This window comes from Enterobacter sp. Acro-832, from assembly GCF_011752745.1.
Classification (GTDB): Bacteria; Pseudomonadota; Gammaproteobacteria; order Enterobacterales; family Enterobacteriaceae; genus Enterobacter; species Enterobacter quasiroggenkampii.
The window spans coordinates 344,701-402,371 of record NZ_VWWX01000004.1; the positions used below are offsets into that span (position 1 = coordinate 344,701).

51 protein-coding genes, 1 tRNA gene and 1 pseudogene (2 of these 53 only partly in view) are annotated in these 57,671 nt (G+C 56.2%); 20 read left to right on the forward strand and 33 right to left on the reverse strand.

Going from position 1 to position 57,671, the window contains the following annotated elements; genetic code table 11:
* The 11 genes from dpdH to rraB all read right to left on the reverse strand — a co-directional run.
* Positions 1–923: the 5' portion of a protein DpdH gene (dpdH, locus tag F3J31_RS16420; protein ID WP_240152770.1), read on the reverse strand. It extends 2,215 nt beyond the left edge of the window; only the first 923 of its 3,138 coding nucleotides appear in the window; it begins with the start codon at positions 921–923; its stop codon lies off the left edge, out of view.
* The gene (gene dpdG / locus F3J31_RS16425; RefSeq protein WP_167214177.1) at positions 920–1,822 is read right to left on the reverse strand and encodes a protein DpdG; all 903 of its coding nucleotides are present in this window, start codon (positions 1,820–1,822) and stop codon (positions 920–922) included. Before dpdG ends, dpdH begins: the two co-directional genes overlap by 4 nt.
* Complete coding sequence (dpdF, locus tag F3J31_RS16430; RefSeq protein ID WP_167214179.1) at positions 1,809–4,289, reverse strand: protein DpdF; 2,481 nt, start codon at positions 4,287–4,289, stop codon at positions 1,809–1,811. The genes dpdG and dpdF overlap by 14 nt, the downstream gene beginning before the upstream one ends.
* A 3-nt stretch (positions 4,290–4,292) precedes the next feature.
* Positions 4,293–7,355, reverse strand: a complete 3,063-nt coding sequence (gene dpdE, locus F3J31_RS16435) for a protein DpdE (protein WP_167214182.1) — start codon at positions 7,353–7,355, stop codon at positions 4,293–4,295.
* A 310-nt stretch (positions 7,356–7,665) separates the two neighbouring features.
* The gene (gene dbpB / locus F3J31_RS16440; RefSeq protein WP_167214185.1) at positions 7,666–8,793 is read right to left on the reverse strand and encodes a DGQHR domain-containing protein DpdB; all 1,128 of its coding nucleotides are present in this window, start codon (positions 8,791–8,793) and stop codon (positions 7,666–7,668) included.
* Positions 8,790–10,040, reverse strand: a complete 1,251-nt coding sequence (gene dpdA / locus F3J31_RS16445; protein ID WP_032682229.1) for a tRNA-guanine transglycosylase DpdA — start codon at positions 10,038–10,040, stop codon at positions 8,790–8,792. Before dpdA ends, dbpB begins: the two co-directional genes overlap by 4 nt.
* A 73-nt stretch (positions 10,041–10,113) precedes the next feature.
* Positions 10,114–11,070, reverse strand: coding sequence for a hypothetical protein (locus F3J31_RS16450; protein ID WP_023295835.1), 957 nt, complete (start codon positions 11,068–11,070; stop codon positions 10,114–10,116).
* A gap of 680 nt (positions 11,071–11,750) precedes the next feature.
* Positions 11,751–11,835: transfer RNA gene (locus F3J31_RS16455), tRNA-Leu, on the reverse strand.
* Between the two features lie 104 nt (positions 11,836–11,939).
* Positions 11,940–12,662 carry a topoisomerase II gene (locus F3J31_RS16460; protein ID WP_167214188.1) on the reverse strand — a complete coding sequence of 241 codons (723 nt, stop codon included), beginning with the start codon at positions 12,660–12,662 and terminating at the stop codon, positions 11,940–11,942.
* Positions 12,663–12,692: 30 nt separating this feature from the next.
* Positions 12,693–13,451 carry a tRNA isopentenyl-2-thiomethyl-A-37 hydroxylase MiaE gene (miaE, locus tag F3J31_RS16465; RefSeq protein ID WP_167214190.1) on the reverse strand — a complete coding sequence of 253 codons (759 nt, stop codon included), beginning with the start codon at positions 13,449–13,451 and terminating at the stop codon, positions 12,693–12,695.
* A 46-nt stretch (positions 13,452–13,497) separates the two neighbouring features.
* Positions 13,498–13,923: a ribonuclease E inhibitor RraB gene (gene rraB / locus F3J31_RS16470; RefSeq protein ID WP_008501374.1), complete on the reverse strand. Its 426-nt coding sequence runs from the start codon at positions 13,921–13,923 to the stop codon at positions 13,498–13,500.
* Positions 13,924–14,022: 99 nt separating this feature from the next.
* Here rraB and F3J31_RS23450 point away from each other — a divergent pair, with 99 nt between their 5' ends.
* The 4 genes from F3J31_RS23450 to xynR all read left to right on the forward strand — a co-directional run bounded on the left by F3J31_RS23450 (position 14,023) and on the right by xynR (position 16,993).
* A complete protein-coding gene (locus F3J31_RS23450; protein WP_213014347.1) occupies positions 14,023–14,118 on the forward strand; it encodes a hypothetical protein in 96 nt (31 codons plus the stop codon).
* On the forward strand, positions 14,088–15,092 hold the full coding sequence (argF, locus tag F3J31_RS16475) for an ornithine carbamoyltransferase (protein ID WP_167214193.1): 1,005 nt from the start codon (positions 14,088–14,090) through the stop codon (positions 15,090–15,092). Before F3J31_RS23450 ends, argF (F3J31_RS16475) begins: the two co-directional genes overlap by 31 nt.
* 457 nt (positions 15,093–15,549) lie before the next feature.
* A complete protein-coding gene (locus F3J31_RS16480; RefSeq protein ID WP_023315303.1) occupies positions 15,550–16,002 on the forward strand; it encodes a DUF3828 domain-containing protein in 453 nt (150 codons plus the stop codon).
* A 232-nt stretch (positions 16,003–16,234) separates the two neighbouring features.
* Complete coding sequence (gene xynR, locus F3J31_RS16485) at positions 16,235–16,993, forward strand: DNA-binding transcriptional repressor XynR (protein WP_167214196.1); 759 nt, start codon at positions 16,235–16,237, stop codon at positions 16,991–16,993.
* Between the two features lie 4 nt (positions 16,994–16,997).
* Here xynR and F3J31_RS16490 read toward each other — a convergent pair whose 3' ends face one another.
* The 5 genes from F3J31_RS16490 to F3J31_RS16510 form a co-directional block, all read right to left on the reverse strand.
* Positions 16,998–18,608, reverse strand: a complete 1,611-nt coding sequence (locus F3J31_RS16490; RefSeq protein ID WP_167214198.1) for a glycoside hydrolase family 43 protein — start codon at positions 18,606–18,608, stop codon at positions 16,998–17,000.
* Between the two features lie 11 nt (positions 18,609–18,619).
* The gene (locus tag F3J31_RS16495) at positions 18,620–20,002 is read right to left on the reverse strand and encodes an MFS transporter (protein WP_167214201.1); all 1,383 of its coding nucleotides are present in this window, start codon (positions 20,000–20,002) and stop codon (positions 18,620–18,622) included.
* A gap of 225 nt (positions 20,003–20,227) precedes the next feature.
* Complete coding sequence (gene yagF, locus F3J31_RS16500) at positions 20,228–22,195, reverse strand: xylonate dehydratase YagF (protein WP_167214204.1); 1,968 nt, start codon at positions 22,193–22,195, stop codon at positions 20,228–20,230.
* 14 nt (positions 22,196–22,209) lie between these two features.
* On the reverse strand, positions 22,210–23,118 hold the full coding sequence (gene yagE / locus F3J31_RS16505; protein ID WP_167214207.1) for a 2-keto-3-deoxygluconate aldolase: 909 nt from the start codon (positions 23,116–23,118) through the stop codon (positions 22,210–22,212).
* A gap of 245 nt (positions 23,119–23,363) precedes the next feature.
* Positions 23,364–23,816: a YhcH/YjgK/YiaL family protein gene (locus F3J31_RS16510; RefSeq protein WP_167214210.1), complete on the reverse strand. Its 453-nt coding sequence runs from the start codon at positions 23,814–23,816 to the stop codon at positions 23,364–23,366.
* Positions 23,817–24,491: 675 nt separating this feature from the next.
* On the opposite strand from F3J31_RS16510, the gene arcA reads away from it, so the two are divergent.
* The 5 genes from arcA to F3J31_RS16535 all read left to right on the forward strand — a co-directional run bounded on the left by arcA (position 24,492) and on the right by F3J31_RS16535 (position 29,675).
* Positions 24,492–25,712 (forward strand): arginine deiminase, encoded by a 1,221-nt coding sequence (gene arcA, locus F3J31_RS16515; RefSeq protein ID WP_008501384.1) that lies wholly within the window; start codon positions 24,492–24,494, stop codon positions 25,710–25,712.
* Between the two features lie 10 nt (positions 25,713–25,722).
* Complete coding sequence (arcC, locus tag F3J31_RS16520; RefSeq protein WP_032661347.1) at positions 25,723–26,634, forward strand: carbamate kinase; 912 nt, start codon at positions 25,723–25,725, stop codon at positions 26,632–26,634.
* Positions 26,635–26,660: 26 nt separating this feature from the next.
* Entirely contained in the window at positions 26,661–27,665 is a 1,005-nt protein-coding gene (argF, locus tag F3J31_RS16525; RefSeq protein ID WP_008501386.1) for an ornithine carbamoyltransferase, read from the forward strand.
* Between the two features lie 46 nt (positions 27,666–27,711).
* Positions 27,712–29,115 carry a YfcC family protein gene (locus F3J31_RS16530; RefSeq protein WP_167214213.1) on the forward strand — a complete coding sequence of 468 codons (1,404 nt, stop codon included), beginning with the start codon at positions 27,712–27,714 and terminating at the stop codon, positions 29,113–29,115.
* Positions 29,116–29,195: 80 nt separating this feature from the next.
* A complete protein-coding gene (locus tag F3J31_RS16535) occupies positions 29,196–29,675 on the forward strand; it encodes an ArgR family transcriptional regulator (RefSeq protein ID WP_039024059.1) in 480 nt (159 codons plus the stop codon).
* Here F3J31_RS16535 and F3J31_RS16540 read toward each other — a convergent pair.
* A pseudogene (locus F3J31_RS16540) lies at positions 29,672–29,796 on the reverse strand (hypothetical protein). The gene F3J31_RS16535 and the pseudogene F3J31_RS16540 overlap by 4 nt on opposite strands.
* Here F3J31_RS16540 and F3J31_RS16545 point away from each other — a divergent pair.
* From F3J31_RS16545 to gbpA, 5 genes are all read left to right on the forward strand, one after another.
* Positions 29,776–29,880 (forward strand): pyrBI operon leader peptide, encoded by a 105-nt coding sequence (locus F3J31_RS16545; RefSeq protein ID WP_022646880.1) that lies wholly within the window; start codon positions 29,776–29,778, stop codon positions 29,878–29,880. The pseudogene F3J31_RS16540 and the gene F3J31_RS16545 overlap by 21 nt on opposite strands.
* Positions 29,881–29,914: 34 nt before the next feature.
* Positions 29,915–30,847: an aspartate carbamoyltransferase gene (pyrB, locus tag F3J31_RS16550; protein WP_167214216.1), complete on the forward strand. Its 933-nt coding sequence runs from the start codon at positions 29,915–29,917 to the stop codon at positions 30,845–30,847.
* 12 nt (positions 30,848–30,859) lie between these two features.
* On the forward strand, positions 30,860–31,321 hold the full coding sequence (pyrI, locus tag F3J31_RS16555; RefSeq protein ID WP_045908062.1) for an aspartate carbamoyltransferase regulatory subunit: 462 nt from the start codon (positions 30,860–30,862) through the stop codon (positions 31,319–31,321).
* Between the two features lie 73 nt (positions 31,322–31,394).
* Positions 31,395–31,781, forward strand: a complete 387-nt coding sequence (gene ridA, locus F3J31_RS16560; protein ID WP_008501391.1) for a 2-iminobutanoate/2-iminopropanoate deaminase — start codon at positions 31,395–31,397, stop codon at positions 31,779–31,781.
* Positions 31,782–31,918: 137 nt separating this feature from the next.
* The gene (gbpA, locus tag F3J31_RS16565) at positions 31,919–33,370 is read left to right on the forward strand and encodes an N-acetylglucosamine-binding protein GbpA (protein WP_167214219.1); all 1,452 of its coding nucleotides are present in this window, start codon (positions 31,919–31,921) and stop codon (positions 33,368–33,370) included.
* 84 nt (positions 33,371–33,454) lie between these two features.
* Here the strand turns inward: gbpA and F3J31_RS16570 are convergent, their stop codons facing one another.
* The gene (locus F3J31_RS16570) at positions 33,455–35,839 is read right to left on the reverse strand and encodes a family 20 glycosylhydrolase (protein WP_167214223.1); all 2,385 of its coding nucleotides are present in this window, start codon (positions 35,837–35,839) and stop codon (positions 33,455–33,457) included.
* A gap of 204 nt (positions 35,840–36,043) precedes the next feature.
* Complete coding sequence (mgtA, locus tag F3J31_RS16575) at positions 36,044–38,752, reverse strand: magnesium-translocating P-type ATPase (protein WP_063622673.1); 2,709 nt, start codon at positions 38,750–38,752, stop codon at positions 36,044–36,046.
* 391 nt (positions 38,753–39,143) lie between these two features.
* Between mgtA and treR the strand changes: the two genes are divergently transcribed.
* The 5 genes from treR to nrdG all read left to right on the forward strand — a co-directional run bounded on the left by treR (position 39,144) and on the right by nrdG (position 46,418).
* Positions 39,144–40,091 (forward strand): trehalose operon repressor TreR, encoded by a 948-nt coding sequence (gene treR, locus F3J31_RS16580; RefSeq protein WP_032651468.1) that lies wholly within the window; start codon positions 39,144–39,146, stop codon positions 40,089–40,091.
* Positions 40,092–40,220: 129 nt separating this feature from the next.
* Positions 40,221–41,639, forward strand: coding sequence for a PTS trehalose transporter subunit IIBC (gene treB / locus F3J31_RS16585; protein ID WP_023310193.1), 1,419 nt, complete (start codon positions 40,221–40,223; stop codon positions 41,637–41,639).
* A gap of 52 nt (positions 41,640–41,691) precedes the next feature.
* On the forward strand, positions 41,692–43,335 hold the full coding sequence (gene treC, locus F3J31_RS16590; protein WP_167214226.1) for an alpha,alpha-phosphotrehalase: 1,644 nt from the start codon (positions 41,692–41,694) through the stop codon (positions 43,333–43,335).
* A 374-nt stretch (positions 43,336–43,709) separates the two neighbouring features.
* Positions 43,710–45,848: an anaerobic ribonucleoside-triphosphate reductase gene (nrdD, locus tag F3J31_RS16595; RefSeq protein ID WP_063622677.1), complete on the forward strand. Its 2,139-nt coding sequence runs from the start codon at positions 43,710–43,712 to the stop codon at positions 45,846–45,848.
* 105 nt (positions 45,849–45,953) lie between these two features.
* A complete protein-coding gene (gene nrdG / locus F3J31_RS16600) occupies positions 45,954–46,418 on the forward strand; it encodes an anaerobic ribonucleoside-triphosphate reductase-activating protein (RefSeq protein ID WP_104949533.1) in 465 nt (154 codons plus the stop codon).
* 3 nt (positions 46,419–46,421) lie between these two features.
* On the opposite strand, the gene F3J31_RS16605 is transcribed toward nrdG, so the two are convergent.
* From F3J31_RS16605 to F3J31_RS16660, 12 genes are all read right to left on the reverse strand, one after another.
* Complete coding sequence (locus F3J31_RS16605; RefSeq protein WP_167214229.1) at positions 46,422–46,706, reverse strand: type II toxin-antitoxin system RelE/ParE family toxin; 285 nt, start codon at positions 46,704–46,706, stop codon at positions 46,422–46,424.
* Positions 46,696–46,938, reverse strand: a complete 243-nt coding sequence (locus tag F3J31_RS16610) for a type II toxin-antitoxin system RelB/DinJ family antitoxin (RefSeq protein WP_167214232.1) — start codon at positions 46,936–46,938, stop codon at positions 46,696–46,698. Before F3J31_RS16610 ends, F3J31_RS16605 begins: the two co-directional genes overlap by 11 nt.
* 77 nt (positions 46,939–47,015) lie before the next feature.
* The gene (locus F3J31_RS16615; RefSeq protein ID WP_048225373.1) at positions 47,016–48,926 is read right to left on the reverse strand and encodes a PRD domain-containing protein; all 1,911 of its coding nucleotides are present in this window, start codon (positions 48,924–48,926) and stop codon (positions 47,016–47,018) included.
* 19 nt (positions 48,927–48,945) lie between these two features.
* Entirely contained in the window at positions 48,946–50,082 is a 1,137-nt protein-coding gene (locus tag F3J31_RS16620) for a lactonase family protein (RefSeq protein ID WP_167214235.1), read from the reverse strand.
* Positions 50,083–50,107: 25 nt separating this feature from the next.
* Entirely contained in the window at positions 50,108–50,848 is a 741-nt protein-coding gene (locus F3J31_RS16625) for a KDGP aldolase family protein (RefSeq protein ID WP_024907273.1), read from the reverse strand.
* Positions 50,845–51,963: a DgaE family pyridoxal phosphate-dependent ammonia lyase gene (locus F3J31_RS16630; protein WP_167214238.1), complete on the reverse strand. Its 1,119-nt coding sequence runs from the start codon at positions 51,961–51,963 to the stop codon at positions 50,845–50,847. The genes F3J31_RS16625 and F3J31_RS16630 overlap by 4 nt, the downstream gene beginning before the upstream one ends.
* The gene (locus F3J31_RS16635; protein WP_167214241.1) at positions 51,947–53,080 is read right to left on the reverse strand and encodes an amidohydrolase/deacetylase family metallohydrolase; all 1,134 of its coding nucleotides are present in this window, start codon (positions 53,078–53,080) and stop codon (positions 51,947–51,949) included. Before F3J31_RS16635 ends, F3J31_RS16630 begins: the two co-directional genes overlap by 17 nt.
* A 42-nt stretch (positions 53,081–53,122) precedes the next feature.
* On the reverse strand, positions 53,123–53,764 hold the full coding sequence (locus tag F3J31_RS16640; RefSeq protein WP_003856081.1) for a DUF4310 family protein: 642 nt from the start codon (positions 53,762–53,764) through the stop codon (positions 53,123–53,125).
* A 13-nt stretch (positions 53,765–53,777) separates the two neighbouring features.
* Entirely contained in the window at positions 53,778–54,554 is a 777-nt protein-coding gene (locus tag F3J31_RS16645) for a DUF4311 domain-containing protein (RefSeq protein ID WP_008501408.1), read from the reverse strand.
* Between the two features lie 22 nt (positions 54,555–54,576).
* Positions 54,577–54,876, reverse strand: a complete 300-nt coding sequence (locus F3J31_RS16650; RefSeq protein ID WP_006810338.1) for a DUF4312 family protein — start codon at positions 54,874–54,876, stop codon at positions 54,577–54,579.
* A gap of 2 nt (positions 54,877–54,878) precedes the next feature.
* Positions 54,879–55,241, reverse strand: a complete 363-nt coding sequence (locus tag F3J31_RS16655) for an SFCGS family glycine-rich protein (protein ID WP_023293430.1) — start codon at positions 55,239–55,241, stop codon at positions 54,879–54,881.
* Positions 55,242–55,251: 10 nt separating this feature from the next.
* On the reverse strand, positions 55,252–55,590 hold the full coding sequence (locus F3J31_RS16660; RefSeq protein ID WP_086374949.1) for a glycine dehydrogenase: 339 nt from the start codon (positions 55,588–55,590) through the stop codon (positions 55,252–55,254).
* Positions 55,591–56,007: 417 nt separating this feature from the next.
* Between F3J31_RS16660 and F3J31_RS16665 the strand changes: the two genes are divergently transcribed.
* Positions 56,008–56,163 carry a Hok/Gef family protein gene (locus tag F3J31_RS16665; protein WP_072061332.1) on the forward strand — a complete coding sequence of 52 codons (156 nt, stop codon included), beginning with the start codon at positions 56,008–56,010 and terminating at the stop codon, positions 56,161–56,163.
* 69 nt (positions 56,164–56,232) lie between these two features.
* On the opposite strand, the gene cybC is transcribed toward F3J31_RS16665, so the two are convergent.
* Together cybC and pmbA are read right to left on the reverse strand one after the other, a co-directional pair.
* Positions 56,233–56,619, reverse strand: a complete 387-nt coding sequence (gene cybC / locus F3J31_RS16670) for a cytochrome b562 (protein ID WP_008501412.1) — start codon at positions 56,617–56,619, stop codon at positions 56,233–56,235.
* Positions 56,620–56,657: 38 nt separating this feature from the next.
* Positions 56,658–57,671: the 3' portion of a metalloprotease PmbA gene (gene pmbA, locus F3J31_RS16675; protein WP_032643854.1), read on the reverse strand. The gene runs 339 nt beyond the window's last position; only the last 1,014 of its 1,353 coding nucleotides appear in the window; its start codon lies beyond the right edge, outside the window — the gene reads right to left on this strand; its stop codon occupies positions 56,658–56,660.

A 57,671-nucleotide genomic window follows, 5' to 3' on the forward strand; every position in this document is an offset into this window, starting at 1 on the left:
CGGAAATTAAAGAGCTGATTAAAAAGGGTTTGTGATGCTTTACCGAGCACCAGGTTCAGAATATCAGCGGCTTCCTGCCGACCAGGTTCATGCGTATTGAGTCGCGTCCGACTGATATACGAACGCGTCGGAAGGCTCAGATCACTTAGGTGTATTTGGAAATCAAGATCGCTGGCTTTAAGTTGCTGTTCACCCTCTTCAAGTTCATCGCTGTTTGCGCCACTGATTAGACGGCTGGCGAAACGGAACAGGCACTGTTCTTCCTTTAGTAAGAACTGTTTGAAATAAGCGTCGTTGATCAGCGTCGGCAGGGCATTTTCTGCGGCATGAATATTGATTTTCTTTAACTCAGAGGACTTCTTGCGCAGTGCATTCTGCTGCTCCGGGCTTGCTTCCGCCGCTTCCTGCTTAAGCTGCTCATAATCAGCGCTTGAACGCGCATGAAGATCGCGAAGCTCTTGCCCCATCAACATCAAAAGCCATTCAGCGATCTCTTTGGGTGAGCGTTTATCGCTGACCTTGTTGATGTCCTCACGCGCTTCATCAAAAATTTCGCCCTCAAGCCCTTCCAGTAAAAGCTCAAGTACTTCCCGTAGGCTTGCACTTTTGGGTATACGGACAATATGCCACTGTTTATTTTTAAATTCAGGGCGCAGGCGCAGGTTCGCATCCAGCCAACGGATAATATGGGACTTCCCTACCCCTGTGTTGCCTATGATTGGCAGTGGGCGCTGCACTTCCAGAAAGTGTTTTAGCAACTGCTCTTCCGTTTCATACGCCAACGGACTGCCGTCGGTATTCATTCGTAAGATTCGGGCTGGCTCATGAACGGCCAGCAGCGTATGGTCCGAAAGCTCTTCCGCCTCGGTACGAATGCACTGTCTGATGTTCGGTAAAGACGGCCAATATTCCAGCATTTTCATTTTAAAAGCTCCCCAGGGCTAATGGCGCTTATCCGTTGGGTATTACCGTCCGGCCCGGTTAACAATAGCGCCTGATGATCATCAGCCCTAATCTCAAACTTTATCTTCAGTGCCAGCTCAAGACGCACCAGCGCCTGACTCAGAGAGGCGCTCAAATGTAATGGTTCTTTCGGTGTCCAGTTATCTGCCGTAATCATTGGTTCAACCTGCAGACGATAGCTTCCACCATCGATCATCGGTAAGACTTCTGCAAGCCGGGATATGAAGTCAATTGCGGGGAGGTTGCTGTGGTTCTCCAGCACACGGTCCAGTACGCCCTCAATAGCTCGCGTCGGATCAACCAGATATCCATCCATAAATGGCTCAACAAAACCGAGGAAAAAAGCAAATTCAAGGAACGTTGTCGCTTCATTTGATAAGTTGATCTGGCGATGTACGCCTTCGTTGTTCGAATCCTTGAGCAGCGGTCCAACGCCTCCCGTGACACTCTCTTTTGTCAGCGTGCTTTTGCCGATGAAGGCAAAATTATCCTGCGCAAGCAACGCGGTGATACTGAGTAGGAAAGGCTGTCCACGGGTGCCTTCCAGCAATGACTCTTTTGGCTCGTTTGTTATCAATGTGCGTAATACGCGGCTCGGCAGATTGCGCTCATTCGCGAGTGGAGTATGTCGGGAAATACCCGCCTCAGTCTGCTGCCATAGCCCTTCTTCCAACCAGAAATCCAGGTTCTTCCGAAAACGCTCCGCACCAATATCGGATTGCGGCAGCGCCTGGGGACGCAGCAGTTCAACCAAATCTTCATGCAAAATCGGTTTTCCTCCACGGCGATTGAGGACCCTATCAATTGTGCAGATCAAGCGAATCTGGCTACCCGGATGGGCGTTATTAATGATTGCCACTGCTTAAACTCCTTATAAATTGGTCCAGCGTACGAGCTCTGGGATCACTCTCCCACCATAGCCTTCCCCGAACGTTTTTTTCAGGGAGCGTCTCTGGGGCCACAATGATTCGTTTGATATCACTAAACGGGTCAAGTTCTGGCAGGCTCTCTCCGGGCAGGACAAGTACCAGTTCATTCCAGTTTGTCGAGGGATCGTCATGTGAAAGCGCGCACCAGAATGGCACGCTCTTATAAAGTTGTTGGCTTAATTGGGATAGTACGGTCGAGCTTGCGCGGATGGCCTGAATCTCACGTGTGACTAGCAAACGTGCGATCCAGTCGATCCACTGGCGAAGCAGCAAAGCGGAGGATCGGGCCGGAGGGTAATAAATACGCATATCGCTACCGATGCGCTCTCGTTCTTCGCCAGAAATCAAATATGCATTCAAGCCCAGCGTAGGCGTATATGCTGACAACGCCTGAGAGCGACAACCTGGGCAACCACCACAAGCCAGTTCTGGGGCGTAACCATCAAGCGTGTAGAACGATTCAAGGACACTACATAGCGGATTTTCCTGATGATTCAACCAATCTTCAAGCACCTGAAACCCTTTTTGCCGGGCACGCAACTCTCTGGAACGCAATTCTTTTAACGTGCCATTCCACTCCTGCACATCAAGATGACCTTCATGATGGAGTTTGACGCCAATATGGCTGAAATAATGGTTAAAGTACTGTTCTACCTTCACATCGTCCACATTATCTGAGGCAAACTGTTCGAGATCCGGTGCAGCGAAATGCAGACTCAAGAAGCCGGCACGTTGGAGCATGAGGAGTGTGCGCCAGTTCCACGCGACATTAGCACGAGAATCAATTTTGATGCTGTCGTGCTTGGTATCCAGATAAACTGAGAAATAACCGGGTGATTCCGATTCCCGGTTCTGATGCATTTTTTGCCAACGTAGAAACCCTTTTTTTGCACCGATAAGGTTATCGCGGTTAAGGTGACGAGCCAAAGAGATCTGATCGTCCCTATAAATGAGTTGTGCTACTGAAGCATAGCCGTCACGCCCTCCACGTCCGCTCTCCTGATAGAGACGGTCGATGTTTTCCGGGACGGTAACATGCAGCACCGCGCGTACGTTGTTTTTATCCATCCCGACGCCAAATGCAGAGGTCGCAACCATGATATCAACGTTATCCTCAGCCCAGTCGGCTATCTGCTTTTCTCTCTGGCGTGGAGATACTTTACCGTGGACCAATCCGCAGCGCTTATAGCCGGCTTTGAGCAAATACTGGTGCCAGTCGATGGCGTCCTCGACCGTCGTAACGTAAAGGATCAACGGCCGCGGTAGCTTTGAAATCGCATCTTCCACCTGCCGACGATGATCTTCACGATCGTCCGCTTTGCTGACGTACCACATAGGCTCTGGTCGCAGGAAACTGCCGTTAACTTCAACGATCGCCTGAGGGTTATCACCGGCAAAGAGCTCTTTAAGGGTATTGAGCGTTGCCTGACTCCACGTCGCGGAAAGAAGTACCGTGCGAATGCTCGCCTTACTCACTTCCACCAATGATTTTACCAACGGCGCAAGCAGTTGGAATTCCGGCCGGAATTCCGCACCCCATTGATCGATAAGATGGGCTTCGTCCACGACCAGGGCGCCAATCATTTTCCGCTTGGCCAGTGAAAATAGAAGCAACAGCAGCGAACCACTGGATGCCGCCTCCGGTGAACAAAACAGTAACCTTTGTTTACCGGCTTTTATACGGGCCTTAATCGCCTCGCGTGCCTCTGGTGTTTGCCCAGAGTGCCAAGTGTATTCGCCACCATGGTCGGCGTTTGCCTGCAGTAACATGGACTGAGCGCGCTGAGCCTGCTCAATAGCAAGGCTGATAGTCGGAACAATCACCAGTGTCAGTTGATTTGCGGGAGTTGCCAGCATCAGAGAATGGATAATGAACGTCTTACCAGCCCCCGTTGGCAGGTTAATAAACAAAAAACGGTCTTTATCACTCGTCAACACCGTGCGTACAGCAAGCTGCTGCCCAACAGATGTGTAATGAGTGTATTTAGTGTCATTCAACAGAATCGGTAACAACGTATCCAGCGGCGGGGTCTGGAGCAGACGTCTTTTCTCCTTTCGCCACACTGCCAATAACTCTGGCGCGATCTGTAATGCGTTCTCGTCTAACAGAACCTCACCAGGATAATCCCGGCTGCGCCGTAGGCCAGCACGCAGTAAATCCTCTGATAAGATGCGCTCTTTGAGCGGCAGGCGCAACGGCAGAAGCCCATGAACTCGGGCACATTGTAAAGCGTCATAATAGCCATGTAATCGGTCTGAGATCCCCGCGCCTGCATCGTTCAGACATCGCCAGAGACGATAGAAAAACTGACCGTCATCCTGATGGATTACAAAATTATTGTCCTGACACTCGTCCATCGCGAGTAGCTCACGGAGTTGCCTCCATTGGAATTCCATTCTTTACTCCATCTGGAAAGTCTCTTTGCTGCACAAAATTATCGCCTTCACCGCCATCAACTGGTGCCCAATAGGCAATACGTCACTCGAAGGGTAGCGAATTTGCTGACGCTGCTTCGCTTTTTCTGTTAACTCCAGCACCGTATTTTTCCAGGCTTCGGGATCAAACCAACGCGTCATCTGTGGCCATACATCGGTTCGCAGGTTCATATCTTCGTAGAGCACAGTCCCTTTTTTATCGTACGGTTTTTCCAAAACAGCGATAATTTTTTCATCAACTTCGCGACCATTAGCATCGAGCCAGAAGGTTTCCAGCCGCGGGGCAAAACGCTCATCTCCCTGACGTTGAGCTACCAGCTTATTATCGCCATCCAGGCTAGCGCTGCTTAACCATTGAAAATGGAAATAAAACTGTGGCGACGGGAGTTTAATCGTTTTCATCATGCGTAGGATCGCCATCGTCGTACCGCGAGGATCACTCTGCATAAGTTGCCAGACGGTATCCACGAAAGGTTGCCCGTAGCGGAGAGGATAAGTATTTTTGTGCAAACTAGCCTGGGTACGCGAGAGGGTCATGATTGCTGTAGAAGGAGGATAGCCCTCTGAAAAATCCAGTCCAAGCAAACAGTTGTCGATGAAAGTTTGCACATCAACGAGCGTGCGCCCCTTATATTCATCTCGTTCAAAGCGTAACCTGAACCCGGTTTTATCTTGCTCATTTTGTTGATTAAACTGGAGTGCTTTGGTGATCCATTGCAGCATGTCCAGAGCACGCTGTTCCGCATCATCTTCCGACTCCAGCAATGCCTCAGAAAATGCCTGTGAAGCAATGACCTCTTGCTCCATAGAAAGCAGGTTCTCCTGCTCAAACACTTTTTTACGCTCAACGGCTACGAACCCTTTTTCTCCCCCCAGGGCATCGATGGTAGTACTGATGACGGCAAGACCGCCCTCAAAATAACGCCGCCACATAGCCTCTATTTGCTCATCCAACACAAACTGCAGGCTGGCTACGCTTTGTCTGAACAGGTTAATGCCCTTATCTAAAAGCCTGGTCCACTCCGATGACAGGCCGTCTCTTCCAGGCAGGATGACGAGGCTTTCTACCGGTTTGATGCCCCTTAAGTTGCCTGAGTAGCGGTTGAAGCGCCCAAGACGTTGCTCAAAACGGTTGAAATCGCGACTTAGGCTGTAATGAACGGCCAGACGATTTTTCCCATGAAGATTAAGGCCATCCTCCCCACGCCTGTCGCATATCAGCACCTGCCAGTGGTTGTTAAGCGCATACTTATCCGGCGCGTGGCGGACGATTTTCCAGGTGGACTGTAGATCCAGCTTTGTGAAAAGATGAGCGGATTCCGCTTCTTCACTACAGAATATGACCGCTTTCCCTTCTTTGTGATTCGCAAACCATGCGTTGAGGGCGCTCATCAATTGCTCGTCTTTTTGGCGTTGCTCTTGCTTCGCAATTGCCTGCGCTTGTTCAAGGTAATTTTGTTCATCTATGCTAGCGGGTCCCTGTTCCAGCGCTAAGCGTGCTCGACGTGAAAATGTCAGGGGACTGGTGAATAGCGCATCCACCCAATCGCTCAGATTCTCCCTGGTGATATGGCGATGCTTCTCAGGAGAATTTTTGGCACTAGAACGCCAGTCCTCAAGAAGTTCGTCTAAGGTGACATCTTCAGGCTTGACGGACCAGTGCGCGATATTCAGCCCCGCTAACCCAGGGAAAAGCCAGGCAAGAGAAGGATCTTCGCGGCGGTTACGTAACAGCCGATGAAACAGACGGTAATGCTCACCTAACCAATTGCGAAGCGCCAAAATTTTCTCGCTACGCTCTTCGCCTTCTTCATCGGCGATAAAATCAACAAGCGGCCGCACCTCATTAATTAAACCCTGAAGTTCCTCATCATCAGGAAACTTCTCAGACAACTCCTCAAGACAGCTTTCGATAATACCGTTGTCGTTTTCAGGCTGGAGCGCGGTATAGATCCCGCCAAGGCTCTCACGCTCTGCCACGCGTTGGAGAAAATGCTCACAACCTGCCGGGTCCAGTGGCCAGGCTTCTTCACTGATACAATGCAACATCGCAAGAAAGTTCAGTTCGTTACCATGCATCGGCGTCCCTGAGAGTAACAACACAATGCCCGTTTGATGGCAAAGTGTTGTCAACGCGGTATATTGAGCCCGTTTAGCAACGTTTTCAGCCCAAGCGTGACGTGCGAGTTGGTGAGCTTCGTCCACCACAATCAACGTCGGCCCCCATGTTTTCATCAAGGAGTCGGTAATCTCATCATGGTTGCAAAGCCGGATTTGCCGCGTTCGCCCTCCTCCAATCATCACTTCACCTAATGCAAAGCGTCCGATCAACTCCTCACTCCACTGGCCTTTTAACGCCTGCGGTACGACTACCAAAACCCTAGCGTCGCGATTAAATTCCAGAATATGCTCGCGGATGACCAACCCAGCTTCAATGGTTTTACCTAACCCCACTTCGTCTGCCAGGAGGTATTTAGGGTTCTGGTCTTGAAGAATTCGACGAACAACAGCAATCTGATGAGGCTCGACCTCAACGCGACTGCTGATCAACGAAGATATCGATCGGCATGCTGCACGCTGCTTAATCCACGCGCTGACAAATCGCTCGCGCAGAGGGTAAAAAAACGGAGCATCGTTTGAACGGGCAGCAAGAAAATGGGCAGGGTTCATTACTAAGCCCTGCCCATAGTTGGGATAAAATATGTCTGCCAGGTCCACAACTGCGTCTTGGCCAGAACGGATAATCAGCAGATGCTTATTTCCTGGCCTTGGCCCACCATAGCGTCCTCGGCACCAAAGCCCACTTTCCGTCGAGAGAAAGTAGACGGTGCTTTCTTCATAAAGTGTTGCCGGAACCAGCGTACGAACCTCTGCCGTCTGGCGATTGACCTCTGATTCCAAGGGAGAGACAAACCACGCGATTTCAGCTTTTTCAGTTGAGTGCAAACGCAGAATTTTAGCAATCCCGCTAAACAAAGGAGAAGTAACCAAGTCACCTTCTGATAATGTACCGGGTTGTGTAGTCATTTTTTTTCAACTTTGAAGGGAATGATTACTACGATTAAGAGAAATCGTATTCCATAATGAAAAAATAATACACTTGAAAGATAAGAGGGATCAATTCTAACTGACAATTGACGTCAGCAAGATGGCTTAAAAGGTGTGATGAAGTTCACATAACAAAAAAGCAATAAAATCAACCATGCATAGGGGGTGTTGTTTATGCATTGCCATGAAAAACTGATGAATCATCAAACTAATCACGGATTGAAATTATTTCATTAATAATTTAAGAGCCCTATGTTAACAATAAAGGGCTCTTAATTTAACTTATGAATTAAATATCTTCGTTTACGGTTTTTATATAGCTGGTTACCAAATAGTCAGTAACCAAAGATATATCTTTTGAAAGATTTTGCAGTTCGTTCCATTTACGGACGATAGGCTGACCATCAATATCTGTGCCGAAGTTCCACACGCCACTGCTCCATGCACAAAGCGGCTTTATTCGGTTTAGCTCTTCGACAAAACGAGTGTAGGAAGGGATCTCAGTCCAGCCTGGTTCACCTTTATAGTCCTGATGGACCTGATCGATTTCATCCATCAAGCTGCCAAGCGCAAGAATACCAACGCCATGTAACAAGCGGGAATAGCGAGGCTTTTTATCCCAGTCATCAGTAAACACAGTTTCCACAGCCGACCAGAAGTTATTCAGCAGTTTCACCATCTTCACTTCATCCCCCAACCCTGTCGCCGGGTCACGGAAGCGATACAATGCTCCCTCGCGAAGACTGGCATCGATCATTTTGATCATCGAGTTGTCAGCAATAACCCCATCAGGATTGGTCGCCGTTTTGATACGCCCTGCAAGTGAACCTTCGCCGAAGTTCAGTCGTTGAGTCAGCAGTGAAGGAAACTTACGCATTTGCAGATCGGATGGCAAACGACCGTGGGTATGCGGTGCCAGTTCGTATAACAACGTTTTGGGCAACGGTTTTGTGGAGTTAACCAGCATGAACTGTTCACGCTGTTCTTCTGCATCATTAGCGATAAATGCAGATACCGGCATCATAAACGAGTCTATTTCCGCATCCCGCAAAGCAGCGGTACGTTGTTGACCATCCACTATAAATCCTGGCTTCTCAAAATCCTTATCTTCGGAAAAAGGTATTACCAGATGCCCCATGTCGCCATTATCTGTAAGTGGTTCAAAACGCACACGCTTATCAAAAGCGATAATCACCGGGTTTGGTATCATCGGGTTTGAGCTCTCAATATAGCGCTGAATTTCGCGAATATGGTTACGTACTTCTGGACGCTGATAGCCAACCAAATTCTCTTCGCCGCGACGAATACGCGAAATCGCTGCAATTTTGCTGATCTGTTTACCTTCTATCGCAAGGCTATAGAGTTGCCTCTCCTCACCCTGTCGGATTCGCAGGGCGGGAACACGATATTCACTCATGACAGTTCCTCTGAGCGTAATGACAATGTGTGCTGTAAACGGTTGTACAACACCTGAATATTATGGAAACCGCGGCGACGGTTACGTTCTGCTCCGCGGAAAATGATGACGTTGATACCGATAGCCTGGCAAATATTGCATTGGCACTGTTTCCAGGGACGTTCACCCAGTGTGCGTTCATAATCCGCACGGATTTTATCGGCCTCTTTTTCACCTGAATGCAGGCGTTCATAAGCCAGTACTGCCTCAAGAGTTTTCTCAAGGGACAAAGCCCCTTTATCGTATTCGAACAGGGCATTCATGGCATCCTTTTCCAGATGCCGAGCAATATCCTGATCGATCACACCAGATTTTATTTTGCGGCTTAAACTTGGATTCGCATCAAACTGAGGGACTCGCACAGCGGTATAGGCCGGGCCATCAGGCGTATGATAGTTGTTTTTTCGATCTTTGAAGGCCTGCTGAAGCGGTGTAGTCGAGTCAATACTGGTCACACCAAACTTGATAAAGTCGGCGAAACTCTCTGGACGAGCAATACCTAACAAGTGAACACGTGTATCACTTTTCAGCAGTGGCTTAATCTCTTCGAGAGTCTCAAGGATCTGCGCCGTTTTCAACGGCACCATCCCCCCCATGGTGATATTTTTGTATCCCATGGCCAGCAGAGCCTCTACTGACTGACGGTAGGAGGTTTTGCTCCATCCATGTGCAACGCCAAAGGCGGTGAAACAGGACTTTTGAGACTTGTTTAAAAACTCTTGAGCCAAGGTCAGCGTGATATCCTGACGTCGACGACATTCAGCCAACACTTCTCCACTGAATATCTCACCAGGTTTCTCATAGCCAAAAACAATATGATCAAGAGAAACACCATGGTTAAATCGGGAGGTTTCGTAGAATTCAATGACCTCTTCCACTCGGTATGGCGGCACATCTTGGTTAACATAGGTGAAGGCTCCGCAATCACCCATAGTTTCCATACTTTCCGGCAAGCGGAAGAAGTGCTTCATGCCATTACGGAAGTAGCGTAAGCGCTGGGCTCGCGTATATTTACTTTCTCCACTGCCAAGGCCGTCAACTACTGCTTTCGAAACCAGCATGCCGTCATAAGGCCGAGAAAATACCTCATGTGGATAATGATCGTCACGCTGGCGAACGCGATGTTCGTTTCGCGTTTCATGGAAGAAGTCGAAACTAGGATCGATAAAATCCTGACTATCCGGGAAAAAATATTTAAGCTTCGACAACTTACTCTCCTGTGACGCCACTGCAAAGCCTCAAAAAACGGAAGATTCTATCATGAAAACCTGACCAGTGGCATCAAGCTTTACTACCCGTCAAACCCTTGAAAATCACACGGAACCGCTTTTCCTCGAATGAATTCCCTGAGTCACGAAACTCGCGCAGGGCCTGTGTTGCACTGATACTTGGTTGATGTTGCAAAATTTTCAAAATGTACAACTCAACTTCTTCAGAACTACGCCTAATTCCTTTTTTTACTTCTCGCGCAGGCAATTCGTTTAATTCTGTTGATAACCTCTGAGAAAAATCACTTAAATTATCTAAGCCTCTTTCAGTAAACTCACGAATAATATGCTTTGCCATACTAACATTTAGCATGAGCATATTGCACTTTAACCATTGAGCCATATCATGGTTAGTTTTAAATAAATAACTCATCAGCCTGTCGTTAATTACCTTTGATGTAATAATTAGCAATTGCTTTTTAGAATCAACCAGATACTCAAGACCATTAATGATATCTAATTCAATGGCATTGATATAATCAGGAGAACCACAAATAATATAATAGTGATCCTTGTTTTTTTTCATCAAATTTTTAATTGATGAAGGATGCTCAGAAATGAATGGAGATCTCTCTGTTAATTCTTTCCACCATGTTCTATGGAAAGATTTCCCTACATATTCACGAGAGTATAGCGGTATTGATTCATCGTACCCAATCGCAAATGTTGCTTTATAGGGTACGACTTGATCAGTATAGTGAAGCAGGCCAAGACCAGCAGAAACAACCCATAAATCAATATGATAGGATTTTAATATTTCTTTAGCAGTAGCCCAGTGCCCCCCCTTATACAGATCTACTGCGCATACTGTAGCAGATGTTTTTAGGGATTCATTTAAAGCATTACACCAAGAGTTCACCAATACATTTGAAGGGGTCTGCCCAGAGGTATACTGGGCTAAACTCAATATAGCCTTGCCATCACTGTTTTTACCATTTGTGCAAGTTGTTATTAAATTGATGTTACTCACAATCGCTCTCCTGAAACTGTGCAGCCAAAGCTACCTCAGAAAAAGGGATGTTGCAAGAAACGAATTGCTACTCACCGTGATTTTTTGGGTTGGTTATTGTTAGTGAGCGACATACTCAAAGTACTCATCTTGTGAGTTAGTGCATTTCTGGCATCGTCTCAAAATCCCTTTCTCTTCCAATGAAAGGCAAAAAGCTCTACAAGTCTCAAGCAATTTTGTAGAGTCTTCACTTTTATCCATTGAAATCAATGCCCTGGCAAGGGTGTCATAGCTAAATCCGCCAGTCGAATGCGAAACAATGCTCATAGCAAGTTGGGTATCGAAAGTCTTCATAGTGCATCTCTTAAAAGGAAGCCTGATCTATTTATAAAAAACAATTGGAAACTATTCAAGAATACATTATCGATTCTTGTTTTGTTTACCAAACACACTGAAGATTGATGATAAGGGCAATCAGACTAATTTTTCTCAAACAACATGCATTCAGGAAGAACTCTCAAATCGATTGACTCATCTTCAAAAGAATAACTTTAAGGTTATACGCAACCCACTCAATTGGATTCATCTACCCTCGAATAAAATTGTATTATTTTTCAAAGACAAAGAAATACTAAAGCTTGTAGTAACTGGATTTCAAACACAAAAAAAGCCGCCCTTAAGCGACTTTGATTTGCATCTTTTGGTGCCGAAGGCCGGACTCGAACCGGCACGTATTTCTACGGTTGATTTTGAATCAACTGCGTCTACCGATTTCGCCACTTCGGCACTGAAGGGGATGCGGAAACGTTGTGGATTATACCTGTCGCGCGCCGCCATGCAAGCAACGACGCGCTAAACCCGCGCTAAGTGCCCAAAAAACCAGCGCCCTTTCACTCCAGCTCAGACACCGCCAGCCGAATCACCCTCGCCGCCTTCTGCTCCGGCAGCGCCAGCACCTTCGCCCACATCTCCTGCACCATATCGCAGGAGAGCTTCTCTTTGCCCGCCGCCTTCTCCGGCATCTGCAGCAGCTGGATGTCCTCGCCGTACTTATCGGCAAGTTGCTTCATAATCGGCCGCACATCCTCGACGGCCGCCTCGCGTTCGGCCGGGGTCACGGTGTGGCGGTTTTTGCCGTAGGCCGCGCGCATCATGTCGGCGTCGGCCTGCATGCGCCGCGCCATCAGGTCTTTATCCAGCATGCGCATCGGGTTAACACCGCCCTTCACCATTGGGTAGAGGAAGCGGAAGCAGGCGTCGTCGCTCACCTTCTGGATGGCGGCGGTCTGCTCCATATTGATGGTCATGTAGTTCACTACGTTGGCGTCCGGAGCGTTCTGCAGGCGCGACATCTGCAGATGCAGGATCTGCGGCTGGATGGTGTCGATAATCTGCTGTTCCGGCTCGCCCGCTTTTTGCAGGGCGGCCATCTGGTCGAGGATGCGCTGATGCAGCGCGGGCTCCTGCTCCTTAATCACCTGCCAGGCGGGCATCGCGTTGAGGGTGGTATCAATCCGGTGTTCGGGGGCGCGCTGCTTATCGAAGAATACCCAGAACGCCACGGCGGCGGCCGCGACGACGACAATCACAATACGGGTCCACGTTTTATTCATCTCGCATCCTTATCCTTGAATTATGCCGGTTTACACCGGCACGCCGCTGTGGAAGCGAAACTCGTGGTCCGGTGTCGAGATAAGTGTGGCTTCAATTTCGCCAAAAAGCTTTATACGCGGTGAGATATCGTCGTCGCTCACCTGCTGGGCCAGCGTCAGGTAGTCCTGATAATGGCGCGCTTCCGAGCGCAGCAGCGCGAGATAGAACTTCTGCAGGTCGTCGTCGAGGAACGGGGCCAGCGCGGCGAAGCGTTCGCAGGAGCGGGCTTCGATGTACGCCCCGCAGATGAGCTTGTCGATCAGCGTCAGCGGTTCGTGGGTGCGCACGTCCTTCAGCATCCCTTTGGCGTAGCGGCTGGCGGTGATTTTGACGTACGGAATGTCGCGGGCCAGCATCGCCTCGCGCACCTGCCAGAAGTGGTGCAGCTCCTCTTTAATCAGCAGCACCATGCTGTCGATGAGCGCCTGGCCCCACGGGTCGTCGGTTTTGGGCATCACGCTTTTGCCAATCTGCCTGTGCAGGGCGATGAAGTCCGGCTCCGGGCCGTCGCGGAAGGTGAACTGTTCGTAGGGTTTGAGCCAGTCGAGCAGCGCGTCGGCACCGCTTTCGTCGGCGACGTATTTACGCACCAGCAGCAGCGCGGTCTGGGCGGCCTTGAGCTCGCACACCATGTGGTCGGTGAGCAGCAGCGGCAGGTTCGCCGGGTCGCGGGCTTTATCAATCCATGCTTGCGGGGTCGGGCACTGGAGGAAGTTGAGTACGGGGGCGAGTATCTGCGGGTAATCCATGGTTCTGCCTTGAAAAAGCGGTGGCGCGCGCCACCGCCTGAATCACTTAGTGACGCACGCCGTCGTCGTCTTCGTCGACGTAATCTTCGTCGTCGCCTTCTTCGCCGTCTTCACCGTTCGGATCTTCGAAGTAGGTTCCCCAGCCGTCGTATTCCACGTCAAACTTCTCGGCCAGGTTCATCAGCTGTTCGACCTGCGCGTCGATCAGCTCCGCCTTCAGCGCGCCTTCGCTCAGGATGTCGCAGCAGATGACGGTGTCGCCCTCTTCCACTTCCAGCTCTTCCGGCTCGGTCACTTCGTAACCCAGTTTAAAAGCTTCCACCGCCATTTTTTCCAGCGCGTCGAAATCATCCGCAGAGAAATGGTGCTCGATGGTGTACAGCGCGTCCGGATCGCTACCGTCTTCCAGCAGCTCTTCAATAATCAGACGCGTCTCTTCGCGTTGCTCTTCCAGTAATTCCGGGTTTGCCATGGCTCAATCCTCTTTAAAGTGCGGCAGATACTTCTATTTTCACACACGGACGGGTTTGCCTCCACCTTTGTTGGAAAGATTTGTGAAACGGGGTTGCAAATGAATAATTACACATATAAAGTGAATTTTAATTCAATAAGTGGCGTTCGCCATGTGAGGATAAAATGTCTGATCTGTACAAGAAACACTTTCTGAAATTGCTCGACTTTACCCCTGCACAGTTCACTTCTCTGCTGACCCTTGCCGCACAGCTCAAAGCCGATAAAAAAAAGGGCAAGGAAGTACAGAAGCTTACCGGTAAAAACATCGCGCTCATCTTCGAAAAAGACTCGACCCGTACCCGTTGCTCTTTCGAAGTTGCCGCATTTGACCAGGGCGCACGCGTTACCTATTTAGGGCCGAGCGGCAGCCAGATTGGGCATAAAGAGTCAATTAAGGACACCGCGCGCGTGCTCGGGCGGATGTACGACGGCATTCAGTATCGCGGCCATGGCCAGGAAGTCGTCGAGACGCTGGCGCAGTATGCGGGCGTGCCGGTGTGGAACGGGCTGACCAACGAATTCCACCCGACGCAGCTGCTGGCGGACCTGCTGACCATGCAGGAGCACCTGCCGGGCAAGGCGTTTAACGAGATGACGCTGGTCTACGCGGGCGATGCGCGCAATAACATGGGCAACTCGATGCTGGAAGCGGCGGCGCTGACCGGGCTGGATCTGCGCCTGGTGGCCCCGAAGGCCTGCTGGCCGGAAGAGAGCCTGGTGGCGGAGTGCAGCGCGCTGGCGGAGAAGCACGGCGGGAAAATCACCCTGACGGAAGACGTGGCGGCGGGCGTGAAGGGCGCAGACTTTATCTATACCGACGTGTGGGTGTCGATGGGCGAAGCCAAAGAGAAGTGGGCGGAGCGGATTGCGCTGCTGCGTGGGTATCAGGTGAACGCGCAGATGATGGCGCTCACCGGCAACCCGGACGTGAAGTTCCTGCACTGTCTGCCGGCGTTCCATGACGACCAGACCACGCTCGGCAAGCAGATGGCGAAAGAGTTCGACCTGCACGGCGGGATGGAGGTGACGGACGAGGTGTTTGAGTCGAAGGCGAGCATCGTGTTCGACCAGGCTGAAAACCGGATGCATACGATTAAGGCGGTGATGGTGGCGACGCTTGGGGAGTGATTGACTCCTCTGCGGTCTGGTGCCCTCTCCCACGGGGGAGAGGGAGAAAACCCTAAAAACGACAACAGCGTTATCGTCTGGCAGAAAAATACATTTTACTGACGCTTTCTCAGATAGGCATTAACCATAATAAGAATTTATGTTTTTATGAACCATTATTTACTGAGTAGATAATGGTTAATACCAGGTCATTATCAATTACAAAACACCGTATATTATCGGCGTAATATTTCCTTATTGCTGCATTTCGTTAATAAGGATTAATTATGTCATGGAATAAGCATGAAGCTGTGTCATATACCCGCAGCCACGCACATCATAAAAGTACCGGGTACTGCGTCCGCGCCGTAGCCGCGGCTATCCGCGCCGGAGGATTGAAAATTATAGAACAGCCTTTATCCCTGCCAGACATATCGGAAGATACAGCCAAAAATCACCCTTTACAGGCATTATTGATATGAAAAATATCTTACCGCTTCTCTTAATATTTTCTTTCTCTGCAACGGCTGGCCTTTCTGACCCGATTGAGCGTGCTGTAAAATTTAACAGCTGGTACGTAAATCAAATCAACAAAGACGTATTTCCCATTACTGATGGAAACGAAATAGATAAATATGTCACAGCATCAACAATGAAAAAACTCCGTCACGCGCAGGATCCTCGCTATGCAGACGAAGAGTTTTACGAGGCCGATATATTTTTAAAAGCGCAATACATCGGCGATGACTGGCCGCAGAATGTAACAGCCATAGCCGGGGATACCGATCCAGTCTGTGTCAACGTATACATTGCATTCGGTAAAAAGCAGGACCACATAGTCATAGACTGCATGGTTAAAGAAGACAACTTATGGAAGGTACAGTCAGTTTCTGCTGTTGAATTTTCAAGAAACCTGACTATACCGAACTGAGCCAAACGACGTACCGGCAATGATATTGATACTGCGCGCTCTTTTTGCCGGGTGGCGCTGCGCTTACCCGGCCTACACAACCCGTAGGCCCGTGCAAGCGCAGCGCCGCCGGGCGAATCAGGCGACGATGCGGACTGATGTCCTTTCTCCCACAACCCGCTCTACTCAATTGATTTTTCACCCCGAAAAAGGTACGTTTTCGCCTTAATTCCAGCGTGGACATACCAGCATTATGCCGATTATTCAGTCTGTTGAACGTGCGTTGCAGATCCTCGACCTGTTCAACGAGCAGGCCACCGAGCTTAAGATCACCGACATCAGCAAACTGATGGGGCTGAGCAAAAGTACCCTCCACTCGCTGCTGAAAACCCTGCAGCTTCACGGCTATATCGATCAGAACCCGGAGAACGGCAAATATCGCCTCGGCATGAAGCTGGTCGAGCGCGGCCATTTTGTCGTGGGCTCCATCGATATTCGCCAGAAGGCGAAAGGCTGGCTGACGGAACTGTCCCAGCGGACCGGGCAGACCACCCACCTGGGGATCCTGGACGGGCGTGAAGGGGTCTATATCGAGAAGATTGAAGGCAAGCTCGCCGCCATCGCCTATTCACGCATCGGCCGCCGCCTGCCGGTTCACGCCACCGCCATCGGCAAGGTGTTGATTGCCTGGCTGGGCGAGGCCGAGCTGAACGCCCTGCTTGAGGGCTATCAGTACACCACCTATACCCCTTCCACCCTCGCCTCTTGTGAAGCGTTAATGACCGCCCTGACGCAGACCCGCGAGCAGGGCTACGCCCTGGACAGCGAAGAGAACGAGCAGGGCGTGCGCTGCGTGGCGGTACCGGTGTGGAACCACGAATCCCGCGTCATCGCCGCCCTGAGCCTGTCGACGCTGACCTCCCGCGTGGACGACGCAGAGCTGGCTAATTTCCGCGAGCAGCTTCAGCAGGCCGGGCTCCAGCTGTCACGCGCGCTGGGCTACCCGGCCTGAGCCGTTATGCCGGCTCGTAGGTGAAGTAGTCGAAGTCCGCGTGGCAGCCGTCGCCGCTGATGTCCTCGCAGTGCAGCCCCACAAACGCGCCGGTGAAGAAGCCGCGCCCGCCGATGTAGTCGTCCGACAGTTTCCACGCCTCATACGTTACCGGCACGGTGTGCCACGTCTCGCCGTCGAACGAGTAGCTGTAGCGGTAAACCAGCGTATCCACATCCACGCGCAGCCAGACGCTCTCCGCATGTTCCGGCACCGGAATCGGCTGCTCATGCAGCGGCCACGACGGCACGTTGTGGTCGAGCTGGATCACCTTAATCGTTCTGCCCTGCCCCTCCTCGTAGTCCACAAAGCAGTAGCTCCAGTTTTTGCTGTTGTAGTAGCAGGTCAGCCCCGCGCTCTGCTGGAAGTGGACCGGCGAGAACTGCATCCGCGTCTCGGCCCGGAAGGTGAAGTGCTGCCAGCGGCGCGCCACGGTCGACTGGGTGAAGGTCGAGTTGAGCGAGTCGTTACCGTAGAGCCGTAAGTAGCCCGGGCGCGCGGTGAGCGAGCCGAGGGTGTCGTCGAACGGGATGCGCAGGGTCTGCAACTCCGGGTCGAGCGAACTGGCGTCGAAATCGTCCCGCCAGCTGCCCTGAACGGCTGCAGGCTGCTCCGCCACCTGCGGGCCTTTCACGGTCAGCTGCGCGTGCTTGCCGCCTTCCACGTACGGCCAGCCGTCGCGCCACTCAATACGGGCGATGCCGGTCTCGCGCCCCAGCGGGCAGTAGCCGCGCCCGCCGGAGGCCAGCAGCGGCACGCCGGGCAGGCGCAGCGGGCGGCTGGTGAGGTAGGCCATGAACCACTCCCCGGTGTGGGTCTGCAGCATCGAGCCATGGCCGCTCTTCTGCAGCGGGTTCTCCGGCAGGTGCCAGCTGGTCATCATCGTCACGTCCGGGTGCAGCTCGTACGGCCCGTCGATGTTTTTGGAACGCAGCACCACGACGGCGTGCTCGTAGCTGGTGCCGCCTTCGGCCACCATCAGGTAGTACCATCCCGCGTGGCGATAAAGGTGCGCGCCCTCGGTGTAGCAGAGCGGCGTGCCGGTAAACAAGGTTTTGCGCGCGAGCGAGAGCGTCCCGGTCTGCGGATCAAACTCCTGCATCACGATGGTGTTGTGCGGGTTGCTGTGGTGGCGCGGCCCCCACGGGCGGTAGAGGTAATATTTGCGGCCATCGTCGTCGTGGAACAGGGACGGGTCAAAACCGCCGTTGCCCATCGGGATCGGCTCGCTCCACGGCCCCTCAATGGACGGCGCGGTGACGAGGAAGTTGCGGCCGTTTTTCCACGGCGAGTCGACAATCTTCACGTCGGTGTAGAGCAGCCAGAATTTGCCGTCGGCGTAGCTCAGGCACGGCGCCCAGATGCCGCCGGAGTCCGGGTTGCCCTTCATGTCCAGCATCGACACGCGGTCCAGCGGCGTGCTGACCAGCGACCAGTTTTTCAGGTCGCGGGAGTGGTAGATGCGCACGCCCGGGAACCACTCGAAGGTCGAAGTGGCGATGTAGTAGTCCTCGCCCTGACGGCACAGGGACGGGTCCGGGTTGAAGCCGGTCAGAATAGGGTTAGTGATTTGCATAGTGCCTCCGGTTAATGGGATGCGGCTGTCGCAGCGTCGGGAACGGCCTCGCCCTGCGCCGCGCGGTGCTTGATCAGCTGCTGGCTGATGGCCTCCACGCGGGCGTCAGTGAGCTTGTAGAACGACAGCATGATGAACATGCCCGCGTAGAGCACCACCGGCACCACGCAGAACAGGATTTTGATGGTGGTCAGCACCTCTACCGGCTGCACGCTGCTGCTGGCGGAGTAGTTCACGTACGCCAGGATCCAGCCTACCACCGCCCCGCCAATCGCCAGGCCAATCTTCAGGCTGAACAGGTAGGTGGAGAACACCAGCCCGTCGAGGCGGCGCCCGCTGCGGCTCTCCTCGTAGTCCACCACGTCAGAAGCCATCAGCCACTGCAGCGGCGTAGTGGTGTTAAAGACGAACAGGAACAGGATGTTGAGGGCGAAAATCAGGGCGATATGTTCCGCCGGGGTGACGAAAATCAGCAGGCTGATCAGCGAGTAGGCGACGATGATCCACTTGAAGGCGGTGACGCGGTCGAAGCGCCCCAGCAGTCGGGAGGAGCAGAGCGAGCCAAACATGGTGGCGAGGCTGCCGTAGAGTAAGAACTGGGTCGCCATCTCCGGGTGATCCATCACGTATTTGACGAAATAGAGCGTCGCCCCGCCGCGCACCACGTTGGAACAGGTCGCCATCATCTTGAACGCGCACATGATCCGCCACTGGCCGTTGCCGAGCAGCAGCCTGAGATCTTTCGCCACCGACGAGCCCGGCTGCACCTCAAAGGTGTAGCGCTCTTTGGTGGTGAAGAAGCAGACGTAGAGCAGCACCACGCCGGTCAGGCCCAGCACGCACATGGCGCCGAAATAGCCCACCTGCTCATCCCCCTTGCCGATGATGCTCACCAGCGGCAGGGCAATGCCGCTGATGGCGAGCGATCCCGCCGCCGCCAGGAAGAAGCGCCAGGACTGCAGAGCATGACGCTCTTTCGGGTCGGCGGTGATGACGCCGGGCATGGCGCAGTACGGCACGTTAACGAAGGTGTAGACCAGGGTCAGAAGAATGTAGGTCACGCAGGCGTAGATGATTTTGCCCTGCGCGGAGAAGTCCGGCGTGTAAAAGGTCAGCACGCAGACGATGCCAAACGGGATGGCGCCCCACAGCAGGAACGGGCGGAACTGGCCGTGCCGCGTGCGGGCGCGGTCGACCAGCAGCCCCATCAGCGGGTCGGTCACGGCGTCGAGCACGCGTGAGATTAAAAACAGCGTCCCCATAATGCCCGCCGACAGGCCGAAGACGTCGGTGTAGAAGTAGGCCAGCAGGAACATGGTAGCCTGCCAGACGAAGCCGCAAGCGGTGTCACCCAGCCCGTAGCCAATTTTGTCTTTCATGGTTAATTGCGTCATCAGAATTACACCCTTATCTAGTGTGCTGAATTACAACATCGTGTTAATGGAGTGTAATGAGCTGTTCAATTAACCAGCAATGGTCATATCTTATTTCTGAATTACGTTATTTTGCTTTTGTGACGCCAACGATATATCACAACTCATTGTTTAAGTTGATAAAATAAAGACAAGCAAAAGCCGTCCACGGAATATATTCCGTAGACGACAATCGCGTGAAAATAATTAAATGCCGAGCGCTTTTTTACCGGCGTTAATTACCTCGATAATTTTATCGGTGTCATAAATACAGCCTTTCCAGGTGCCGCCGCTGACCGACTGTAATGCTGCCCACAGGCGGGTGTCGTCCGGCAAAAAGTCGTGGGCGTGCAGGTCCGGGTGCGTCTGCCGCATTGCCAGCTCGCGTGCGCCCTCCTCCGGCGTCAGCGGGTTGTCCGCGGTACCGATAAAGTTCACGCTGCCCGTTAATGTCAGGCGGTCGACGGCTATCTTGATGATGTCGTTGTCACGCAGCTTGCCAATCGGCCCGCCCGCCAGCGCCTCCGGCGACACGTGGCCGAAGCAGGCGCCCGTCGACACGCCCGAGAAGCGCGCATCGGTGATTAACGACACCGTCTTGCCCCACGAGATATGCTTCAGCGCGGAGGTAAGCTGATAGGTCTCTTCCATGCCGGTGCCGGACGGCCCGCCGCCGATCACCACCATGATATCGCCCTGCTTGATCTCTTCCCGCTTGATGGCCTTGATCGCCTGCGCTTCTGAGACAAACACCCGCGCCCGACCGGTGTGGCGGTAAACGCCATCTTCACCGACGACCGACGGGTCGATCGCCGTGGCCTTGATCACCGATCCTTCCGGCGCGATGTTGCCCGTCGGGAAGCAGACCGTCGAGGTCAGCCCTTTCGCTTTTGCCTTCTTCGGCGGCAGGATCACGTCATCCGGATCCACTCCGTCCTGCGCACGCAGGCACTGGCGGAAGCGCGCCCGGCGTTCGGACGCCTGCCACCAGTCGAGGTTTTCGCCGACTGTCTGGCCGGTCACGGTCATGGCGTCCAGATGCAGCAGGCCAAGATCGCGCAGGTGAAGCATCACCTCCGGCACGCCGCCCGCGAGGAAGGCGCGCACGGTTGGGTGATAGTCCGGGCCGTTGGGCAGCACGCTGACCAGGCGCGGCACCTTACGGTTGACGCGCGTCCAGTGCTCTACGTCCGGGATTGCGCAGCCCGCCGCGTGGGCGATGGCCGGAATGTGCAGCAGTAAATTGGTCGAGCCGCCGAACGCCGCGTGGATCACCATGGCGTTTTCGATGGCTTTGTCGGTGAGGATATCGCGCGTGGTGATGCCGCGGTTATCCAGCTCGCTGACCGCGCGCGCCGACTGGCGGGCGATCTCCAGCCACACCGCCTGTCCGGACGGGGCCAGCGCGGAGTGCGGCAGCGCCAGACCCAGCGCTTCCGCGACCACCTGCGAGGTGCCCGCCGTACCGAGGAACTGACATCCGCCGCCCGGCGAGGCGCAGGCGCGACAGCCCAGTTCGGCGGCCTCCTGCAGGGAGAGTTCGTGGTTGGCAAAGCGCGCGCCGATGGTCTGCACCTTGCCTGCGTCTTCCCCCACGGTTGGCGGCAGCGTCGCCCCGCCCGGCACCAGAATGGTCGGCAGGTCGTGCATCGAGGCCAGGGCAATCATGGTGGCGGGCAGCCCTTTATCACAGGTCGCGACGCCAATCACCGCCCGGCGCGTAGGGAGGGAACGGATCAGGCGGCGAAACACGATCGCCGCGTCGTTACGGTACGGCAGGGAGTCGAACATGCCGTGCGTGCCCTGAGAGCGCCCGTCGCACGGATCGCTGACGAAGGCCGCAAACGGGATCCCGCCGTTGCGGGTGATCTCCTTCGCCGCCGCCTGCATCTGCATGCCAATCTCCCAGTGCCCGGTGTGGTAGCCCAGCGCGACCGGGCGTCCGTCCCCGGCGCGGATGCCGCCCTGGGTGCCGATAATCAGCACCTCTTTGCCGGTCAGCTTGTTGGCGTCCCAGCCCATCCCGGCGTTCTGCGTCATGCCGAACAGGTTGCCGCTGGGGGATTCCATCAGCATCTGCGGGGTCAGCGGCAGTGCGCCCTGCGGCCCCGCCGCGTGGGTGATCACCGCATAAAACGCATCGTCCTGTGGGGTGAAAATCTTCTCGATGGTCATGGTTATCGTCCGGCTCAGCAGAGCTTGAGCTGTTGCAGCAGGGTTTTCAGCTGCGCCTTGCGCGGCGCGTCCAGTGGTGACGCGGGCGGCAGCACGTGCGTGGAGATCGGGCGGCCGCAGAGCACAATCGCCTCTTTAATCACGTTCACAAACGGCGTATCCAACTGATACATCTGCGGGATTTGCAGCAGGGTCTGATGATACTCAGCCGCTTTCGCCACGTCTTTATCTCGCCAGGCTTTCAGAAGATTCACCGATACCTGCGGAGCAAAGTTAACGCTCGCCGAAATCGCCCCGTCGCCGCCGAGCAGCAGGGTATTAAACAGATGATCGTCGTAGCCGCAGAGCACGGTGAAGTGCGGGTGAGCGGCTTTGACGGTGTGGATCATGCTGCGCAGGTGGGCAACGGAGTCGATGGTGTCTTTGATGCCGACGATGTTGCTGCGCGAATCGGCCAGGGTTTTCACCAGCGCCGGGGTCAGATCCTGCCCGGTCAGCGCCGGGAAGTTATAGAGCATCACCGGCAGCGTGACGCTGTCCGCCACCTGCTCGAAATAGCGGATCAGGTTCGCTTCCGACACTTTCCAGTAGTAAGGGTTGATCACCACGATGCCGTCCGCCCCCGCCTGCTGGGCGTGCTGGCTGAGCGCAATGGTTTCCCGGGCGTTGGTGCCGCCGGTGCCGATCAGGACCGGTACGCGACGATCGACATGATCGATAGCAAATTGGGCAATGGTTTTACGCTCTGCAGCGCTGAGCTGGGAAAACTCGCCGCCGCTGCCCAGGAAGAACAGGCCGTCAACGCCTGCCGCGATCAGATCGTCGATCAGCGCGGCGGTGCCCTGCTTATCGAGCTGGCCATCGGCAGTAAAAATAGTGGAGACAGGGGGAATGATTCCCGTAAACAACGCGGACTGCGGCATGAGATCTCCTTGCTGAATCATTTTGTTCTACATTATAGAACAGCGTTCATTAAATTAACGATCATACTATGACGCAGGAAAAGCGCAGGTAAATGAGAGATGCAGAGGGAGTGCGGGAAATTTAAGCTGGATCACATATTGTCCCCCCTCACCCCGGCCCTCTCCCCTGTGGGGCGAAGGGGAAAAGACGGCTCGGAGCAGTCCCCTCTCCCCTGTGGGGAGAGGGTTAGGGTGAGGGGTAAGGGTTACTCTACAAGCATCTTCACCACAACTTTCCTGACCTTAGCAGGTGCCCCCACCGCGCAAAGCGGCTTGTGCACCTCACCCGGCCAGAACACCACAAAATCCCCTTCGCTCAGCACCACGGTTTTCTCCTGCTCGCCTTCCGGCAGGAAGGCGATGTCTTTGTCCGCCAGCCAGTCGGTGTCCGGCGTGCCGGGCGGCAGGGTGCTGAAGGTCATCCCTTCCTGACCCTTCATCACAATCTGAATATCCAGATAGCGCGCGTGGAACTCGGCGCGACGCTCGGCGAACGGCTGGGTTGTATCTTCAGAGACCAGATAAAACAGGCTGTTGCCGTTGATGTCGTGCTTACCGAGCGGCGTGGCGTCGGTGACGTGGGCTTTAACGTGCTCAATGGCCTGTCGCAGTTCGTCAGGCAGCCAGGAGCGCAGATGGTGGATGTTGCCGATAATCATCAGAAAACCCTCGATATAAAACAACGTTTCATTTTCATCTTTTATACGAGAATCCTGTCTGCCATACCAGTCCTTTTTAGGTGGGATTTGCGCGAACGCATGTTTATCGGGAATGGTGTTAATTTGCTGTTAAGCCCTCGCAGGCATTTATGCAGTCATTATGCATATCTTCAGTTCTTCGTTATCACGGCCTTGCGCTAACTTACTGATCGTCATGCCTTAACAACAAAACTCGCTACAGCTTCACATTTTATCACTTTGATAATTTGCTATTAAATTCAATAAATATTTATTGATTTTCCTTAAGCCAAAAATAGTTAATTATCAATATTGCATAGCCATTCCCCGTCGCCTTTAAACACAATTAAAATCAACAGCTTAACAAAATACTTCAAAGCATGAAATTCTACATAACACTAACAACTGCAAATAATGACAACGGATAATGCTTAGCTATTCACCTCGCCAGAATAACCAATTAATCATTATCTGATGCGAATCATGCAAATGAAAACAAACCGCTTAATATCCATTTTCGCGTGAGCAATATCACAATACGGATTATTTAACTGCCTAGTATAAATTACGAAATCAATTGAGCTTAGCCGCCATGAAATTAAATGCATCACATGGCGCATGCCCTTTTTATTCTGAAAAACAGTTAAAGGAATAATTATGGAAAAGCATTACGTCGGTTCTGAAATTGGTCAATTGCGTAGCGTTATGCTGCACCGCCCAAATTTAAGTCTGAAACGCTTAACGCCATCGAATTGCCAGGAGCTGCTTTTCGATGACGTGCTCTCGGTTGAGCGGGCGGGTGAGGAGCATGACATCTTCGCAAACACGCTGCGCGAGCAGGGTGTGGAAGTCCTGCTGTTGACCGACCTTCTGACACAAACCCTTGATATTGCAGAGGCGAAAGCCTGGCTGCTGGAGACGCAAATCTCAGACTACCGCCTCGGCCCTACCTTTGCCGGCGACGTGCGCGGCTGGCTGGCGGATATGCCGCACCGTGAACTGGCGCGCAGATTAAGCGGCGGATTAACCTACGGCGAAATTCCGGCGGCCATTAAAAATATGGTGGTGGATACCCACACGGCGAATGATTTTATTATGAAGCCGCTGCCGAACCATTTATTTACCCGCGATACCTCCTGCTGGATCTATAACGGCGTCTCTATTAACCCAATGGCCAAACCGGCCCGTCAGCGTGAAACCAACAACCTGCGGGCAATATATCGCTGGCACCCGGCGTTCGCCGACGGCGATTTTATTAAGTATTTCGGCGACGAGAATATTAATTACGACCACGCCACCTTAGAAGGCGGTGACGTATTAGTGATTGGCCGCGGCGCGGTATTGATCGGCATGTCCGAACGCACGACACCGCAGGGCGTGGAGTTTCTCGCCAACAGCCTGTTCAAACACCGTCAGGCCGAGCGCGTGATCGCCGTTGAGCTGCCAAAACACCGCTCCTGCATGCACCTCGACACCGTCATGACCCACATCGACGTGGATACCTTCTCCGTCTACCCGGAAGTGGTGCGCAAAGACGCCCAGTGCTGGACGCTCACCCCGGACGGACGCGGCGGCCTGCTGCGCACCCAGGAAACCGACCTGCTGCACGCCATCGAGAAAGCGCTCGGCATTAACCAGGTACGTCTGATCACCACCGGCGGCGACGCCTTTGAGGCCGAACGCGAGCAGTGGAACGACGCCAATAACGTCCTGACCATCCGCCCCGGCGTGGTGATCGGCTACGAGCGCAACGTCTGGACCAACGAGAAGTACGACAAAGCGGGTATCACCGTGCTGCCCATCCCGGGCGATGAACTCGGACGCGGCCGCGGCGGCGCGCGCTGCATGAGCTGTCCGCTGGAACGCGACGGAATTTAAAGGAGCCATCATGGAACGAAAACCCACTCTGGTTGTGGCCCTGGGCGGCAACGCGCTGCTCAAGCGCGGCGAGCCGCTTGAAGCGGAGATCCAGCGCCAGAACATCGAGCAGGCCGCCCGCACCATCGCCGGGCTGACGGCGCAGTGGCGCGTAGTGCTGGTACACGGCAACGGGCCGCAGGTCGGGCTGCTGGCGCTGCAGAACAGCGCCTACGACAAAGTCACGCCCTACCCGCTGGACGTTCTCGGCGCCGAAAGCCAAGGAATGATCGGCTACATGCTCCAGCAGGCGCTGAAAAACAGCCTGCCGCAGCGGGAGGTGAGCGTTCTGCTCACGCAGGTGGAAGTGGACGCCGCCGACCCGGCCTTCAGCAACCCGACCAAGTACATCGGCCCGGTCTACAGCGAAGCCCAGGCAAAAACGCTGGCGGCGGAGAAAGGCTGGGTGTTTAAGGCCGACGGCAGCTACGTCCGCCGCGTGGTGCCGTCACCGCAGCCGAAGCGCATCGTCGAGAGCGACGCCATCACGGCGCTGATCCAGCGCGACCACCTGGTGATCTGCAACGGCGGCGGCGGCGTACCGGTGGTGGAACACGCCAACGGCTATCGCGGCATTGAGGCGGTGATCGATAAAGACCTCTCCGCCGCCCTGCTGGCGCGCCAGATCGAAGCCGATGCCCTGCTGATCCTCACCGATGCCGACGCGGTATACCTCGACTGGGGCAAACCGACCCAGCGTCCGCTGGCGCAGGTGACACCGGAACTGCTCAGGGGCATGCAGTTCGACGCCGGATCGATGGGGCCGAAAGTGGCCGCCTGCCGCGAGTTCGTTGAAGCCTGCAATGGCATTGCCGGGATTGGCGCGCTGGCCGACGGCGCGGAGATCCTCGCGGGCGAGAAAGGCACGTTGATTCGTAACTGAACACTCATTTTAAGAAGGATTTAGCCATGACCATCAACCTGAAAAACCGCAACTTCCTGAAACTGCTGGACTACACCCCGGCGGAGATCCAGTACCTGATCGACCTCGCCATTGAGCTCAAGGCCGCCAAAAAAGCCGGGCGCGAGAAGCAAACCCTGGTCGGGAAAAACATCGCCCTGATCTTTGAAAAAACCTCCACCCGCACCCGCTGCGCCTTCGAAGTGGGCGCGTTCGATCAGGGCGCGCAGGTGACCTATCTCGGCCCAAGCGGATCGCAGATTGGCCATAAAGAGTCGATGAAAGACACCGCCCGCGTGCTGGGCCGGATGTACGACGGCATCGAATACCGCGGCTATGGTCAGGCCATCGTCGAAGAGCTGGGCGAGTACGCAGGCGTGCCGGTGTGGAACGGCCTGACCGACGAGTTCCACCCAACGCAAATCCTCGCCGACCTGATGACCATGCTGGAGCACTCTCCGGGCAAAACCCTGCCGGAGCTGAGCTTTGCCTATCTCGGCGACGCGCGCAACAACATGGGCAACTCCCTGATGGTGGGCGCGGCCAAGATGGGGATGGATATCCGCCTCGTCGCGCCGAAATCCTTCTGGCCGGAAGCGGGGCTGGTTGAGCAGTGCCGCGCCATTGCGAAAGAGACGGGCGCGCGCATCACCCTCACCGACGACGTGGAAGAAGGCGTGCAGGGGACCGATTTCCTCTACACCGACGTGTGGGTCTCCATGGGCGAGCCGAAGGAAGCCTGGGCCGAGCGCGTCAGCCTGATGAAGCCGTATCAGATTAACGCCCAGGTGATGAAGGCCACCGGCAACCCGAACGTCAAGTTCATGCACTGTCTGCCGGCGTTCCACAACGAGCACACCAAAGTGGGCCGCGAGATCGAGATGGCGTACGGGTTGAAGGGGCTGGAGGTGACGGAAGAGGTCTTCGAATCACCAAACTCCATCGTCTTCGACGAGGCAGAGAACCGCATGCACACCATTAAAGCGGTCATGGTGGCGACACTCGGCGACTAATCACCGCCCGGCGCGCCGCGGGTGCGCCGGGTTTAAGGAGAACATCATGGGCAAGTTTAAGTTTCCCTCCGCTTACACCATTCTCTTTTTTCTGATTGCCGTTGTGGCGGCGCTGAGCTGGGTCGTTCCCGCCGGTCAGTACCAGATGGCGATGAACGACACCCTCGGTAAAGAAGTCCCGATTGCCGGAACGTACGCGCACGTGGCGGCACATCCGCAGGGGCTGGTTTCCGTCCTGATGGCACCCATCGCCGGGCTGTACGATCCGGTTTCCGGCCAGGCCGGGGCGATCGACGTAGCGCTGTTTATCCTGATCATCGGGGGATTTCTCGGGATCGTCACCAAAACCGGGGCGATTGACGCCGGGATCGAGCGTGTTACCACCCGGCTGCGCGGACGCGAGGAGTGGATGATCCCGATCCTGATGGCGCTGTTTGCCGCAGGCGGCACCATTTACGGCATGGCCGAAGAGTCGCTGCCGTTCTACACCCTGCTGGTGCCGGTGATGCTGGCTGCCCGGTTCGATCCGGTTGTCGCCGCCTCCACCGTGCTGCTCGGCGCGGGGATAGGCACGCTGGGTTCCACCATTAACCCGTTTGCCACGGTCATCGCCGCCAACGCCGCCGGGATCCCCTTTACCAACGGCATCGCCCTGCGCGTGGCGCTGCTGGTCATCGGCTGGATCATCTGCGTAGCGTGGGTCATGCGCTACGCCCGCAAGGTGCGCAAGGATCCCTCGCAGTCGATCGTTGCAGACAAGCAGGAAGAGAACCTCGCCCATTTCCTCGGCAACAAAGGCGAACAGTCGCTGGAATTCACCCCGGTGCGCAAAATCATCCTGGTGATTTTTGCCCTCGCCTTTGGGGTGATGATTTACGGCGTGGCGGTGCTGGGCTGGTGGATGGCGGAGATCTCCGCAGTATTTCTCGCCAGCGCGATTCTCGTCGGCCTGATTGCCCGCATGAGCGAAGAGGAGCTGACGTCGACGTTTATCAACGGCGCGCGAGATTTGCTGGGCGTCGCGCTGATTATCGGCATCGCGCGCGGTATCGTAGTCATCATGGATAAGGGCATGATTACCCACACCATTTTGCACAGCGCGGAAGGGCTGGTCAGCGGGTTGTCCACGGTGGCGTTTATCAACGTGATGTACTGGCTGGAGGTCGTGCTGTCGTTTCTTGTGCCTTCTTCATCCGGCCTGGCCGTTCTGACGATGCCGATCATGGCACCGCTTGCCGATTTCGCTAACGTCAACCGCGACCTGGTGGTCACGGCTTACCAGTCGGCCTCCGGCATCGTAAACCTCGTCACGCCGACCTCAGCGGTGGTCATGGGCGGGCTGGCTATCGCCCGGGTGCCCTACGTGCGCTATCTGAAATGGGTGGCGCCGCTGCTGGCGATCCTGACGGTGGTGATTATGGTGGCGTTAAGTCTGGGGGCGTTGTTGTAATTTGCCGGATGGCGCTGCGCTTATCCGGCCTACGGATCGGTGCGGTGTCACCGGTTATTTCGGGAACTGATATGGGAAACATGATGGATTACGAAGAGTACTCTCCCAAAGAACAACTGCAGCTCACGGTGTGTCAGCGTTTGATCGCCGAAAAGAGTTATCTTTCGCAGGAAGAGATTCGCCGCGACCTGCAGGAGAGAGGGTTTGACAGCATCAGCCAGTCGACCGTTTCGCGATTGCTGAAGTTGCTCGGAGTCATAAAAATTCGAAATGCCAAAGGGCTAAAGATTTATTCGTTGAATCCTCAACTGCGCCCTGCCCCTGACGCCGCACGTACCGTTTCGGAAATGGTGGTGAGCGTCGAGCATAATAGCGAGTTTATCCTTGTCCATACCGTCGCCGGATATGGCCGCGCGGTGGCGCGTATTCTGGATTATCACCAGCTTCCGGAAATATTAGGCGTGGTGGCCGGCAGCAGTATTGTCTGGGTCGCCCCCCGGGTGGTGAAGCGCACCGCGCTGGTGCATAAGCAAATTAATTATTTACTCAGAACGAATTAATATTCATAAAGAACCGTTTGCATTGAGTAAAGCGTGCATTAAATCGCTTGATCCGAAAAGCGAGCTGCGTATAATGCCCGACAATTTGCCGGGAGGAAGCATGGTCAAGCGTGTACGACATAACGTCTTACCGCGTCTGAAATCAGACGCTGGCCTGCCGTTTTTCTTCCCGTTGCTAAACCTATTCCCAGAGCCCCTCATTTGAGGGGCTTTTTTTTGCCCGGCGTCAGGAGATAAACATGAATCCGCTTTATCAAAAACACATCATTTCCATAAACGACCTCAGCCGCGAAGAGCTGGAACTGGTTCTGGAAACCGCGGCAAAACTGAAGGCCAATCCGCAACCGGAGCTGCTAAAGCACAAGGTGATTGCGAGCTGCTTCTTTGAAGCCTCAACCCGCACCCGCCTCTCCTTTGAGACCTCCATGCACCGCCTGGGCGCGAGCGTGGTGGGCTTCTCGGACAGCAGCAACACGTCGCTGGGTAAAAAAGGCGAAACCCTGGCGGATACCATTTCAGTGATCGGCACCTACGTCGACGCAATTGTGATGCGTCATCCACAGGAGGGCGCGGCGCGTCTGGCGACCGAGTTTTCCGGCGGCATTCCGGTGCTGAACGCCGGTGACGGTGCCAACCAGCACCCAACGCAGACGCTGCTGGACTTGTTCACCATTCAGGAGACCCAGGGCACGCTTGAGAACCTGAACATCGCCATGGTTGGCGACCTGAAATACGGCCGCACCGTTCACTCCCTGACCCAGGCGCTGGCGAAATTTAACGGCAACCGCTTCTACTTCATCGCCCCGGACGCGCTGGCAATGCCGCAGTACATCCTCGACATGCTGGATGAGAAAGGCATTGCGTGGAGCCTGCATGCCAGCATCGAAGAGGTGATGAGCCACGTGGATATTCTGTACATGACCCGCGTGCAGAAAGAGCGTCTGGACCCGTCCGAATACGCCAACGTGAAGGCGCAGTTCGTGCTGCGCGCCAGCGACCTGGAAGGCGCGCGCGACAACATGAAGGTGCTGCACCCGCTGCCGCGCATCGATGAGATCACTACAGACGTGGATAAAACGCCGCACGCCTGGTACTTCCAGCAGGCCGGAAACGGCATCTTCGCCCGCCAGGCGTTACTGGCACTGGTTCTGAATCGCGAATTAGCTCTGTAAGGGGAGACGACCATGACACACGATAACAAACTCCAGGTTGAAGCCATCAAGCGTGGCACCGTGATTGACCACATCCCTGCGCAGGTGGGCTTTAAGCTGCTGACGCTGTTCAAACTGACTGAAACTGACCAGCGCATCACCATCGGCCTGAACCTGCCGTCGGGCGAGATGGGCCGCAAGGACCTGATTAAAATCGAGAACACCTTCCTGACCGACGAGCAGGTTAACCAGCTGTCGCTCTACGCGCCGGACGCTACCGTCAACCGCATCGACGAGTATGAAGTGGTCGGCAAATCCCGCCCGAGCCTGCCGGATCGCATCGAAAACGTGCTGGTCTGCCCGAACAGCAACTGCATCAGTCATGCTGAGCCGGTTTCCTCCAGCTTTGCAGTGAAAAAACGCGCCGATGACATCGCGCTCAAATGCAAATACTGCGAAAAAGAGTTTTCTCATTATGTGGTGCTGGCCAACTAATTGAGGTTGGTAATGAAATCCCGGCTGTTATAATGGCCGGGAACATTCTTAACGCTGTAATTCTGGAGAAAACATGAGCAAAGTACTCGCGACGGAAAATGCACCAGCCGCTATCGGCCCTTACGTTCAGGGCGTTGATCTGGGCAGCATGATCATCACTTCAGGTCAGATCCCCGTAAACCCAAAAACCGGCGCGGTGCCGGAAGATGTCGCGGCGCAGGCGCGTCAGTCGCTGGAAAACGTGCAGGCTATCGTTGAATCTGCTGGCCTGAAAGTGGGTGATATCGTGAAAACCACCGTTTTCGTGAAAGATCTGAACGATTTCGCGACCGTTAACGCCACTTACGAAGCGTTCTTCACCGAGCATAACGCCACCTTCCCGGCGCGCTCCTGTGTGGAAGTGGCGCGTCTGCCAAAAGACGTGAAAATTGAAATCGAAGCGATTGCCGTTCGTCGTTAATGCATTTCAATATTTAGAGGGCAGCTGAGGCTGCCTTTTTTATTTCGACCATTTTTACTCCCGGTACTGAATGACGTCCTGTGCTGTCCATTAATAGACTGACGCTGCTTTGTTATATTCTAATTAATGGACGAAAAATGAAACTCTCTAAAATTGCGCTGGCCGTTGCCACATTAACGGTTGCGTCTTCAGCACTTGCACATGGATATATAGAATCCCCTGCCAGTCGCGCTTATATGTGTAAGCTGGGTCAAAATATTGACTGCGGCTCCGTACAGTATGAGCCACAGAGCGTAGAAAAAACCTCCGGTTTCCCGACCGGCGCCATGCCCCCTGACGGCCAGCTCGCCAGCGCAGGCATTGCCAACTACTCCCAGCTTGATAAGCAGAGTCTCAACGCATGGACCAAAAATCCCATGACGGCAGGTCCACATGACTTCGTCTGGCACCATACCGCCCCGCATAAAACCACCAACTGGCGCTATTACATCACCAAACAAAACTGGGACCCGAATAAACCCCTGACCCGCGACCAGTTTGAATTAACGCCGTTCTGTACCATTAACGGAAATGGTCAGGCACCGGCCATGACAAAATCCATGACCTGTAATGTCCCCGAGCGTACGGGCTATCAGGTTATTTACGGCGTGTGGGAAATTGCGGATACCTCAAATAGCTTCTATCAGGCAATTGACGTTGATTTCGGAAATGGCGGCAACGTCACGCCAGACGAAACGCCTGCCGTCGTTTCTGAGTGGAGCAAAACCCTGAGCGGCCAGATAGCCGGTAACAATCTGAACGCGGGCGACAAGGTGATTGCTCGCTTCTTCGACGCCCACGGTGAAGTGACTTCCATGCGTACCGAGATGACCATCGGCTCTGCTGAACAAGGCGATGCTAACCAGTGGTCTTACGATCTGGCGCAGAAGATCAACACCGCGCAGCACGACGTGCGCGTCGGCGTGAAGGATGAGGCCGGTGAAATCAGTCCGGTTCACGGCGCGAACAGCGTCTTCGTGAAAGACGGCAGCACGCTGCAGTCCGTTGCCATCTCTTATGAAGAGCAGAAGGCGCAGGTGAGCGAGACCATCGCCGTTTCCGGTCTGCAATACAGCAAAATTGAACATGGCAATGCGACCGTGACTTTCCACGTGAATACCCACGGTAACGTGAATTTTGAAGCGCACGTGATGAACCACAGCGGTGCGGAAAAAGGGTATCTGAAGCAGGACATGAATAACGCCAGCCAGGACGTGACCATGACGCTGAATGACGTGACCGCGGGCCACCATATGCTGAAATACTACGCGACCAATCAAGACGGCACGCTGTTCGCTCAGGACGTCCTGAACCTGATGCTGGAGAGCGATGCCGCTGCGGATAGCACCGGGCATCACGACTTTATCTTCCCGGACAATATCGCCTCTTACCAGGCCGGTACCGTGGTGCTGCAGCCTAAAGACGGTAAGACCTACGAATGTAAGCCATTCCCGTACAGCGGCTACTGCGTGCAGTACAGCCCGTATGCTAACCAGTATGAGCCGGGCGTCGGCACACACTGGAAAGAGGCGTGGGTATTGAAGAACTGAGTTGCCTTTACGCCCGGCGGCACTGCGTTTGCCGGGCCTACACGTCACGTAGGCCCGGTAAGCGTAGCGCCACCGGGCGTTTTGCTACTGATTCCGCGTTGCTCTCAGTAGCGTCTCCAGCGGATAGACCGCCGCAATCACCACTTCGTCCTGCACCTTCGCCGCGTTATCCAGCTCGCTCTGAATCGAGGCGATCTCTTTGTCATCCAGCGTGCCCTGACGCGCCACCAGATCCGTCAGGCGCAGGCCAATGGAGGCGAGCTTATCCACCTCCTGGATCACCGGCTTCATTGCCTTCAGCTGATAGCTGTTTTCGCTTAAGGCCAGCGCGTCGCTGGTGTTGCTCTGCCAGCGGTTAAAGACGTGGCGCAGGGCGTCAGCGCTTTCCGTGTCTTCCGCATCGCTCACCAGACGGTCCGCCCATTTGTGCATCTGGCGCACGGTGGCGCTTTCGGCGTTCAGCGCATCCGCGAAGCGGTTGAGGGGCTCGAACTGATGATAGTTTCCGGCCTGGAACTTCAGGTGCTGACGGGTGTAATACTGCGCCGGTTCAATGGCCTGAGCGAGGATCTGCAGCGGCAGGGTGTCGGCATTACCGGCGAGGCGCGTGAACTGCACCTGCTGCTGGGTGTGCTGCTGCAGCCCGACCGACACCGTCGACCAGCTGTCCATCGCCTGCAGGCGGGTGTACATGTTGTCGACATCGTTGACGTCCTGCGCGGACCACAGCCGCTCTGCCACCGCAAACGTACGCGGCCACAGGCGGATATCCAGCACCGGCGCCACCACGTTTTCCGCCCACAGCGCCGCTTCGCCGCCGAGCAGGTTGGCCTGGTTCGCCACGTCCGGCACGACGGGCGGAACGCCTTTCGGCACGTCGTCCAGACGCGTGCCGCTAATCGGGTAGCGCGTATTCCCGACAAGGAAATAACCGGAAAGTTTGTCGTTATCGACGGTGACGACCGGGCGCGTTTCGCCCATCCACGTATCGACGGTAAACGTGACCTGGCTGTCATCGCGCCACTCGATATTCTGCACCGCACGGCGCGATTTCCCGGCAAAATCAATAAACCCGCGCCAGCCGGCATCCTCTTTCACCAGGGTGAAGCTCCCCTCCACCGGCTTGCCCTTCAGGCGCGGCATGGAGAAGGCCCAGCTCTGGGCGCTGTCGGTGTCGGCTATCACATCCACGCCGTTTAACCCCTGCGGGACGATCTCGTTGCGGTAGTGATAGGCGGTGGACTGGGGCTGGTCGAGATAAAAGCCGGTCGACAGAATGCCCTTGTAGCCGTTCTGCGCCACCTGCCCCAGCGCGTCCTGCCCCTGCCAGGACTGGATCAGAATGCTTTTCGGTAAGTCAGGATGGTAGATCTCGTCCCAGCCGACCATCTGGCGGTGATGCTTCTCAAGGATCGTTTCCAGCTTGCGGTTGAAGTAAGCCTGTAGCGCGTGGCTGTCCGCCAGCCTGTTATCGCGCATAAACTGCTGGATGGCCGGGTTCGCTTTCCACTGGCTGTCGTCCACTTCGTCGCCGCCGATGTGCAGATACGGATCGGGGAAGATCGCCGTCAGTTCGCTGACCATCGCGTCAGCAAAGGCGTAAGTCGCCTCTTTGGTGGGATCGAGAACCGGCTTCAGCACGCCCCAGTGGCGTTCCATGGCGTACGGCCCCGGGGCGCTCATCAGCTCCGGGTAGGCCACGGCAATCGCCGAGGCGTGGCCCGGCATGTCGATCTCCGGCACCACGCGAATGCCGCGCTCGGCGGCGTAACGCACCACCTCACGCATCTGTTCAGGCGTGTAGAACAGCCCGTCGCTGGCGATCTGCGTCAGCTTAGGGTAGCGCTTCGAGCTGAAGCGCCAGCCCTGGTCGTCGGTCAAATGCCAGTGCAGCACGTTGAGCTTCGCCGCGGCCATGCCGTCGATTTGACGTTTAATATCCGGCAGCGGGATAAAGTGACGTGCCGAATCGAGCAGCAGCCCGCGCCACGGGAAACGCGGCGAATCTTCAATGGTCACCCACGGCAGAGAGGTATTTTCCGCCCCGTTCTGCATCAGCTGGAGCAGGGTTTCCATGGCGCGCAAGGCACCGAAACGGGTGTTGGCAGAGATGTTCACGCCGTTGGCATCCACCGTGAGCTTATAGCTTTCGTCGCTGTCCGGCAGAGGCTGCGGCTTCACCTTTTTGGCAATCGCGATGCGGATGGTCGGTTTGTCTGGCTTTTCAGCCTGCGGCTGCAGCGTCCAGCCGGTTTGCAGGGCGATGCGCTGGCGAAGGCGGTTGACGGCGTCACCGAGATCGTCCCCGCTGACGCTAATGGATACGTTGTTGCTGAGCACCAGCGCGCCCTGGGTCGTCGGGCGTTCGACCTTCGCAGGCCAAGGCATTAAAGAGAGATCCCCTGCCGGGGCGGCAAAGGCAGAGGCGCCGAGCATCAGCCCGGCGGTTAAGAGACTGTACCGTAACATGAATGTTCCTTATCTGACGGGCCAAATAAAGGCAAAACATTCTGTTAACATGCGCTCATTTTGTCGTCAAGCGAATGCGCCGACGGAGATCACAGGTTGTTGAATTTGGGAGGAAAGCTATTGCCCGGTGGCGGCTTCGCCTTACCGGGCCTACGTTTCGGGAGTAGGCCCGGTAAGGCGAAGCCGCCACCCGGCAAACATAACTTACTGCCATCCATACCGACGCGCATAGAATCCTTTCACCATCTGCGTCAGCACCATGTAACCCGCGAGGATCGCCACCAGCCACGGGAAGTAGCTCAGCGGCAGCGCCTGCAGCTGCAGGTAGCTCGCCAGCGGTGAGAACGGCAGCGCGATGCCGAGCGCCATCACAATGCCCGTCATCACAATCAGCGGCCATGCGGCACGGCTCTGGATGAACGGAATGCGGCGCGTGCGGATCATATGCACAATCAGCGTCTGCGACAGCAGCCCGACCACGAACCAGCCGGACTGGAACAGCGTCTGGTGTTCCGGGGTGTTGGCGTGGAACACAAACCACATCAGGCAGAAGGTCAGAATGTCGAAGATGGAGCTGATCGGGCCAAAGAACAGCATAAAGCGCCCGAGATCTGCCGGGTTCCAGTGCTGCGGCTTCTGGATCTGCTCGTCGTCCACGTTATCAAACGGGATCGCCACCTGAGACACGTCGTACATCAGGTTCTGGATCAGCAGGTGCAGCGGCAGCATCGGCAGGAACGGCAGAAACGCGCTCGCCACCAGTACGCTGAAAACGTTACCGAAGTTGGAGCTGGCGGTCATCTTGATGTACTTGAGCATATTGGCAAAGGTACGGCGCCCTTCGATGACGCCCTCCTCCAGCACCATCAGGCTTTTTTCCAGCAGAATGATATCCGCCGCTTCACGGGCAATATCGACCGCTCCGTCTACGGAGATACCGATATCCGCCGCACGCAGAGCGGGCGCATCGTTGATGCCGTCGCCCATGAAGCCCACCACGTGCCCTTCGCGCTTAAGCAGGGTGACGATACGCTCTTTGTGCATCGGCGTCAGGCGGGCAAACAGCGTGGTGCGCTGGGCAAGCTTCGCCAGCTCGTCATCGGAGAGATGTTCAATCTCGCTCCCGACCACCACGTCACCCGCGTCCAGCCCCACCTCGTGGCACACTTTCGCCGCCACCAGCTCGCTGTCGCCGGTGAGGATTTTCACGGTAATACCACTCGCCTTCAGCGCTTTGAGCGCCGGTGCGGTGGTCTCTTTCGGCGGATCGAGGAAGGCGATATAACCCTCGAGGATCAGATCGGATTCGTCGATACGCTGATAGTCCCCCTCGCGCGCCGGCAGGAACTTGCTCGCCACCGCCACCACGCGCAGCCCCTGACGGTTCAGGTTGTCGGTGACGCGCTTGATGCGGCGCAGCATGGTGTCGTCCAGCGGCACGATGTCGCCGTTATAGCGAACCTGCGTCGACACGTTGAGGATCTCCTGCAGCGCCCCTTTGCAGATCAGCTGATGCACATCCGTCTGCTCGCTCACCACCACCGACATGCGGCGGCGCTCGAAGTCGAACGGGATCTCATCCACCTTCTGCCAGCGGCCGGAGAGCGTGCGGGCTGATTCTTCATCTACCCCTTCCAGCACCGCGACGTCGAGCAGGTTTTTCAGCCCGGTCTGGTAATGGCTGTTCAGCCACGCGCTGTGCAGCACGCGCTCGCTGGTTTTGCCGGAGATATCAGTGTGGTTCTCCAGCACGATTTTGTCCTGCGTCAGGGTGCCGGTTTTATCGGTGCAGAGAATGTCCATCGCGCCAAAGTTTTGAATGGCGTCGAGGTGTTTGACGATCACCTTCTGTTTAGAGAGCTTCACCGCCCCGCGCGCCAGCGTAGAGGTGACAATCATCGGCAGCATTTCCGGCGTTAAGCCGACGGCCACGGAGAGCGCAAACAGCGCCGCTTCCCACCAGTCGCCTTTGGTGTAGCCATTGATCAGCAGCACGATCGGCGTCATCACCATCATGAAGCGGATCAGCAGCATACTGACGCGGCCAATCCCCTTCTGGAAGGCATTCGGCTCGCTCTCCTGCTCGCTGACGCGCCCGGCAAGCTGACCAAACCAGGTGTTGCCCCCGGTGGCGGTGACTATCGCCTGCGCGGTGCCGCTGACGACCGTGGTGCCCATAAAACACAGTGTGTCGCATTCGAGCGGGTTCATCTGCTGCGGGTCACGGCTGCGCGCCACCTTTTCAACGGGCAGGGATTCGCCGGTCAGGGAGGCCTGCGCGACGAAGAGATCGCGTGCCTGGATGATGCGTAAATCCGCCGGGATCATGTCCCCCGCGGCCAGCTTCACCAGATCCCCTGGCACCAGCTGGTCGATAGGCAATTCCACCCAGGCGTTTTCGCCGAGATCGTTGATCACGCGCGAGACGGTCGCGGTGTTGCTGACCATCGCCTTCAGGGCGTCCGCCGCTTTGGTGGAGCGGGCCTCCTGAATAAAGTTCAGCAGCGTGGAGATGCCCACCATCAGGGCAATCACCCCTGCGGCAAACAGATCTTCCGTCGCGTAGGAGATGAGGCCGAGCACGGTCAGCAGCAGGTTAAACGGGTTGCGGTAGCAGAGCCACAGATGCACCCACCACGGAGACGGCTTTTGCGCCGGAATGAGGTTATCGCCATGCACGGCGCGGATTTTTTCCACTTCTGCCGCGTTCAGCCCTTCCGGGTGCCCACCAAAAGCGCGCCAGACTTCGTTTTCATCCATCGCCGCCACGTTCAGGCAGCGTTCGGTCAGGGACGCGGGGATCGCCGCCCCCGCCATATTTTTGGCATTGGGCAGCGGGTCGCGCTGAACAAGACGGTGTGGCAGGTGGCGGCTCAGCAGGGCCTGCAGCTGCCGGGTGATATTTTTAAACATAGTCATTCCTCCGCATCCGCAAACGCGGACGCAGCTTTTCCTTCAGGCGTGGCAAAGCCGTACCTGAGAGGCACTCAATTTTTCAAGCAGGAACGTTTGGGACGTTGCTGCCTCACATCACCGGTGAGTCAGCAACAGGCTGGCTTACCGGAAAGAACGCATTCTCCCGTTCAGGAGAGGTGTGGGATCGGGATCCATGAAGCCTCCGGTAAGTAAAAAGTAGGGTGTCGCCGCGCAGTATAAGGATTTAAGCGTACCCTTTGTGACGATTCGGGCGGTATTATACCCCCCTGCAAATAAACCGAACGTAAACCAGACTTTGCCCATAGCGAAATCGCGCTATAGCATTAGGCTCAATTGACCATTTTGTCGTTGTTACAGGGAATACAGCATGCAGAACCGCCTTACGATTAAAGACATCGCGCGTTTAAGCGGCGTGGGGAAATCAACCGTCTCACGCGTGCTGAACAACGAAAGCGGCGTCAGCGAACGCACCCGCGAGCGCGTTGAGGCGGTCATGAATCAGCACGGTTTTTCCCCTTCCCGCTCCGCGCGCGCCATGCGCGGGCAGAGTGACAAAGTGGTCGCCATCATTGTCTCGCGTCTGGATTCTCTGTCTGAAAACCTCGCCGTGCAGACCATGCTGCCCGCCTTCTATGAGCAGGGATATGACCCGATCATGATGGAGAGCCAGTTCTCGCCACAGCTGGTGGAAGAACATCTGGGTATGCTCCAGCGACGCAACATTGACGGCGTGGTGCTGTTCGGCTTTACCGGCATCAAAGATGAGATGCTAAAACCCTGGCAGCCGTCGCTGGTGCTGCTGGCGCGCGATGCCCACGGTTTTGCCTCCGTCTGCTATGACGACGAGGGCGCGATTATCACCCTGATGCAGCGCCTGTTTGACGAAGGCCATCGCCACATCAGCTTCCTCGGCGTACCGCACGCGGACGTCACCACCGGCAAGCGCCGCCATGAGGCCTATCTGGCCTTTTGCAAAAAGCACAACCTCTCCGCCGTGGCCTCCCTGCCGGGGCTGGGCATGAAGCAGGGCTACGAGCAGGTCGCCAGCGTCCTGACGCCGCAAACCACCGCGCTGGTGTGCGCCACGGATACGCTGGCGCTGGGCGCGAGTAAATATCTTCAGGAGCAGCGTATCGATAACCTGCAGGTGGCGAGCGTCGGCAGCACGCCGCTGATGAAGTTTTTGCACCCGGAAATTATTACCGTCGACCCGGGTTATGCCGAGTCCGGCAGACAGGCCGCCGCGCAGCTGATCGAGCAGATCAACGGGCGCGCTGAGCCGCGTCAGATCGTTATTCCTGCCCACCTTTCTTAACCCCCGCTCAACGGTTTATTGTGATCTTCGCCCAATTTCGGGAACGTTCCCATTTTCGCCGTCACGCTGAAGGAGTAGGCTTGCGCTCAGGTCATTACCCCCCCTCACCATCTGTCATGAGGTTTCATGATGAGTAAAGTCAAACAAGCAGATATCGATCAGTTGATCGTCCTGGTCGGCGGCCGCGAAAACATCGCTACCGTCAGCCATTGCATTACCCGCCTGCGCTTCGTGCTGAACGATCCGGCCAAAGCCAACCCGAAGGCCATTGAAGAACTCTCCATGGTTAAAGGCTGCTTCACCAACGCCGGTCAGTTCCAGGTCGTGATTGGTACCGAAGTGGGCGATTACTATCAGGCTCTGCTGGCAACGACCGGGCACTCCTCCGCCGATAAAGAGCAGGCGAAGAAGGCCGCACGCCAGAACATGAAGTGGCACGAGCAACTGATTTCCCACTTTGCGGAGATCTTCTTCCCGCTGCTGCCAGCGCTGATCAGCGGAGGCTTGATCTTAGGCTTCCGTAACGTCATCGGCGACGTGCCGATGAGCGACGGCAAAACCCTGGCGCAGATGTATCCGGCGCTGAAAACCGTGTACGACTTCCTGTGGCTGATTGGCGAGGCGATCTTCTTCTATCTGCCGGTCGGGATCTGCTGGTCCGCCGTGCGCAAGATGGGCGGTACGCCGATCCTCGGTATCGTACTCGGCGTCACGCTGGTCTCTCCGCAGTTAATGAACGCTTACTTACTTGGTCAGCAGGTGCCTGAGGTGTGGAACTTCGGCCTGTTTACCATCGCCAAAGTGGGCTATCAGGCGCAGGTCATTCCGGCCCTGCTGGCGGGGCTGGCGCTGGGCTTTATTGAAACCCGACTGAAGCGCATCGTGCCGGATTACCTTTATCTGGTGGTGGTGCCGGTGTGCTCGCTGATTCTGGCGGTCTTCCTGGCGCATGCCTTTATCGGTCCGTTTGGCCGCATGATTGGCGACGGCGTGGCCTTCGCGGTGCGTCACCTGATGACCGGCAGCTTCGCCCCGATTGGCGCCGCGCTGTTTGGCTTCCTGTACGCCCCGCTGGTGATCACCGGCGTGCACCAGACCACGCTGGCCATTGATATGCAGATGATCCAGAGCCTCGGCGGCACGCCGGTCTGGCCGATTATCGCCCTGTCTAACATTGCTCAGGCGTCCGCGGTGACCGGCATCATCATCGTCAGCCGCAAGCACAACGAACGCGAGATCTCCGTTCCGGCGGCCATCTCCGCCTACCTCGGCGTCACCGAACCGGCGATGTACGGTATCAACCTGAAATACCGCTTCCCGATGCTCTGCGCGATGATCGGTTCCGGTCTGGCGGGCCTGGTGTGCGGACTGAATGGCGTAATGGCAAACGGGATTGGCGTCGGCGGCCTGCCGGGCATCCTCTCCATCCAGCCCGCTTACTGGCAGGTGTTCGCCCTGGCAATGGCCATCGCGATTATCGTCCCAATGGCGCTGACTACCGTGGTTTATCAGCGTAAGTTCCGTCAGGGCTCGCTGCAGATTGTTTAATCTCTCTCTTTCGGGGCGCAGTTGCGCCCCTTCGCATTTGCAGGAACACACTATGAATACCCTTCCTCACTGGTGGCAAAACGGCGTTATCTACCAGATTTACCCCAAGAGTTTCCAGGACACCACCGGCAGCGGCACCGGCGATTTACGCGGCGTGACGCAGCGTCTGGACTACCTGAAAACCCTCGGCATCGACGCCATCTGGCTGACGCCGTTTTATATCTCCCCGCAGGTGGATAACGGCTACGACGTGGCGAATTACACCGCCATCGACCCGGCGTACGGCACGCTGGATGATTTCGACGAACTGGTCGCCGAAGCGCACCAGCGCGGCATTCGCATCGTGCTGGATATGGTGTTCAACCACACCTCAACCCAGCACCCCTGGTTCCGCGAATCGCTGAACAAAGCGAGCCCGTACCGCCAGTTCTACATCTGGCGCGACGGCACGCCTGAGCAGTTGCCCAACAACTGGCGCTCCAAGTTTGGCGGCAACGCATGGCGCTGGCACGCGGAGAGCGAGCAGTATTACCTGCACCTGTTCGCGCCGGAGCAGGCGGACCTCAACTGGGAAAATCCGGCGGTGCGCGCCGAGCTGAAAAAGGTGTGCGAGTTCTGGGCCGACCGCGGCGTCGACGGCTTGCGTCTCGATGTCATTAACCTGATTTCGAAAGATCAGGATTTCCCGAATGACGAGACGGGTGACGGTCGCCGCTTCTACACTGACGGGCCGCGCATCCATGAATATCTGCAGGAGATGAGCCGCGACGTCTTTACCCCGCGCAACCTGATGACGGTAGGCGAGATGTCCTCCACCTCGCTGGAGAATTGCCAGCAGTATGCTTCTCTCGATGGCCGCGAGCTGTCGATGACCTTTAACTTCCACCACCTGAAGGTGGACTATCCCGGCGGCGAAAAGTGGACGAAGGCGAAGCCGGACTTCGTGGCGCTGAAAACCCTCTTCCGCCATTGGCAGCAGGGGATGCATAACAAAGCCTGGAACGCGCTGTTCTGGTGTAACCACGACCAGCCGCGCATCGTGTCGCGCTTCGGTGACGAAGGAGAATACCGGGTTCACGCCGCGAAAATGCTCGGCATGGTGCTGCACGGTATGCAGGGCACGCCGTATATCTATCAGGGCGAAGAGCTGGGGATGACGAACCCGCACTTCAGCCGCATCACCGATTACCGCGACGTGGAAAGCCTGAACATGTTCGCCGAACTGCGCGCCAACGGCCGCGATCCGGATGAATTACTGGCGATTCTGGCGAGTAAGTCCCGGGATAATGGTCGCACGCCAATGCAGTGGGACGCATCGCACAATGCGGGCTTTAGCGAGGGCGAACCGTGGATTGGCGTCTGCGATAACTACGAAACCGTGAACGCCCGCTCGGCGCTGGACGATGCGGATTCCGTCTTCTTTACCTACCAGTCGCTGATTAGCCTGCGCAAAACCCTGCCGGTGCTGACGTGGGGGGATTATGAGGATCTCCTGCCGGAACACCCTTCTCTTTGGTGCTACCGTCGCCAGTGGCAGGGACAGACCCTGATCGTTGCGGCGAACCTGAGTAATACGCCTCAGGAATGGCAGACAGACCTTCTCAGCGATAAGTTGCAGGTGTTGATGAGTAACTACCCGACACCGCAAACGACGTCGCTGCGTCCGTTTGAAGCCGTCTGGTGGTTGCAACAGTAACCGTCCTGCCGGGTGCAGCCCTGCACCCGGCTTACTTTACTGTTTTTGTTGAATAATTAATCAGATTTTTCTCTTCCACCTTTACAATCTCTGAAGCGCCCGTCGTTTGTACTCTCGTCTTTTTACTTTGTTCTGAATCAAATAAATCGCAAACATGTTTGATGCAAATCACTATATGTAGCACTTAAAATGCACGCCGACCCAACATCTTGTATTTATCGTCTACTATTCCAACAACAAGACGGCGCTTACGCTGGCCGGAATTGTGGATAACACGAGCTGGGAACGCGGGAAGTCTTTGGCCTGGCGGGAAATGCGTCCGGTGAATACTTCTCCACCTCTGTGGATAACCTGTTTTTAAAAATGGAGTGATCATGACACCGCATGTGATGAAACGTGATGGCTGTAAAGTGCCGTTTAAATCAGAGCGCATCCAGGAAGCCATTCTGCGTGCAGCTAAAGCAGCGGGAGTCGATGACGCAGATTACTGCGCCACCGTCGCAGAAGTCGTTAGCAGCCAGATGAATGAACGCAGCCAGGTCGATATTAACGAAATCCAGACCGCGGTTGAGAACCAGCTGATGGCAGGACCCTACAAGCAGCTGGCGCGCGCCTACATTGAGTACCGCCACGATCGCGACGTGCAGCGCGAGAAGCGCGGTCGTCTGAACCAGGAGATCCGTGGCCTGGTGGAGCAGACCAACTCCGCCCTGCTCAATGAAAACGCCAACAAAGACAGTAAAGTGATCCCCACCCAGCGCGATCTGCTGGCCGGTATCGTCGCCAAACACTATGCCCGCCAGCATCTGCTGCCGCGCGACGTGGTTTCGGCGCACGAGCGCGGCGAAATTCACTACCACGATCTCGACTATTCGCCGTTCTTCCCGATGTTCAACTGCATGCTGATCGACCTGAAAGGCATGCTGACCCACGGTTTTAAAATGGGCAACGCCGAGATTGAACCGCCTAAGTCAATCTCCACGGCCACCGCGGTCACGGCGCAGATTATCGCCCAGGTCGCCAGCCATATTTACGGCGGCACCACCATTAACCGTATTGATGAAGTGCTGGCTCCGTTCGTCACGGCAAGCTTCAATAAGCACCGTAAAACGGCTGACGAGTGGCACATTCCGGACGCTGACGGCTACGCGCACTCCCGCACCGAAAAAGAGTGCTACGACGCGTTCCAGTCGCTGGAATATGAGGTAAACACGCTACACACCGCCAACGGCCAGACGCCGTTTGTGACCTTCGGCTTTGGCCTGGGCACCAGCTGGGAATCGCGTCTGATCCAGCAGTCCATTCTGCGCAACCGTATTTCCGGCCTTGGCAAAAACCGCAAAACCGCGGTGTTCCCGAAACTGGTGTTCGCGATCCGCGACGGCCTGAACCACAAGTTTGGCGATCCAAACTACGACATCAAACAGCTGGCGCTGGAGTGCGCGAGCAAGCGCATGTATCCGGACATCCTGAACTACGATCAGGTGGTGAAGGTCACCGGTTCGTTTAAAACGCCAATGGGCTGCCGCAGCTTCCTCGGCGTGTACGAGGATGAAAACGGCGAGCAGATCCACGACGGGCGCAACAACCTCGGCGTGATCAGCCTCAACCTGCCGCGCATCGCGCTGGAAGCGAAAGGCAATGAAGACGCCTTCTGGGCGCTGCTGGACGAGCGCCTGCAGCTGGCGCGTAAGGCGCTGATGACCCGTATTGCCCGCCTGGAAGGGGTCAAAGCCCGCGTCGCGCCGATCCTCTATATGGAAGGGGCCTGTGGCGTGCGCCTGAAGGCGGACGATGACGTGTCTGAGATCTTCAAAAACGGTCGCGCGTCGATTTCGCTGGGCTATATCGGCATTCACGAAACCATCAACGCGCTGTTTGGCGATACGCACATGTACGACAGCGAAGCCCTGCGTGAGAAAGGCATCGCCATCGTTCAGCGCCTGCGCGACGCGGTAGACCAGTGGAAAGAGGAAACCGGCTACGGGTTCAGCCTGTACAGCACCCCAAGCGAGAACCTGTGCGACCGCTTCTGCCGTCTGGACACCGCCGAGTTCGGGATTGTGGAAGGTGTGACCGACAAAGGTTACTACACCAACAGCTTCCACCTCGATGTCGAGAAGAAGGTCAACCCGTACGACAAGATCGACTTCGAAGCGGCGTATCCGCCGATCGCCAGCGGCGGCTTCATCTGCTACGGCGAATACCCGAACATTCAGCACAACCTGAAGGCGCTGGAGGACGTGTGGGATTACAGCTACCAGCATGTGCCGTATTACGGGACCAACACGCCTATCGACGAGTGCTACGAATGCGGCTTTACCGGCGAGTTTGAATGTACGAGTAAAGGCTTTACCTGCCCGAAATGCGGCAACCACGATGCGGCCCGCGTCTCCGTGACTCGTCGCGTGTGCGGCTACCTCGGTAGCCCGGACGCACGTCCGTTTAACGCCGGCAAGCAGGAAGAGGTGAAGCGCCGCGTGAAGCATCTGGGGAATGGGCAGATCGGTTAATCCGCTGCCACGTTAATGCCCGGTAGCGCTGCGCTTACCGGGCCTACGGACCGCTCTCTTTTGTAGGCCGGGTAAGCGCAGCGCCACCCGGCGTGGTTATTCGCGATGAACTATCACCAGTACTACCCCGTCGACATCGTCAACGGCCCCGGCACCCGCTGCACCCTGTTCGTCTCAGGCTGCGTCCACGAATGCCCCGGCTGCTACAACAAAAGCACCTGGCGCCTGAATTCCGGCAAGCCGTTCACCGCGGAGATGGAAGATAAAATCATCAGCGACCTGAACGACACGCGCATTCACCGCCAGGGAATTTCGCTCTCCGGCGGTGACCCCCTGCATCCGCAAAACGTGCCGGATATATTGAAGCTGGTGAAGCGCATTCGCCGCGAGTGCTCGGGAAAAGATATCTGGGTCTGGACAGGCTACAAGCTGGATGAGCTGAACGCGCAGCAAATGGAAGTCGTGGATCTGATTAACGTGCTGGTCGACGGCAAGTTCATGCAGGATTTAAAAGACCCGGCGCTCATCTGGCGCGGCAGCAGCAACCAGGTTGTGCATCATTTGCGGTGAGCGTTAGAGCCGTTTGTTTGCGTCATGATAAGCGGCTGATTTCTCTCTTTTCCCAACGGCGATAACAAATACCGTTATAACGCTGTCCTGAACCTGATAAACCAGGCGATAGCCGGACGCCTTGAGTTTGATTTTGTAGCAATCCGGCAGCCCATGCAGGCGAGCGGATTCGACCCTCGGGTTTACCAACACCCCGGCAAGTTTCTTCTTAAATTGTTGTTTGACCGTATCCCCCAGCTTGCTCCACTCCTTTAACGCCCTCGGGTCAAATTCCAGTTCATAAGTCATCCAGACGAACCTTTATTCCCTTTTGTGGATTAGCCAGTCGCTCCCGGACTGTCTGTATCAGCGCATCTTCGCTGTCGCTAATGGTGACCGTTTTCACCGGCATGCGCCCCGTTTCAGCAATGTACTGAAACAGCAATCGCACCGCTTCCGTTGGGGTAATATTGAGTTTTTCCAGCACGGCATAAGCCTCGTTTTTGAGTTTGTCATCCAGACGGACATTTATCGTGGCCATTATGACTCCAGTAAAATCGAATGTGTAATGCAGTTTAGCATTACATGCGCATTACATCGAATTCTGGATAACGCCTCTCAAAAACGACTCAAACTCTCCATCGCCACCGCCTTAAATCCGGCAAAATCCTCGCAGCTACAGAGACGTGACATCGCCCGCTCGCGCAGGAAAGTGACGAAGATATCGTAAATCGCCATCGCCTCTTCGTATTCGCTTTTGCTGATGGCAAGCAGGAAGATGACGTGCGCGGTTTCGTCGCCCCACTGAACGCCGTGCGGGGCCAGCACGGTGTAGACCACCGTTTTCTGCGCCAGCAGGCCGAGGGAGTGCGGCAGCGCGATGCCGTCGCCGAGCATGGTGCTGACGATAGCTTCACGCTCAACAACCGAATCCAGAAACTCCGCGCCAACAAAGCCTTCGGCCTCAAGCTGTTCACACAGCTCGCGGAACAGCGTCTGCTGATCGATCGGCTTGTCGATAATGCGGAAGTGGGCCGCGTCGAAGTATTTATCCAGCATCCACGGGCGGGTGCGGTCCACCAGCACCAGTTTGCCAATCTGTTCTAACTGATAGTCGGTCGGGAATGGGGCGATCATCACCACCGGTTTTGACTTTTCGCTGACGCGGGCGGTGGCGATCACAAAGTCTTCGCCAATCGTTTCCGCCAGCTCGTACTCGCGCAGGGTGAGCGTGCGCGTCACCTCAATCTGCGGGTATTTACGCTGCAGCACCGCCTCAATCATGCGCACCATCGCGTTACCGGCGTCGCATACCAGCAGTACGCGCGGCTGACGCTGATAACCAATGTTGTAGTGGCGCTCCAGCCCGACGCCAATATGCAGCACCAGGAAACCAATCTCGTTTTCGCTGATCACATACGGCGTGTATTTGCCCCAGCTCGACACCGCGGCCAGCGTCATGTCCCACGCCATCGGGTAGTGCTGCTTGATGTTATCCAGCAGCGGATTGGGGATCATGATTTGATACCGCACGCGGGTGATCATGGTTTTAATATGCGTCAGCAGATCCGCGTGCAGCTGCGCGTCGCTAAGCAGGTTGTAGTTATAGTGGGTGTTGATGTAGCGCAGGATGTAGTTGACCAGCGCTTCATCGTCATCGGCATTAATCGCGCTGGGCGCGATCTCCTGGATCTGCCGCGCCGCAATGTGCACGCACAGCCAGCTCTCCTCCGACGGCGAAAGCGTTTTGCCCGCCAGCTGCTGGATGGTCACCGCGATATCCTTCGCCGCCTCGCGCACGTTCTCTTCCACGTCTTCGGCATGGAATTCCGGCAGCGGGTAACCTTCGCTGATGCGACGTACCGACACCGCGCAGTACAGGCGCAGGAACAACTCGCCTTCATCAGTCAGGCGAATGTGGTGACGCGTCAAGGCGTCGTGCAGCACCGGCACCATCTGCTCCGCCACGCCCGCATTCAGCGCCACGTCGGTCACCAGCGGGTTCAAGCTGTCCTGCTGCGCCAGCTCCCAGAGCAGATCGGTCAGGCACGCGCGGGTCGACATCTCGCTGCCAAACAGCTTCATCCCATGGCGCGGACGGGTTTCCAGCGTCAGGTTGTAACGATGAAACCACTCGCGTACCTCCGCCATGTCGCTTTGCAGCGTGGCACGGCTGACGAACCACTCGTCCGCCAGATCCTCCAGCTTAAGCGAAAATGCCGAGGTGAGAAAACGCACCACCAGATAATGCACGCGCTCCGGCCCGGTCCGTGGGATACGCAGCGCGCGCGGGTGGGATGCCTGAAGCTGCTGATAGCGCTCGGCATCCTCAATTTTGAGCTGGTAGCCGTTGCCCCGGCTCAGGATAAACTGCGCGCCGTGGCTGGCCAGCAGCGCGTTCAGGGCGGTGATATCCGCACGGACGGTTCGCGTGGAGACCGACAGCCGCTGCGCCAGCTCGTCCTGCGGCAGCGTCTCGTTTTGCAACAGATCGAAAAGTTGCGCTAAACGTTGGTTCGGAAATCGCACGTCGTTGTCCTCTAACAGCTTAAGGTGAAATGACCATCTGGGATGGGCTGCCGACCGGGGTATAGTCCGGTTCGAAGCTCAATTTCCCGTCCTGCGCCACGCGGAAACGGGTAATGTTGTCGCTGCGCTGGTTCATGACGTACAGCCAGCGTCCCTGCTTATCGAGCGTCAGGGTGCGGGGATAATCACCACGCGTCCACACGTCATCCTGATGCGTCAGCGTGCCCTCTGCTGTTACGGTAAAGTGCCCGATGCTGTTATGCAAACGGTTAGCCACATACAGCTGCCTGCCATCGGCGCTTAATGCGAGCCCGGCAGCAAAGCTGGTGCCTTTGTAACCTTCCGGCAGAGCAGAGACCGTTTTATCCTCTTTCAGGGTGCCGTTGGCGTTCACGGTATACCGGGTGAGCGTAGACGCCTCTTCGTTAATCAGCCACAGGGCATTGCCCTTCGGCGTAAAGACAAAGTGGCGCGGCCCGGCGCCTTTCGAGGAGGCGCTGATAAACGGCGGATCGTTCGGCGTCAGCTTTCCTGTACGATCGTCAAAACGGTACTGATAGATGCGATCCAGCCCAAGATCGGTGGAAAACACGTATTTCCCGCTCGGATCGGCGGCGATCATGTGCGCATGGGGGCCGTTATGATCGCTGATCGCGAAACTGCCCTCCGCAGCAGCTTCGGGCTTCGCCGCGCCCGGTTCGCCTTGATCCTGATGTTTGTCCGTGGCTTCACCCAGGCTGCCGTCTGCGTTGACGGGTAAAACGGCAATTGAGCCGCTGACATAGTTCGCCACCAGCAGATGCTGGCCGTTCGGCGTCAGGGAGAGATACACCGGCCCGGCACCGCCGGAGGCCACCTGATTGAGCTGGCTCAGCTCACCGTTATCGCCGACGCGCAGCGCCTGCACCACGCCCTGCTCCACTTCACTTGCCAGATACAGCGTTTTGCCGTCCTGTGAAAGGGTCAACTGCGCCGCATTCGGCAGTTTGCTCACCAGCGTTTTATCGTTCAGCGCGCCGGTTTGCGGGTTAACAGTAAAACGGTACAACCCTTCACCGTTCGGATTATAGGTACCCACCCAGGCATATTGCGTCTGGGCGACAGCGGCGGTGGCGAACATTGAGAGTGAAGCGACAAGCAAGGTACGGGTGTGCATGGTGGCTCCTGTATATATGTGAGTTCTACTTCACCAGCTTCTTCGTCATCGCCAGCAGGGTACGCACATCTTCCGGACGCGTATCACCACTGGCTTTGTCGATAATCGAGCTGTAGATATGCGGGATGATTTTGCTCACGCCCGCGTCGAGGGCGATCTGCAGGATCTCCTCATAGTTTTCCAGATCGATACCTCCGGTCGGCTCCAGCCAGAAGTCGTGACGGGCGCAGGCTTCCGCCACCGCTTTGTACTCGTCACGGCACTTCAGGCCGCCCATCGGGAAGTATTTGATAGAGCTGCCGCCGAAATCTTTCAGCAGGGCAATCGCCGTTTCAACCGGCACGATGCCGTCCGGCGCTGCGCTGCTCAGCGGGCCGGTGGAGATTTTAACCATCCCGACGGTGCCGGTCGGGGAGACCAGACCGTTGACCACGGACTCGTTCTGCCCCAGCAGCGCGCGGCTGGTAGCCACGCCGGTAAAGACCTGGTTGACGTGCTGCGGCTGCACCTGGCGAGAGATCTCGCTCACCATCGCCGACTGGTTCGGGTCGCCCGCGCCCAGGCCAACGGAGAGCGCGTTATCAATCAGCGCCGCGTACTCGCGCATATCCGCTACCGCGCTGGCCACGTCCGGGTAATTTTTGGAGAGCACGCCCACCAGCACATGACCTTCCGCCGCCTCGTAGATAGCGCTGGCGTTGGCCTTCGACCCTGCCAGCACGTTCAGACAGACGCGGTCACGGTAAAAGTTGGGGGTCAGTTTCATGCGTTTTTCTCCTGTCCTAACACTTCGCTAATGCGGCGGTACACGATGTTCAGCTGATCAGCATTCACGCTGCGCACATCCGCTTCGATAATCCCTTCGTTGGCCTTGTAGCCACGGAAGTAAATGGCGTATTCACCCTGCTTCAGCTTCGCCACCAGGTCACCCGTGCCGACGCCGGTGGTGGCTTCGTCAAATTTAATCTCGGTGCGGGCGATGTCGCGTCCGGCGCTGTCCCAGACCACGCGCGCGCTCACACCGTTCAGGGTGTTGAGCGCCTCGATAAACGGCGTCATTTTCGCCACCATCTCGGCGCCGCTCTCTTTGGTGGCCGTCAGATAGTGTTCGATGGCGCAGGTCAGGCCAAGAATGCCCTCTTTACCCACCTTCATGGCGCGGCCTATGCCCGCCGTCTGGCGTTTGACCCACTCAACGTACTGGGTTTTGCCGATCACCAGCCCGCTGGTTGGGCCTTCGATCGCCTTCGCGCCGCTGTAGATCACCAGGTCCGCGCCGGAGCGGTAGTAAACATGCAGATCTTCTTCCGCCGCGGCATCGACGATGAGCGGCAAGTCGTGTTTACGCGCGACAACGGCCGCCTGCTCGACGCTGAGCATGCTTTTCTGCACGCAGTGGTGAGATTTGATATAGAGGATCGCCGCCGTGCGCGGGGAGATCGCCGCCGCCAGCTGATCGGCGGAACATTCGTTGGCGTAGCCCGCCTCCACCAGCCTGCCGCCGCCCAGCGCGACCATGGTGCCCACCGGCGCGCCAAAGTTCACGTTGTGGCCTTTCGGCAGGACGATTTCGTTGTTCTCAATCGGGGTGATGTGCAGATTTTCCAGCAGCCAGTCGCTGTCTTTGACCAGCACCGCCGCAACGGACTGGGCAATGCCCGCCGACGCGCAGGAGACGACCGTCGCCCCTTCCACATCCAGCAGCTTCGCGATGTACTCCCCGGTTTTATTGACCAGATCCTTCATCTCGAAATAGTGATTCATACCGTCCATCGCCGCCTGCACCACCTCCGGGCGCGGCGTGGAGACACCCAGCGCCGTCATGCGGCCAGAGGTGTTGATAACCTGCTTTAAGCGGTACTTCTCATAAATCGAAGGCATTTTCTGTGCTCCCTTGTTCGGTCATGTAGCCCTTGCCCGCGCGGATCGCGGCAAGCGGCACCAGAATGTGTTCAGCCTGCAGGCTGTCGTTTTCGGCATCTGTCAGCACCGTCGGCTGACGTTTGAGGATGAATAGCGTCAGGTCGGCGTCGAGACCCGGCTGAATGCGGCCCTTGCGCGTCAGGCGCAGGCCGTCGGCGGCGTTCGCCGTGACGCAGTCAATCACCTGCGGCAATGACATGCCGATGGCGAGAAACTTCGACATCACGCTTGCCAGCGAGCCCACCGGGCCGTTGATGCGGTTGCGGCAGTAGATATCTGAGCTGATGGTGTGCGGCAGAATGCCCATCGCGATGGCGCGTTTTGCCACCTCAAAGCTAAAGCTCGCCGTGCCGTGCCCCACGTCCAGACGCACGCCGCGCTTCAGGGCAGAGGAAATGGAGGCGCGCAGCTCACCCGAGGGCGTCAGAATGCGGTTAGGCTTGCCGTTATAGCAGTGGGTAATGATGTCGCCCGAACTCAGGAGTTCGGCGATTTCGTCGAGATTTGGCGGGTTGTTGCCGATGTGCACCATCAGCGGCAGGTCGCCGTTCTCTTTCTGAATCGCTTTCGCGCGCTCCAGCGGCGTGATGCCGTTGTCACCGACCACGCTGCTGCTCATGCGCGCCTTCAGGCCGACGATAAAATCAGGGTGGCGCTTCACCGCCTGCTTCACCGCGTCGGCATCAACATTGGCCATATTGGCCAGCTCGTTCTGGGCAATCAGCCCCACGCGGGAGATGTTCAGCAGAGCAAAAACCTCGGTGGAGGCCTTGCGGGTGATCTCATAGAAATCATCCACGTCGTCGGCGCCGGTGCTGCCCGCGTCCACTACGGTGGTGACGCCGGTGGCAACGCCCACGCTGTCGGGTTCGTCGTGGTAAATCGGGGAATTCGGGTAGCAGTGTACGTGGGAGTCAATCCAGCCTGCGCTGACGAACACTTCACCGTTCAGCTCAACCGTTTTATGCGCGGGCGCGTTAATCTCGCCCAGCGCCGCGATTTTCCCGTCCTGAATGGCGATATCGGTCAGGGTATCGTCGGTGAGGCGCGCACGGCGCAGGAGTAAATCAAACATGAGGATCTCCTGATAAGGCGGGCGCCAGTGCGCCCGCGGGTATTAAAGGGCAACCGGGAACAGCCAGCCCAGAATCATCGCGCCGAGGATAGCGCCACCGGTAATCGGCTTCTGCCAGATGTAGAACAGCAGCGCGCCCACCAACGAGCCGACGCCGATTGGAATGGAGGCGGTCATGGCGCTGAGGATGATCAACGGCCCGAGGAAGCGGCCTGAGGCGTTGCCCGCGCCCATCATCACGTCTGCGCCGTAGGTGGAGTTGCTCTGGTTGATGGTGAACTTACGCGCCAGGATGATGACGTAGCCAATCGCCAGACCAATCACCAGGCCGGTGATCAGCGAAGCAATGAAGTTGGTCACCGGGAACATGATCCCCGCGCCCAGCAGCAGCGCCGGTACGCCGAGACCTACGCCGGTCTGGATCGCCCCGCCGATGTCGAGAATACCGACCAGCGACCCTTCGATAATACGGGCGAACAGGAAGCTCGCGCCAAACGCTGCCACCGCGCCGTAAACGCCGGTATCAATACCCGCTTTCAGCATCGCCACGAAGGCCACTTCGTTAAACGCGCCGATGCCGTAGAGGTAGTACATGTGCGTCCCGGCAAACACGCCGGAGGAGAGCAGGCCAACGAAGATCGGGAACGACCAGTCGGCATACCAAAAACCTTTATTCTGTTCCATTTAGAGGCTCCTGTTATTTACCGCTGAGCGAGTTGTGGATCATGTCGAGCCAGTTCGGCACGGTCAGATGGAAGGATTCGATCATCTTCATGTCGAAACCGCGGAAGAAGCCGCTCAGCACGAAGAGCAGCACGATAGCCGCCATCATCACTTTGGTGACGTGGTTCCAGCCGCTCTCTTCCACGCCTTTCCCGATCAGGATCCCCAGCACCAAGCCCGGTACGGCGTTGCCCATAATCAACTGCGCCGCGCCGCCGAAGATGGTGGCCCAGAAGCCCGATTTTTTACCCGCATCGATGGCTGCCAGCCAGAAGATCACCGGCATCACGGTGTTCACCAGCAGGTTCGCCGCCGGCACCAGCACCTTCACGGCGGTGACCTGAAGCGCAGCAGGAACGGAGGAGGCGGTCAGGTTAAGGAAGGTCACGACGATCATGCCGATCACGCCGCAGGCAATCGCCATTTTGCGGGGATCGTGCAGCGTTTCGCCGACGTTACGGTTTTTGATCATCAGTGCAGCCGCACCCCAGTTCGGGATGATGCGGTGGTCAACGTCCTGTGTGAAAGCCCCTGCGGCCACGGAAGAGGCCCAGGCGTTAAAGAAGAAACCTAACCCAAAGGAGAAGTGGGACGCCGGATCCCCTTCACAGGAGTTCAGTTCCCCCAACGTACGAAACGCGCCCATACCCTGAGTGGTAGGCGCATGAAACATGCGTGCAGCCCCGGCGCCCACACCGACGCCAACCAGGCCGCCAATGATGAGCGATTTTATTAATATAATTAAGAACATCAGTCTGCCCTTTTATGAATAATCAGCGTTGCGTGACAAAATCCACCTGGTCGAGATTGATGGCTGTCACGTTGACGGTCACATCCAGCTCCACGCTGTAGGTGCGTCTTTCCCGGCGCAGAAAGAAGAACAGAAACGCTTCTTTACGCACCGCTTCTTGCGCCTGAACGACCTGCACATCCTGTGGCTCAATACGCAGTAAGATATGCGGTGAGGCTTTCATCACCGCGGCCTGAACGTGGTTGAGCGCGTCAGCAAAGGCGCGCGCTTTGGCGTCGCCCTTCCCCTTCACTCTCACCGTGGTTGTGAACTGTTCTTTCATGCTTATGCGCCGTATTTCTTCTGCCACGCCTGTACCAGACGCTCGCCAAGCTCTTCTTTATCCATAAAGCCAAAGCCCAGCACGTTGCAGCCTTCGTTGATGGCGGTCACGCCCTCTTCCACGGAACGCATGCCGTATTTGGCTTTGTAGCCATACTTGGTCTGGGCGGTGATGGCACCCGCGCCGCCGCTGCCGCAGAAGGAGATGCCGAAGGTGGCGTTTTCCGCTTTCATTACGTCGCCCAGCTTCATGTCTGCCGCCATGCCCGGTACGACAACCGCGCGTCCACCTGCTTTTTCCACACCGGCAGCCACTTTCTGACCTTTACCCAGGCGATCGCCAATCACGACTGTAATCTGTTCCATGTGTTGCTCCTTAAAGGTTGTCTTTTGCGACTTCAAAGTGAACGGAGAGCAGCCAGGCTTCTTCATCAGGAAGGTTGCCAAACTGCGCGACCACTTCACGGGCAAGCCGCATTGAATCCGGTGAAATTTCGTCAAACAGCTCTGCTTCAACCTCCGGCAGCGGCTCGCCGGTCACGGACCGGTGCGCCATGGCGCGCACGTGGGAGGTGAGCATCTGCTCCTGTACTGCATTGGGGATGATGTTGTTCCGGGCCAGCAGGGCATAGACCTGCTGCAGCATGGTGTTTGCGAGTTGATCTGTTTGCACCGCCTGTTCCCCAACGTCGTTCATTACCGCTCCGTTAATCACTGGTCTTACCCCGTTAATGGCTCTGGATTAAAACTAACGGTGGGAGGGACGGGTTTGTAGCGAGTTGTTTTCCACTTCGAAGTGGAAAGGCGAGCCGCAGCAGTGATCTGTGCCACATAAATGCGCCGAATCTGGATAAATCGATGTATTCACGTGATGAATATCACGCTATTACGCGGGAACGAACGGGTAAGCAGAGTGGAAAAGATTCCGAGCAGGCTCGTAGAAATGTGACGTGGATAAGGTTTTCTTATGGGGATTGGGTAGAGTGGCGGCGGGTGCTTGAGACTGACCGTCTCAGGCATGGGACGGAAAGTGGAAAGCCCCGCCTGATAGAAAATCAGGGCGGGGGCTCGAAACGACACGTCACGACCGTGGAGTTCGCTACCTCGCCCGCTTTAAAGCAAGGAGGCATCCATGAAACGCAGAAACCCAAGTATCGGGGTTTTGATGATTATTGCTTTGACAATAATCATCTTAACGCTAGTGACGAGGAAAACACTGTGCGAAATCCGTTTTCGAAACGGCTCGCTTGAAGTGACAGCGCGGATGGATTGTCGCTCCGGCCAGTAGGGAGCAAGGATGCGGGGGCGCGTCATGCGCCTCCGCATACGGGGAAGGACGTACAGCTCAGGCACCCAATTAACGATACTTTTTGTGATAAGTATTGCGCGTGGTCACAAACTGCTCGGCCGCCGCCTGGGCTTCTTTCACTTTGCCTTCGTTAGCGAGCTTCAGCGCGCCGTCGATCTGGCCGACCAGCACGTCAAAGCCGTGGCGGTAGTCTTTCATCTCTGCACTGTCTGCCGCTTTGCTTTCCAGCTTTGGCGGCGTCGCTTTTTGGGCGTCCAGCGCCGCTTCACGCATTTTGGTCAGCGCGTCTTTCATTTCCGCCGCATTGTCGGTTTTCTGCACCACCTTCAGGTTTTGACCGAGGATGCCCATGTCGTCTTCAAGATCGGCAGCAAACGCAGAAGAGCCAAGAACCAGCGTTGAAGCTGCGACGATCGCTAACAGATGTTTACGCATTGCTCACTTCCTTTTTTATTATTAACAAAACGCTATCTCTATTGTCCGGCGATTTTCATTTCCGGAAGTAATACAGAACCACACTGTATATTGCTGCGTGTTTCAATATCGTTACCGACCGTAACGATATTGCGCCACATATCCTTCAGATTGCCAGCGATGGTAATTTCGCTCACCGGATACTGGATTTCACCGTTTTCCACCCAGAAGCCCGCCGCACCGCGAGAGTAGTCTCCGGTGATGCCGCTGACGCCCTGCCCCATCAGCTCGGTCACCACCAGACCGGTGCCCATCTCCTTCAGCATCTGCTCAAAGTTGAGGCCCTGCCCGGCAATGCGCCAGTTGTGAATGCCGCCCGCGTGCCCGGTGCTTTTCAGCCCCAGCTTGCGCGCAGAGTAGTTGGTCAGCAGCCACTGGGTCAGCACGCCGTCTTTGACAATGTCACGACGCTCGGTGCGCACGCCTTCGCTGTCGAACGGCGTGGAGGCCAGCCCTTTCAGCAGGTGCGGATGTTCTTCGATGGTCAGCCATTCCGGCAGGATCTGCTTGCCCAGCGAGTCGAGCAGGAAGGTTGATTTACGGTAAACGGAGCCGCCCGCAATCGCCCCCACCAGATGGCCAAACAGACCGGTCGCCACTTCATTGGCAAAAATCACCGGCGCTTTCATGGTGGAGAGTTTACGCGGCGACAGGCGAGACAGCGTGCGTTCGGCGCACTCTTTGCCTACCCACTCCGGAGACTGCAAATCCCCCAGCGCGCGGCCAATGGTGTAGGCGTAGTCACGCTCCATGTCACCGTTCTCTTCGGCGATGACGCAACTGGAGAGCGAGTGGCGGGTAGAGCAGTAGCCCTGCAGCATGCCGTGGCTGTTGCCAAAGACTTTGATGCCGTAGTGGCTATTAAAGCTGCCGCCTTCGGTATTGGTGATGCGCTTGTCGGCCTGCAGAGATGCCTGCTCGGCGCGAGCAGCCAGTTCAATGGCTTCGTCCGGGGTCACTTCCGCCGGGTGGAACAGATCGAGATCCGGCGCATCAAACGCCAGCAGGTCTTT

Excerpts from the sequence above, each read along its gene's own strand:
- F3J31_RS16530 (WP_167214213.1), top strand. The coding sequence starts at position 27,712 with ATGGGCAAGTTTAAGTTTCCCTCCGCTTACACCATTCTCTTTTTTCTG.
- dbpB (WP_167214185.1), bottom strand. The coding sequence starts at position 8,793 with ATGAGTGAATATCGTGTTCCCGCCCTGCGAATCCGACAGGGTGAGGAG.
- F3J31_RS16495 (WP_167214201.1), bottom strand. The coding sequence starts at position 20,002 with ATGACGCAATTAACCATGAAAGACAAAATTGGCTACGGGCTGGGTGAC.
- F3J31_RS16535 (WP_039024059.1), top strand. The coding sequence starts at position 29,196 with ATGATGGATTACGAAGAGTACTCTCCCAAAGAACAACTGCAGCTCACG.
- yagF (WP_167214204.1), bottom strand. The coding sequence starts at position 22,195 with ATGACCATCGAGAAGATTTTCACCCCACAGGACGATGCGTTTTATGCG.
- ridA (WP_008501391.1), top strand. The coding sequence starts at position 31,395 with ATGAGCAAAGTACTCGCGACGGAAAATGCACCAGCCGCTATCGGCCCT.
- mgtA (WP_063622673.1), bottom strand. The coding sequence starts at position 38,752 with ATGTTTAAAAATATCACCCGGCAGCTGCAGGCCCTGCTGAGCCGCCAC.
- F3J31_RS16625 (WP_024907273.1), bottom strand. The coding sequence starts at position 50,848 with ATGAAACTGACCCCCAACTTTTACCGTGACCGCGTCTGTCTGAACGTG.
- cybC (WP_008501412.1), bottom strand. The coding sequence starts at position 56,619 with ATGCGTAAACATCTGTTAGCGATCGTCGCAGCTTCAACGCTGGTTCTT.
- F3J31_RS16650 (WP_006810338.1), bottom strand. The coding sequence starts at position 54,876 with ATGAAAGAACAGTTCACAACCACGGTGAGAGTGAAGGGGAAGGGCGAC.
- pyrI (WP_045908062.1), top strand. The coding sequence starts at position 30,860 with ATGACACACGATAACAAACTCCAGGTTGAAGCCATCAAGCGTGGCACC.
- arcC (WP_032661347.1), top strand. The coding sequence starts at position 25,723 with ATGGAACGAAAACCCACTCTGGTTGTGGCCCTGGGCGGCAACGCGCTG.
- rraB (WP_008501374.1), bottom strand. The coding sequence starts at position 13,923 with ATGGCAAACCCGGAATTACTGGAAGAGCAACGCGAAGAGACGCGTCTG.
- treR (WP_032651468.1), top strand. The coding sequence starts at position 39,144 with ATGCAGAACCGCCTTACGATTAAAGACATCGCGCGTTTAAGCGGCGTG.
- F3J31_RS16645 (WP_008501408.1), bottom strand. The coding sequence starts at position 54,554 with ATGTTCTTAATTATATTAATAAAATCGCTCATCATTGGCGGCCTGGTT.
- F3J31_RS16545 (WP_022646880.1), top strand. The coding sequence starts at position 29,776 with ATGGTCAAGCGTGTACGACATAACGTCTTACCGCGTCTGAAATCAGAC.
- nrdD (WP_063622677.1), top strand. The coding sequence starts at position 43,710 with ATGACACCGCATGTGATGAAACGTGATGGCTGTAAAGTGCCGTTTAAA.
- F3J31_RS16640 (WP_003856081.1), bottom strand. The coding sequence starts at position 53,764 with ATGGAACAGAATAAAGGTTTTTGGTATGCCGACTGGTCGTTCCCGATC.
- F3J31_RS16570 (WP_167214223.1), bottom strand. The coding sequence starts at position 35,839 with ATGTTACGGTACAGTCTCTTAACCGCCGGGCTGATGCTCGGCGCCTCT.
- F3J31_RS16635 (WP_167214241.1), bottom strand. The coding sequence starts at position 53,080 with ATGTTTGATTTACTCCTGCGCCGTGCGCGCCTCACCGACGATACCCTG.
- F3J31_RS16620 (WP_167214235.1), bottom strand. The coding sequence starts at position 50,082 with ATGCACACCCGTACCTTGCTTGTCGCTTCACTCTCAATGTTCGCCACC.
- argF (WP_008501386.1), top strand. The coding sequence starts at position 26,661 with ATGACCATCAACCTGAAAAACCGCAACTTCCTGAAACTGCTGGACTAC.
- F3J31_RS16510 (WP_167214210.1), bottom strand. The coding sequence starts at position 23,816 with ATGATTATCGGCAACATCCACCATCTGCGCTCCTGGCTGCCTGACGAA.
- xynR (WP_167214196.1), top strand. The coding sequence starts at position 16,235 with ATGCCGATTATTCAGTCTGTTGAACGTGCGTTGCAGATCCTCGACCTG.
- F3J31_RS16605 (WP_167214229.1), bottom strand. The coding sequence starts at position 46,706 with ATGACTTATGAACTGGAATTTGACCCGAGGGCGTTAAAGGAGTGGAGC.
- dpdF (WP_167214179.1), bottom strand. The coding sequence starts at position 4,289 with ATGGAATTCCAATGGAGGCAACTCCGTGAGCTACTCGCGATGGACGAG.
- argF (WP_167214193.1), top strand. The coding sequence starts at position 14,088 with ATGTCTGATCTGTACAAGAAACACTTTCTGAAATTGCTCGACTTTACC.
- F3J31_RS23450 (WP_213014347.1), top strand. The coding sequence starts at position 14,023 with ATGAATAATTACACATATAAAGTGAATTTTAATTCAATAAGTGGCGTT.
- F3J31_RS16460 (WP_167214188.1), bottom strand. The coding sequence starts at position 12,662 with ATGAATAAAACGTGGACCCGTATTGTGATTGTCGTCGTCGCGGCCGCC.
- pyrB (WP_167214216.1), top strand. The coding sequence starts at position 29,915 with ATGAATCCGCTTTATCAAAAACACATCATTTCCATAAACGACCTCAGC.
- F3J31_RS16630 (WP_167214238.1), bottom strand. The coding sequence starts at position 51,963 with ATGCCTTCGATTTATGAGAAGTACCGCTTAAAGCAGGTTATCAACACC.
- F3J31_RS16480 (WP_023315303.1), top strand. The coding sequence starts at position 15,550 with ATGAAAAATATCTTACCGCTTCTCTTAATATTTTCTTTCTCTGCAACG.
- F3J31_RS16490 (WP_167214198.1), bottom strand. The coding sequence starts at position 18,608 with ATGCAAATCACTAACCCTATTCTGACCGGCTTCAACCCGGACCCGTCC.
- treC (WP_167214226.1), top strand. The coding sequence starts at position 41,692 with ATGAATACCCTTCCTCACTGGTGGCAAAACGGCGTTATCTACCAGATT.
- F3J31_RS16610 (WP_167214232.1), bottom strand. The coding sequence starts at position 46,938 with ATGGCCACGATAAATGTCCGTCTGGATGACAAACTCAAAAACGAGGCT.
- arcA (WP_008501384.1), top strand. The coding sequence starts at position 24,492 with ATGGAAAAGCATTACGTCGGTTCTGAAATTGGTCAATTGCGTAGCGTT.
- F3J31_RS16655 (WP_023293430.1), bottom strand. The coding sequence starts at position 55,241 with ATGGAACAGATTACAGTCGTGATTGGCGATCGCCTGGGTAAAGGTCAG.
- gbpA (WP_167214219.1), top strand. The coding sequence starts at position 31,919 with ATGAAACTCTCTAAAATTGCGCTGGCCGTTGCCACATTAACGGTTGCG.
- dpdE (WP_167214182.1), bottom strand. The coding sequence starts at position 7,355 with ATGACTACACAACCCGGTACATTATCAGAAGGTGACTTGGTTACTTCT.
- treB (WP_023310193.1), top strand. The coding sequence starts at position 40,221 with ATGAGTAAAGTCAAACAAGCAGATATCGATCAGTTGATCGTCCTGGTC.
- miaE (WP_167214190.1), bottom strand. The coding sequence starts at position 13,451 with ATGGATTACCCGCAGATACTCGCCCCCGTACTCAACTTCCTCCAGTGC.
- F3J31_RS16665 (WP_072061332.1), top strand. The coding sequence starts at position 56,008 with ATGAAACGCAGAAACCCAAGTATCGGGGTTTTGATGATTATTGCTTTG.
- yagE (WP_167214207.1), bottom strand. The coding sequence starts at position 23,118 with ATGCCGCAGTCCGCGTTGTTTACGGGAATCATTCCCCCTGTCTCCACT.
- nrdG (WP_104949533.1), top strand. The coding sequence starts at position 45,954 with ATGAACTATCACCAGTACTACCCCGTCGACATCGTCAACGGCCCCGGC.